General features: G+C 66.9%; 35 protein-coding genes and 1 pseudogene (1 of these 36 running past the window's edge). 21 read left to right on the top strand and 15 right to left on the bottom strand.

Annotated features, from left to right (window positions below):
* The 3 genes from AC5P9W_RS17545 to AC5P9W_RS17555 form a co-directional block, all read left to right on the top strand.
* A protein-coding gene (locus tag AC5P9W_RS17545; RefSeq protein WP_495219377.1) for an RHS repeat-associated core domain-containing protein crosses the window boundary here: on the top strand, positions 1-112 show its 3' portion. The gene continues 2,120 nt to the left of window position 1, outside the view; 112 of the gene's 2,232 nt are visible here — the last part of the coding sequence; its start codon lies off the left edge, out of view; it ends in the stop codon at positions 110-112.
* 1,037 nt (positions 113-1,149) lie between these two features.
* Entirely contained in the window at positions 1,150-1,440 is a 291-nt protein-coding gene (locus tag AC5P9W_RS17550) for a hypothetical protein (protein WP_100053429.1), read from the top strand.
* Positions 1,437-1,772, top strand: coding sequence for a hypothetical protein (locus tag AC5P9W_RS17555; protein ID WP_241745043.1), 336 nt, complete (start codon positions 1,437-1,439; stop codon positions 1,770-1,772). The genes AC5P9W_RS17550 and AC5P9W_RS17555 overlap by 4 nt, the downstream gene beginning before the upstream one ends.
* A gap of 196 nt (positions 1,773-1,968) precedes the next feature.
* Here AC5P9W_RS17555 and AC5P9W_RS17560 read toward each other — a convergent pair whose 3' ends face one another.
* The 3 genes from AC5P9W_RS17560 to AC5P9W_RS17570 form a co-directional block, all read right to left on the bottom strand.
* Entirely contained in the window at positions 1,969-2,679 is a 711-nt protein-coding gene (locus AC5P9W_RS17560; protein WP_014035427.1) for a 2OG-Fe(II) oxygenase, read from the bottom strand.
* A 108-nt stretch (positions 2,680-2,787) separates the two neighbouring features.
* A complete protein-coding gene (locus tag AC5P9W_RS17565; RefSeq protein ID WP_206621829.1) occupies positions 2,788-3,804 on the bottom strand; it encodes a class 1 fructose-bisphosphatase in 1,017 nt (338 codons plus the stop codon).
* A gap of 340 nt (positions 3,805-4,144) precedes the next feature.
* Entirely contained in the window at positions 4,145-5,347 is a 1,203-nt protein-coding gene (locus tag AC5P9W_RS17570; protein WP_111099267.1) for an amino acid aminotransferase, read from the bottom strand.
* A 171-nt stretch (positions 5,348-5,518) separates the two neighbouring features.
* On the opposite strand from AC5P9W_RS17570, the gene AC5P9W_RS17575 reads away from it, so the two are divergent.
* Positions 5,519-7,609 (top strand): TonB-dependent receptor family protein, encoded by a 2,091-nt coding sequence (locus AC5P9W_RS17575; RefSeq protein ID WP_206621830.1) that lies wholly within the window; start codon positions 5,519-5,521, stop codon positions 7,607-7,609.
* 80 nt (positions 7,610-7,689) lie between these two features.
* Here AC5P9W_RS17575 and AC5P9W_RS17580 read toward each other — a convergent pair whose 3' ends face one another.
* Positions 7,690-8,028, bottom strand: coding sequence for a hypothetical protein (locus tag AC5P9W_RS17580; protein WP_005411772.1), 339 nt, complete (start codon positions 8,026-8,028; stop codon positions 7,690-7,692).
* A gap of 147 nt (positions 8,029-8,175) precedes the next feature.
* Between AC5P9W_RS17580 and AC5P9W_RS17585 the strand changes: the two genes are divergently transcribed.
* The 3 genes and pseudogenes from AC5P9W_RS17585 to ligD all read left to right on the top strand — a co-directional run.
* The gene (locus AC5P9W_RS17585; protein ID WP_021204615.1) at positions 8,176-8,574 is read left to right on the top strand and encodes a hypothetical protein; all 399 of its coding nucleotides are present in this window, start codon (positions 8,176-8,178) and stop codon (positions 8,572-8,574) included.
* A 139-nt stretch (positions 8,575-8,713) separates the two neighbouring features.
* The gene (gene ku, locus AC5P9W_RS17590) at positions 8,714-9,634 is read left to right on the top strand and encodes a non-homologous end joining protein Ku (protein ID WP_021204616.1); all 921 of its coding nucleotides are present in this window, start codon (positions 8,714-8,716) and stop codon (positions 9,632-9,634) included.
* Positions 9,635-9,743: 109 nt separating this feature from the next.
* Positions 9,744-10,691, top strand: a pseudogene (gene ligD / locus AC5P9W_RS17595) (non-homologous end-joining DNA ligase); the annotation flags it as partial.
* A gap of 75 nt (positions 10,692-10,766) precedes the next feature.
* Here ligD and AC5P9W_RS17600 read toward each other — a convergent pair.
* From AC5P9W_RS17600 to AC5P9W_RS17615, 4 genes are all read right to left on the bottom strand, one after another.
* Positions 10,767-11,159, bottom strand: coding sequence for a hypothetical protein (locus tag AC5P9W_RS17600; RefSeq protein WP_111104123.1), 393 nt, complete (start codon positions 11,157-11,159; stop codon positions 10,767-10,769).
* Positions 11,160-11,262: 103 nt separating this feature from the next.
* Entirely contained in the window at positions 11,263-12,291 is a 1,029-nt protein-coding gene (gene adhP / locus AC5P9W_RS17605) for an alcohol dehydrogenase AdhP (RefSeq protein ID WP_021204618.1), read from the bottom strand.
* Between the two features lie 96 nt (positions 12,292-12,387).
* On the bottom strand, positions 12,388-13,026 hold the full coding sequence (eda, locus tag AC5P9W_RS17610; RefSeq protein ID WP_111099265.1) for a bifunctional 4-hydroxy-2-oxoglutarate aldolase/2-dehydro-3-deoxy-phosphogluconate aldolase: 639 nt from the start codon (positions 13,024-13,026) through the stop codon (positions 12,388-12,390).
* Positions 13,013-14,032: a sugar kinase gene (locus AC5P9W_RS17615; RefSeq protein ID WP_026346897.1), complete on the bottom strand. Its 1,020-nt coding sequence runs from the start codon at positions 14,030-14,032 to the stop codon at positions 13,013-13,015. The genes eda and AC5P9W_RS17615 overlap by 14 nt, the downstream gene beginning before the upstream one ends.
* A gap of 285 nt (positions 14,033-14,317) precedes the next feature.
* Between AC5P9W_RS17615 and AC5P9W_RS17620 the strand changes: the two genes are divergently transcribed.
* A complete protein-coding gene (locus AC5P9W_RS17620; protein WP_029550752.1) occupies positions 14,318-17,068 on the top strand; it encodes a TonB-dependent receptor in 2,751 nt (916 codons plus the stop codon).
* A gap of 138 nt (positions 17,069-17,206) precedes the next feature.
* A complete protein-coding gene (locus AC5P9W_RS17625) occupies positions 17,207-21,010 on the top strand; it encodes a LamG-like jellyroll fold domain-containing protein (protein WP_111099264.1) in 3,804 nt (1,267 codons plus the stop codon).
* A gap of 34 nt (positions 21,011-21,044) precedes the next feature.
* Here the strand turns inward: AC5P9W_RS17625 and AC5P9W_RS17630 are convergent, their stop codons facing one another.
* Genes AC5P9W_RS17630 through AC5P9W_RS17640 form a run of 3 tightly spaced genes read right to left on the bottom strand, consistent with a single transcriptional unit; the run spans position 21,045 to position 24,277 of the window.
* On the bottom strand, positions 21,045-21,632 hold the full coding sequence (locus tag AC5P9W_RS17630; RefSeq protein WP_111099263.1) for a cysteine dioxygenase family protein: 588 nt from the start codon (positions 21,630-21,632) through the stop codon (positions 21,045-21,047).
* A 51-nt stretch (positions 21,633-21,683) separates the two neighbouring features.
* Positions 21,684-23,306, bottom strand: coding sequence for a carboxylesterase/lipase family protein (locus tag AC5P9W_RS17635; protein WP_111104104.1), 1,623 nt, complete (start codon positions 23,304-23,306; stop codon positions 21,684-21,686).
* The gene (locus AC5P9W_RS17640) at positions 23,303-24,277 is read right to left on the bottom strand and encodes an alpha/beta hydrolase (protein WP_021204622.1); all 975 of its coding nucleotides are present in this window, start codon (positions 24,275-24,277) and stop codon (positions 23,303-23,305) included. The genes AC5P9W_RS17635 and AC5P9W_RS17640 overlap by 4 nt, the downstream gene beginning before the upstream one ends.
* A 174-nt stretch (positions 24,278-24,451) precedes the next feature.
* Here AC5P9W_RS17640 and AC5P9W_RS17645 point away from each other — a divergent pair, with 174 nt between their 5' ends.
* The 9 genes from AC5P9W_RS17645 to AC5P9W_RS17685 all read left to right on the top strand — a co-directional run bounded on the left by AC5P9W_RS17645 (position 24,452) and on the right by AC5P9W_RS17685 (position 33,929).
* Complete coding sequence (locus tag AC5P9W_RS17645; protein WP_188250478.1) at positions 24,452-25,279, top strand: 2-keto-4-pentenoate hydratase; 828 nt, start codon at positions 24,452-24,454, stop codon at positions 25,277-25,279.
* A gap of 40 nt (positions 25,280-25,319) precedes the next feature.
* Complete coding sequence (locus tag AC5P9W_RS17650; protein WP_021204623.1) at positions 25,320-26,321, top strand: TRAP transporter substrate-binding protein; 1,002 nt, start codon at positions 25,320-25,322, stop codon at positions 26,319-26,321.
* 10 nt (positions 26,322-26,331) lie between these two features.
* The gene (locus AC5P9W_RS17655) at positions 26,332-26,862 is read left to right on the top strand and encodes a TRAP transporter small permease (RefSeq protein WP_031270840.1); all 531 of its coding nucleotides are present in this window, start codon (positions 26,332-26,334) and stop codon (positions 26,860-26,862) included.
* A gap of 3 nt (positions 26,863-26,865) precedes the next feature.
* On the top strand, positions 26,866-28,149 hold the full coding sequence (locus tag AC5P9W_RS17660; protein ID WP_206621831.1) for a TRAP transporter large permease: 1,284 nt from the start codon (positions 26,866-26,868) through the stop codon (positions 28,147-28,149).
* A 17-nt stretch (positions 28,150-28,166) separates the two neighbouring features.
* Positions 28,167-29,756, top strand: a complete 1,590-nt coding sequence (locus AC5P9W_RS17665; RefSeq protein WP_019337389.1) for a family 43 glycosylhydrolase — start codon at positions 28,167-28,169, stop codon at positions 29,754-29,756.
* A 39-nt stretch (positions 29,757-29,795) separates the two neighbouring features.
* The gene (locus AC5P9W_RS17670; protein ID WP_019337388.1) at positions 29,796-30,854 is read left to right on the top strand and encodes a LacI family DNA-binding transcriptional regulator; all 1,059 of its coding nucleotides are present in this window, start codon (positions 29,796-29,798) and stop codon (positions 30,852-30,854) included.
* Positions 30,855-31,051: 197 nt separating this feature from the next.
* A complete protein-coding gene (gene kduI, locus AC5P9W_RS17675; protein ID WP_019337387.1) occupies positions 31,052-31,900 on the top strand; it encodes a 5-dehydro-4-deoxy-D-glucuronate isomerase in 849 nt (282 codons plus the stop codon).
* 71 nt (positions 31,901-31,971) lie between these two features.
* Complete coding sequence (kduD, locus tag AC5P9W_RS17680; RefSeq protein ID WP_005421125.1) at positions 31,972-32,727, top strand: 2-dehydro-3-deoxy-D-gluconate 5-dehydrogenase KduD; 756 nt, start codon at positions 31,972-31,974, stop codon at positions 32,725-32,727.
* Positions 32,728-32,828: 101 nt separating this feature from the next.
* Positions 32,829-33,929 carry a GDSL-type esterase/lipase family protein gene (locus AC5P9W_RS17685; RefSeq protein ID WP_021204625.1) on the top strand — a complete coding sequence of 367 codons (1,101 nt, stop codon included), beginning with the start codon at positions 32,829-32,831 and terminating at the stop codon, positions 33,927-33,929.
* 55 nt (positions 33,930-33,984) lie between these two features.
* On the opposite strand, the gene AC5P9W_RS17690 is transcribed toward AC5P9W_RS17685, so the two are convergent.
* Positions 33,985-34,644 carry a DMP19 family protein gene (locus tag AC5P9W_RS17690; RefSeq protein WP_021204626.1) on the bottom strand — a complete coding sequence of 220 codons (660 nt, stop codon included), beginning with the start codon at positions 34,642-34,644 and terminating at the stop codon, positions 33,985-33,987.
* 31 nt (positions 34,645-34,675) lie between these two features.
* Positions 34,676-35,569, bottom strand: a complete 894-nt coding sequence (phhA, locus tag AC5P9W_RS17695) for a phenylalanine 4-monooxygenase (RefSeq protein WP_021204627.1) — start codon at positions 35,567-35,569, stop codon at positions 34,676-34,678.
* A gap of 125 nt (positions 35,570-35,694) precedes the next feature.
* Here phhA and AC5P9W_RS17700 point away from each other — a divergent pair, with 125 nt between their 5' ends.
* Together AC5P9W_RS17700 and AC5P9W_RS17705 are read left to right on the top strand one after the other, a co-directional pair.
* The gene (locus AC5P9W_RS17700; RefSeq protein ID WP_004153377.1) at positions 35,695-36,177 is read left to right on the top strand and encodes an Lrp/AsnC family transcriptional regulator; all 483 of its coding nucleotides are present in this window, start codon (positions 35,695-35,697) and stop codon (positions 36,175-36,177) included.
* An 85-nt stretch (positions 36,178-36,262) separates the two neighbouring features.
* Positions 36,263-38,260 carry a hypothetical protein gene (locus tag AC5P9W_RS17705; protein ID WP_021204628.1) on the top strand — a complete coding sequence of 666 codons (1,998 nt, stop codon included), beginning with the start codon at positions 36,263-36,265 and terminating at the stop codon, positions 38,258-38,260.
* Between the two features lie 41 nt (positions 38,261-38,301).
* Here AC5P9W_RS17705 and AC5P9W_RS17710 read toward each other — a convergent pair whose 3' ends face one another.
* Positions 38,302-39,294, bottom strand: coding sequence for a patatin-like phospholipase family protein (locus tag AC5P9W_RS17710; protein WP_021204629.1), 993 nt, complete (start codon positions 39,292-39,294; stop codon positions 38,302-38,304).
* A gap of 173 nt (positions 39,295-39,467) precedes the next feature.
* Positions 39,468-40,481, bottom strand: a complete 1,014-nt coding sequence (locus tag AC5P9W_RS17715) for a TIGR00266 family protein (RefSeq protein ID WP_111099286.1) — start codon at positions 40,479-40,481, stop codon at positions 39,468-39,470.
* A 159-nt stretch (positions 40,482-40,640) separates the two neighbouring features.
* Here AC5P9W_RS17715 and AC5P9W_RS17720 point away from each other — a divergent pair, with 159 nt between their 5' ends.
* The gene (locus AC5P9W_RS17720) at positions 40,641-42,911 is read left to right on the top strand and encodes a TonB-dependent receptor domain-containing protein (RefSeq protein ID WP_188250482.1); all 2,271 of its coding nucleotides are present in this window, start codon (positions 40,641-40,643) and stop codon (positions 42,909-42,911) included.
* Positions 42,912-43,150 lie beyond the last annotated feature (239 nt).

A 43,150-nucleotide genomic window follows, 5' to 3' on the forward strand; every position in this document is an offset into this window, starting at 1 on the left:
AACCGGAATCATGGGCAGAGTGATTAACATGAACTCCGTCAATGAAAAAAACATAGAAGACGTATTGAAGGTGGGCAATGAGGCAATTATCAAAGGGTGTGGGTGCAAATAGGACCGCCATACTGTGCTGTTTAGTCGCTTATATGATGCTGGGCTGCCACGCCAAGGAGCTGGCCCCAATAAGTAAGCGATTCAACGTATGCGCAGAGGTTCAATCTGGCATGCGCTTTCAATCCGACGCTCCTGGGCCTGACTTTGAAACCGGGGTGTTCGTAGACGGGAAGCGCCGTATTGACGTACTGATTGGTGGACATCCCGGCTTCACAATCGGCGAGCGCCGCCGTGGAGAGTACGCCAAAGGCGAGTTCACGCTGATTGCAGTGCACGATGGACCAGAAGGTCAGAGTGCGCTGTTCGCGATGGCAACTGGACAGCCCCAGGGGCCACTTTTTGTTCGCCTAACGACGAATGGCAGTGCGCAAAGGCCCAACGAGTTCAGAGATGGATTTATTAGGAAGTGCCGGTCAGACGGGAACAATCAACATTAGTCGCTGCCAATTCCCATATCTCTATACAGAGTGGAGCACAGCATTAGGCTACTGAGGGAGTGGCCATGCAGTGCCGGAGACGAATACGGGCTGGGACGATGTGTCCTCGATTCGAAAGGCTGCATTGAATCGAGGACACATCATTCGATCTACAGTGCACATGTCGATGCAAGGAAATCTCTGTCGAGAAGGCCAAGTGTATGGCAAGGCTGGGTCTCCAATCCCTGGCTATCCCTTGTCCCTCCCAATAGTCGGGTGAATCAGTCTACGCCCAGCAACTTTTCCGTGCTCTGGACATGTTGAGGTTGGAAATCAAATTCCTGAGGTTTCATTTACGGCTGGACGAAGATGAATTTTTCTCCAGAGGTGAGGGCGCAAGGTGTAGCTCCCGTCCAAGGATCTCTCAGCAGGAGCATTGTTTCCATGGATCGGTCGGCTATGGATGAGGCCAGCGTAAGAGAGCTGATTTCGATGTTTCGACACCATGGAATAGACATGCGCAAGCTGCGCGAGCTAGAGACGAAAGAGTTCAGCATCATGGATGCGAAGCATATCCGCCTACTGGTTCAAGTCGATGCTTCCGGATCCATGAGCGCATGAAATGAAGATCATCTACTGGCTGGGCATCGCGTTCCTGTGGATGCTCCCATTGAACTTTCTTCTACTGACAGCGGCCAAATTGCTGTCAGCGGATCCGCTAGGCAGCGAAGAGCTGGTCGGCCTCGGCATGGCCGTATTTGGTGGGGCAGCGGGAGGGATCCTGTATCGACGTCGTCCTCGCAAGCGACCCGGTCCGTCGAGCATCAATGATCCGGTGCTCGGTGCAAAGACGACTGAAGCCTTGCGGGATTCAAGTGGCGGCGAACAACGGCAGTCGGGGAATGGGCCATGAAAAAGGTACCGCTGCGCCATCTGCTCCTGTGCGCTGTCATTGCGGGCCTGATAGGCGGTACCTATCTTTCAATGTTCGGATCCACCGGAGGTGCCGATTGGACCGGAAAGCCAACAGAAGCAGAACTGCGCGCTGCTACCGAGACCTTTGAACTTCCTTCAGGGAGCCATCCCACGAACGTTAAGTTCTTACCGAAGGTCACGTTCTTGGGGCCGTCTTCGACGCCGAACTCGAATCTGATCCAGAGCAGATCGCCGCTTTCTTCATCAAACAAGCCGCAGAGAAGCGGTGGCGACTGCAGAAAGACAAACGGCAGCGCCATTACAGATTGATGGTCTTCTGCGAGGATCGCCTGGCGCGCTCGGTAGAGCTGACGACAAGGGGCAGTACGGTGAAGCTCTATGGAGGAACCTACTGGGACTCGGACAGGGGCGGCGACTACTACTGCTATCCTGAGGCCCGGTAAACCACCGACGGCATAACGAACTTGCCTGGATATCGGCTCCAATCGGGAGAAGTACGATGACCTCACCCTCCCCCAAACAACTTCTGCGCGCTCTGGAACAGGATCCAACTCGTCGCGATGAACTTGTCCCCGCCCTGCGGGCGATTGCCACGATGGGTATGGGTGAACGCCGTCGGCGCAATCAGCAGGCTGCCGGTGCGTGGTGCGATCTTCCGCCCCTGGAACAGGAACTCGGTCTCGCCTTCGTCAAAGTCGTCGTTGAGGTACAGCGTCCACAACACGTGTCGGTGCAGAGTCTCGGCCTGCGCATCCTTCGGGTACAGCTCGCAGTGCCAGTACGGATAACCGCCCTCGCCCGCTGCGTACCACTGCAGGTTGATCGCACCCGGGCGCAGGCAGGTGCGGGCCAGGTCGGCCAGCTGCTGCGGCGGCATGTCAGGGAAGTCCTCGGCAGACAGGCGTCGCGGTTGGCCGTTGCTGTCCTGGATCTGCAACATCAGCGGCGCAATCAACGCCTGTGGATAACGGCGTAGATAAGTCAGCAGGCCGTTGAACACCGCGATCTGCAGCTGCTGGTCGACATCCTGCCAGCCGTCCAGGCCACTGATGCGCAGATCCTTGCTGTGCTTGAGTTCCGGGAACACGCCACTGCCCACGGCACCGGGCTGCAGGCCACGCGTGGCGCGCAGGCGTTCAACGATGGCCGCGCAGACCTCGCTGGGGACGGCGTTGTGGATGACTTCGATGAAATCGACCGGGCCCTGCTCGTGCATGCGTGCATTCCTTAGGCGGCAACGGCTTGATGGTGCCGTTTGCCGCCCTTGGTGTCACCCCACGGTCATGTCATCGAACTGCCATGACGTCTGTCAGGCGATAGGCCGTCAGCCCTGTGCGTCGTCGTGCGCGTGGTGGTAGCGCACGGCTTCGGCCACTTCCTCGCGCGAACCCAGGAACACCGGCACGCGCTGGTGCAGGTGGTCGGGCTGGATGTCGAGGATGCGCTCACGGCCCGTCGAGGCGGCACCGCCGGCCTGTTCGACCAGCAGGCCCATCGGGTTGGCCTCGTACATCAGGCGCAGCTTGCCGGCCTTGGACGGATCCTTCTTGTCCCACGGGTAGATGAAGATGCCCCCGCGGGTCAGGATGCGATGCACGTCGGCCACCATGCTGGCGATCCAGCGCATGTTGAAGTTCTTGCCGCGCGCGCCTTCCTTGCCCGCCAGCAGGTCGCTGACGTAGGCCTGCATCGGCGCTTCCCAGTGACGCTGGTTGGACATGTTGATGGCGAATTCCTGGGTGGCCGCCGGAATCTGCATGTTCTCGGTGGTCAGCACGAACTCGCCCTTCTCGCGGTCCAGAGTGAAGGCGTGGCTGCCATGGCCGACGGTCAGCACCAGCTGGGTGCTGGGCCCGTAGATGCAGTAGCCAGCGGCGATCTGCTTGCTGCCCGGCTGCAGGAAGGCGTCATCGCCCGGCAGTTCGACATTGGTCGGGCAACGCAGCACCGAGAAGATGGTGCCGACGGAGACGTTGACGTCGATGTTGGAGCTGCCATCGAGGGGGTCGAACAGCAGCAGGAAATCACCGCGCGGATAGATGTCCGGCACCGGCTGGCTGTGGTCCATTTCCTCCGAGGCGCAGGCGGCGAGGTGGCCACCCCAGGCGTTGGCTTCAAGCAGGATCTCGTTGCTGATGACGTCCAGCTTCTTCTGCGCTTCACCCTGCACGTTGCCGGTACCGGCATCGCCGAGCACGCCACCGAGGGCGCCCTTGCTGACGGCGATGGAGATGCTGGTGCAGGCGCGGGCCACCACGGCGATCAGCTGGCGCAGGTCGGCATTGATGCGGCCGGCGTGCTGTTCCTGGATCAGGAAGCGGGTCAACGAAGTACGGGACATGGGCGGGCAGGTCTCGGCAGCGGGAAAACGCCTATTGTCGCCCGTATGGCGGGGGCGTGCGTGAGCGCGGGAAGGCGTAATCGTTTCCAGATGCGTTGCGCTCGTGGCGCCTTCCTTTTGTCGAGGCTCGCGGGAGGGGAAGGCGATGCAGGACACGCTGCAAGTACGTCCCTGTAAGCTCGATGGCGCCATCCATGGCGCCAACGGTCCTGCATCGCCTCCCCCTCCCGCGAGCGTCAGGGTTCCCCGCGAGCGCGGTGGGGATGGCAAAGGCAAGAGCAGGAGCAAAAAACAAAGGCGCCTTTCGGCGCCTTTGTCCTCAAGCCACTGGAGCGTTGCTTCAGCCCTTGGCGACGGTGGCCACGGCCTTGGCGACGTATTCCAGGTTGTTCTGGTTCAGCGCGGCCACGCAGATGCGACCGGTGCCGACGGCGTAGATGCCGAACTCGTCGCGCAGGCGCTCGACCTGCTCACGGCTCAAGCCGGAGTAGGAGAACATGCCGGCCTGCTCGTTGATGAAGCCGAACTGCGGGGCACCTGCAGCGGCCAGCTTCTCGACCAGGCCCTGGCGCAGGGCATGGATGCGCTCGCGCATCTCGGTCAGCTCCTGCTCCCACATCGCGCGCAGTTCCGGGTGGGTCAGCACGCCGGCCACCAGCGCAGCACCGTGGGTGGATGGGCTGGAGTAGATGGTGCGGATCACGCGCTTGACCTGCGACTGCACCGCCTTGGCGTCAGCGGCGGTCGGCGCCACCATCGACAGCGCACCCACGCGCTCGCCATACAGCGAGAACGACTTGGAGTACGAGTTGGCGACGATGAAGCTGTCGATGCCGGCTTCGGCGATGATGCGCACCGCGGCGCCGTCCTGCTCGATGCCCTTGTCGAAGCCCTGGTAGGCCATGTCGATGAAGGGGAACAGCTGCTTGTCCTTCAGCAGCTGTGCGACCTGCTTCCACTGGGTGACCGTGAGGTCGGCACCGGTGGGGTTGTGGCAGCAGGCGTGCAGCAGCACCACGGTGCCGGCTTCCAGCTTGCCCAGGTCCGCCAGCAGGCCGTCGAAGTTGACGCCGTGGGTGGTCGGATCGAAGTAGGTGTAATCCAGCACCTCGAAGCCGGCCGCGCTGAACACGGCGCGGTGGTTTTCCCAGCTCGGGTTGCTCAGCGCAACGGTGGCGTGCGGCAGCAGCTTCTTCAGCACGTCGGCGCCGACGCGCAGCGCACCGCTGCCACCAACGGTCTGCGCGGTGGTCACGCGGCCAGCGGCCAGCAGCGGCGAATCCTTGCCGAACACCAGCTCACGCGTGGCCTGCGTGTACGCCGGCAGGCCATCGATCGGCAGGTAGCCGCGCGGTTTGGCTTCAGCGGCGAGCTGCTGCTCGATCTGCTTGACGGCGCGCAGCAGCGGAATGCGGCCGCTCTCGTCGTAGTAGATGCCCACACCCAGGTTGACCTTGGTCGGGCGGCTGTCGGCGTTGTACGCCTCGGTCAGGCCCAGGATCGGGTCGCCTGGGACCAGTTCCACGTTTGCAAAGAAGGACACGGCGGTACTCGTTCGGTAGACGGAAAGGGGGAGGAATTGCGCCACGCGGTTCGCGGCTTTTCGGCCGGAAACAGCCCATCGTAACAAAGCCTGCCGGGGCTGGCCGCCGCCATCGTCATCCGCGGCCCCGTACCATGGCGTGCGTTGCCGCCCGATCCATCAACCTGAATCATGAATCCCGCCGCACGACGCTGTTGCCTTCCGCTGTCTGCCCTGCTGCTGTCGCCCTGGACAGCGGTGGCCGAGCCTGCGCCCACCGCCCTGCCTGCGGTGCAGGTACAGGCCGCACGGGTGCCGGGCATCGACCCGTTCGCGCTGCCGGCCAGCCAAGACACGGTCTGGATCAATGCCAGCCGCGCTGGCACCGGCGCGCAGCTGTCCGAGGCGCTGGCCGGGGTACCGGGGCTGCTGGCGCGCGACCGGCAGAACTTCGCGCAGGACACGCAGCTGTCGATCCGTGGCTTCGGCGCGCGCTCGACCTTCGGTGTGCGCGGGGTGCGGGTGTTGATCGACGGCGTGCCGGCCACCATGCCCGATGGCCAGGGCCAGCTGTCACACGCCAGCCTGCTGGGCGCCGAGCGCATCGACGTGCTGCGCGGGCCGTTCTCGGCGCTGTACGGCAACTCCTCCGGTGGCGTGCTGCAGGTCTGGAGCGCGCAGGGCCAGGCCGGCGACCCGTGGCGGTTGCGGCTCAACGCTGGCGCCGACAACACGCTCAGTGTCGGCGCGCAGCTGAAGGGTGCCGGCCAACTGCTGGACTACAACATCGCCGCCAATCACCTCCGCACCGATGGCTGGCGCGACCACAGCCGTGCGCGCCGTGAATCGCTCAACGCACGCATCGGTGGTGCGCTGGGCGGTGGGCGGCTGGAGCTGTTGCTCAATGCGCTCGATGCCCCCGATGCACAGGATCCGCTGGGCCTGACCCGTGCCCAGGTGGCGGCTGATCCGCGCCAGGCCACGGCGGTGGCGCACCCGTACAACACCCGCAAATCGGTGCGCCAGCAGCAGGCCGGCCTGCGCTGGACCCGTGAAACGGGAGCGCAGCGCTGGCAGTTGATGGGCTATGCCGGGCAGCGCGCGGTGACCCAGTTCCTGCCCATTCCGCCCACGGCGCAGGCCAATCCGCTGCATGCCGGCGGCGTGATCGATCTGGACGCCGGCTACGGCGGGCTGGACGCGCGCTGGGGCTGGCACGGCGATCTGGCCGGGCGACCGCTGGACCTGGTGGCCGGGCTCAGCGCCGACCGCCAGCGCCAGCATCGGACCGGCTACGAGAACTTCATCGGCAGCACGCTGGGCGTACGTGGGCGCCTGCGCAGAGACCAGATCGACACCGTGCATAACGTCGATCAGTTCGCGCAGGCGTGGTGGCAGTGGAGTCCACGCTGGTCATTGCTGGCTGGCCTGCGCCACAGCACCGTGCGCTTCGAATCCGACGACCGCTACATCATCGGCCGCAACCCGGATGACAGTGGCCGCCGGCGCTACCAGGCCACCACGCCGGTGGCCGGGATCAGCTTTGAGGCCAACCCGCAGTGGCGGCTGCATGCTGCGGTCGGCCGCGGTTTCGAAACCCCCACCTTCAACGAACTGGGCTATCGCGCCGACGGGCAGGCGGGATTGGCACTGGACCTGGCGGCCGCCCGCAGCCGCAATCTGGAGATTGGCAGCAAGTGGCACGCGCAGGGCGGAATCCAGCTCGATATCAGCCTGTTCCGTGCAGATACCGACGATGAGCTGGCCGTTGCCAGCAACACCGGGGGGCGCAGCACCTATCGCAACATTGGCCGCACCCGCCGCCAGGGCGTGGAACTGCAGTACCGACAGCCGCTGGCCGAGCAATTGGAACTGCAGTTGGCCTGGACTTGGCTGCAGGCGCAGGTGCGCTCGCCTTACCTGACCTCGAACAACGTGGTCGCGGCGGGCAGTCGCTTGCCGGGTGTGCCGCGCCAGCAGGCGTTCGCACGCCTGCAGTGGAGCCCCGCCGACTGGCAATGGGCTCTGGAGGCCACGGCCAGCAGCGATACCGTGGTCAACGACGTCGCCACCGAACGGGCGCCGGGCTTTGCCCTGTTGCACGTGGAGGGCGGACGCCGCTGGACCCTGCCCAGCGGTGAACTGCGTGCTTTCGCGCGGCTGGAGAACGTGCTGGACCAGGCCTACATCGGCTCGGTGATCGTCAATGACGGCAACGGGCGCTTCTATGAGCCGGGACCGGGACGGCGAGCCAACGTCGGCCTGCAGTGGTCGTGGCGCTGAGTTGGTAGTGCCGGCCGCTGGCCGGCATCGCTTTGTGTAGGGCAGCCCAGACGTTGCCGGCCAGCGGCCGGCACTACCGGTCAGTCGGGGGCCTTGGCCGGCACGAACGGCGAGGTCGGGTCGCTGGCCGGGAACGTCTCCTCCAGCGCCTCGTCCTGGTTGTCGCTGGCGCGCTGCTTGCGCTCGCGGCGCTTGAGCGGGCTCTCCTGGCCACCCCGGTGGCGGTCACCGCCATCCTTGCGGTCCTGGGCGGCCTGTTCAGCCTCGTGCTTCACCGGCAGGTGGTCGTGCTCGGCATCGAAGAACGGCGCGCCGGTGCCGCGGTAGTCGGCGTTGTCGGCATCGCGCTTGCCGCGCTGCTCGCCGGGAATGGGCGGGTGGTTCTCCCGCAGCGGGTCTCGCGAGGTCTCTCGGCTCATGGTCTGGTACCTGCCCTTGGGGGGATTCCACTACACCGCCCCGCAGGTAAAGCCGTTGCGAACCTGGCGTCATGAACATCTCGCTCACCCCCCGGTAACGGCACCGCGCGTATTCCTGCCCACCCGCCCCCGCTGCAGGAGCCGTCCATGCCCCGTCTTGAACGACCCGCACCGTCCGTGTTCAACGCCCTGCTCGATCCACTCGGCCAGCGCACTGCCCAGCGCCGCACGCGCCGCCAGGAAGATCCGCAGGCGGTGGCGCAGGACTACCTGCAGTACATGATCAGCGACTACGAGGAGAGGCGTGGCCAAAGCCACCGCAACTGGCGCGATCTGTGCCCGGTATATGCCTTCGCGCTGACGACCCATGCTGCGGATTGGCCACGCGGTGATGCTGCCGATACCTGCGAGGAACTGGCCGAGCATTGGGAACAGATGCGCGGGCAGTCGCGGCTGGGCTGGTCGCAGGCACGCCCGGTCGTGGAGGACGCCTGGCGCGCGCTGGACCATATCCCGGCGGCGGCGGTGAGGCCGTTGCTGCAGTAGTGGCGGGCACTTGAAGCAGCCGAGCGCGGGCTCGGCTCTACAGCCAAGTGGTCGCGCCACCTGACGTGCACGGCACGGACACGGTTGGTTTACGCCCTCCGGCCCACGCTGGGCACCCTGCCCCGCCAAAGGTACGCCCATGGCCCGCCCGATCTGGACTGGCACGCTCTCGTTCGGCCTGCTCAATGTGCCGGTGTCACTGATGTCCGGAGAGCGCAAGGTCGATCTGCAGTTCCGCATGCTCGACTCCCGCGATCGCAAGCCGATCCGCTTTGAGCGGGTCAACGCCGATACGGGCGAGGAAGTTCCCTGGAAGGACATCGTCAAGGCCTACGAGTACGACAAGGGCAGCTATGTCGTGCTGGAGGAAGGCGATATCCGTTCGGCGGCACCAGAAAGCCACGAGGCCGTAGAAGTGGAATCGTTCGTGGATGCATCGCAGATCGATCCGCGCTACTACGAGAAACCGTATCTGCTGGTGCCCGGCAAGAAGGCCGAGAAAGGCTATGTGCTGCTGCGCGAGACCCTGCGCAGCACCGGCAAGGTCGGTATCGCGCGGGTGGTCGTGCGCACACGCGAGTACCTGTGCGCGGTGATGCCGCATGAGGACGCACTGGTGCTGATGATCCTGCGCTATCCACAGGAACTGGTGGATCCGGAGGAGTACAAGCTGCCCACCGGCAAGCTGTCCGACTACCGCATCACCAGCAAGGAAACGGCGATGGCCGAACAGCTGATCGAGTCGATGGCCGGCGACTGGGATCCGTCGCAGTATCACGATGAATTCCGCGAGCGCCTGCAGCAGGTGTTGAACAAGCGCATCAAGTCCAAGGGGGGTACCACGCGGGTCGACGATGAGCCTGCACCGCGCGAGGACGCCAGCACCAATGTGGTCGATTTCATGGCGCTGCTGCAGAAGAGCCTGGATGCCAACAAGCGCACGCCAGCGAAAAAGACGGCAACGCGGAAAGCAGCCACCAAATCCACGGTAAAGAAGGCAGCCAAGAAGGCTGCGAAGAAAGCTGCAAAGAAGACCGCTGCACGCCGCAAGGCAGGTTGAGCATGTCGTTGGAGCAGTACCGGCGAAAGCGCCGACCTGGCGGCGGCGCAGGGCAGACGCCGGCGCCTGACGACACGCCCGCGCAGGGTGATCCGACGCGGCGGCCTACCTGCGCCAGGCTGGTTTCAAGCGGCTGCGCAGCGACACGCCGAAGGAGGACCTTGGAATGAACATCGCAGATACCGAAGCTGGAGGCGAGGTCCAGATTACTCATCCGGAGCGGGTGGTTTTTCCAAAGCAGAAGCTGACCAAGGGCGCCGTGGCCGACTACTACCAGCGCATGGCGCGCTGGATCCTGCCGGAAATCAGCGCGCGTCCGCTGTCACTACTGCGCTGCCCGGACGGCGTCGGCAAGGCCTGCTTCTTCCAGAAGCACCATGGTGCCGGCCTGGGCGATGCGGTACATGCGGTGCCGCTGCAGCAGAAGAGCGGGCGCGAGGATTACGTTTACATCGACGACGCACGGGGCCTGCTGCAGCTGGTGCAGATGAACACCCTGGAGTTGCATCCCTGGGGTGCAACCGTCGCCGACCCCGAGCATCCGGATCGGCTGGTGTTCGATCTTGACCCTGGAGAAGGCGTCAGCTGGGCACAGGTGAAGGCCGCTGCGCGTGACGTCCGTGACCGCCTGCAGGAGGCCGGCCTGAAGAGCTTCGTGCGGTTGTCCGGTGGCAAGGGCGTGCACGTTGTGGTGCCGCTGAAGCCCAGGGCCGACTGGGAACAGGCCAGGGTGTTCTGCGAGGCATTTGCCCGGGCGATGGCGGAGCGCGCGCCGGACCACTACGTGGCGACCATGAGCAAGGCCAAGCGTGGCGGCGTCATCTTCATCGACTGGCTGCGCAATACGCGGGGCGCCACCAGCGTGTGCTCGTGGTCGCTGCGTGCGCGTGAAAGTGCCGGTGTGGCGGTACCGCTGCGCTGGGAGGAACTGGCACGCGTCGGTGCGGCCGATGCGTTTTCGATGGCCAAGGCGCTGGCGCGCGCGAAGCGGCTGAAAGCGGATCCGTGGCAGGGCATCGATGCGCTGAAGCAGACGCTGCCGCGGATGGACCTGTAGAGCCGAGCCTATGCTCGGCTGCCTGTGTAAATGTGCATGAAAGCCGAGCACGGGCTCGGCTCTACAGGGGCGGCATCACCTTGCATCGCGCGAGGGACGACGGCCAAACCACCAGCCGGCCAGCAATTGCAGCGGCAGCGACGCCAGCAGCGAAATGACGAACCAGAGCGGGAAATCCGCACTCGCCGTCCACATCGCGTAGCCGCAGCCCAGCGCGATCAGCGACCAGATCGAGAAGCCGTGCGAACGCGGCCAGCAGGGCGCGTAGTAGGTAGCAAAGGCGATACCCGCGATGCCACCGAGCACGCTGAAGGCCAGGTCCCAGCCCAGCTGCGCGCTGTTGTTGTCCGGCGGCATGCCCAGCAGCGGCGGCAGCCAGCTGGCGACGCTGCTCACCAGCGCAAGTGAAAGTACACCGCCGAGCAGGGCAACGATGGACAGGAACAGGATCTTGAGCACGCCGGGCATGCGCGCATTGTACGGCCGCGCGGGTGCCCGCTGGCGATGAATCGGCATGGCCGCCGCGTCCGTGGGAGAGGGGGACGGAGCGGCGGCGGCCATGCACGGAGGGTCAGGCGGCGAAGTCCAGTACGACGCGGCCTTCGATGGTGCCTGCGTGCATGCGTGCGAACACGTCGTTGATGTTTTCCAGGCGATCGGTGCTGACGGTGGCGGCGACCTTGCCCTCGGCAGCGAACTGCAGCGATTCCTGCAGGTCCAGGCGGGTGCCGACGATCGAGCCGCGCACGGTGATGCCGTTGAGCACCATGCCGAAGATATCCAGCGGGAAGTTGCCGGGCGGCAGGCCATTGAGCGAGACAGTGCCGCCGCGGCGGACCATGCCCAGTGCCTGCTCGAACGCCTTCGGCGACACCGCGGTGACCAGTGCACCGTGTGCGCCACCGATCTCCTTCTTCAGGAAGGCGGCCGGGTCGGTGGTACGCGCGTTGACGGTGACCTGCGCGCCGAGCTTCCGCGCCAGCGCCAGTTTGTTGTCATCCACGTCCACCGCCGCCACGTTCAGGCCCATTGCGCGGGCGTACTGCACGGCCATGTGGCCCAGGCCACCGATGCCGGAGATCGCCACCCAGTCACCGGGCCTGGTGTCGGTGACCTTCAGGCCCTTGTAGACGGTCACGCCGGCGCACAGCACCGGCGCGATCTCCACGAAGCCCACGTCCTTTGGAAGCAGGCCGACATAGTTGGCATCGGCCAGTGCGTACTCGGCGAAGCCGCCGTTGACCGAGTAACCGGTGTTGCGCTGCGTTTCGCACAGCGTTTCCCAGCCCCCCAGGCAGTGTTCGCAATGGCCACACGCCGAGTACAACCAGGGGATGCCGACCCTGTCGCCTTCCCTGACGTGCCCGACCCCGCCACCCACGGCCACGACGTGCCCCACGCCCTCGTGACCGGGGATGAACGGCGGGTTCGGTTTGACCGGCCAGTCGCCCTCGGCGGCGTGCAGGTCGGTGTGGCAGACACCACAGGCCTCGATCCTGACCAGTACCTCGCCCGCCCCCGGGCGTGGTACCGAGACTTCCTCGATGACCAGTGGCTTGCCGAACTCACGCACGACAGCGGCCTTCATGGTGGAATTCATGTTCGGATCTCCGTAGTGCGCTTGCCCACAGAATGACGCCGGCACGAGGCCGGCGCTTTGATCACGATCAAACCTTTGAAGATCCGTGCGTCGGGTTCAGCTGGCCAGCACCGAGGCCTCGCGGGCGAGGCGCTCGATGGCCTCCCAGTCGCGGGTCTGCAGCAGTGCCGGCGTGGTCAACCACGAGCCACCCACGCACAGCACGTTGGGCAGGTGCAGGAACTGCGGCGCGGTCTGCGCGCTGATGCCACCGGTCGGGCAGAAGCGCACGTCGGCGAATGGACCGTGCCAGGCCGCCAGCAGCGCGGCACCGCCGGCCTGCACGGCGGGAAAGAACTTGAACGTGTCTTGGCCGTGCTCCAGGCCCAGGATCAGGTCCGAGGCCGTGGCCGCACCGGGCAGGTACGGCAGGTCGGCATCGCGCGCGGCCGCGTACAGTGCCGGCGTGGCGCCGGGGGACACCGCGAAACGCGCTCCGGCCTGCTTCGCCGCCTGCATCTGTGCCGGGGTAAGCACGGTGCCGGCACCGATCACCGCGTCCGGTACGGCCTCGACCATGGCCGTGATCGCGTCCAGCGCCTGCGGCGTGCGCAGGGTCACTTCGATCACCGGCAGGCCGCCGCGGAACAGGGCCTGGGCCACTTCGACCGCGTCATTCACGTTTTCGGGGGTGTACACCGGAATCACCGGTGCCAGTTTCAGGACCGCGCGTACGCGCGGATCAGCGGCGGACATCGAATCGCTCCTCGCCCATCAGGGCCAGCACGTCAGCTTCGCTGACAGGATTGAAATCGCCGGGGATGGAGTGCTTCAGCGCCCCGGCGGCCAGGCCGAACCGCACGGTGGCGTCGGCATCAAGGCCGGACAGGATGCCATGCAGGATGCCGGCCGCGAAGGCATCACCGCCACCGATGCGGTCGACGATGCCCTGCAGATGACGCAGTGGGGCCTGTGCGCGGGTTCCGTCGCAACCCAGCAGCACAGCGCCCAGCACATGGTGGTCCACGCTCAGCACCTGCCGCTGCGTGCAGGCCATCCACTGCAGTTGCGGAAAGGCACCGAACGCGGCGGCAGCGGCCGCGTCGATCCGCTCCATCAGGTCCGGCTGGGTGAAGCGGGTGCCCAGTACGACCTCCATGTCGCGGTAGTCGGCGAACACGATGTCGGCCTGCGCGAACAGTTCGCGCAATACCGCCTGCGCATCGCCTCCCCAGCGCTGCCAGAGGCGGGGCCGGAAATTGCCGTCGAAGGAGACGCGGACACCGGCCTGTCTTGCCGCGCGCGCCGCCGCCAGCGTGGCCGCCGCCACGTGCGGGCCCAACGCCGGGCTGACCCCGGAGACGTGCAGCCACTGCGCGTCCTGCAGCAGCGCTGGCCAGTCGTAGTCGGCTGCAGTGCTGCGCGCGAACGCCGAATCCGCGCGGTCGTAGACCACTTCGCTCGCGCGCTGTACCGCGCCGGTGGTGAGGAAGTACAGGCCCATGCGGCCCTCGGCGTCCTCGCGCACACCGCGCGTATCCACGCCGTGCCGCCGCAGTTCACCCAGTACATGCGCCCCCAGCGCATTGCCGGCCACGGTGCTGACCATGGCCACCTGATGTCCAAGCCGGGACAGCGAGACACCCACGTTGGCTTCGGCCCCTCCCACATGGACCTGGAGTTGCGGCGACTGCAGCAGCAGTTCGTTGCCGGGGGCACCCAGGCGCAGCAACAACTCTCCAAAACACACGATACGACCCATCTCAGCTCCTTCACGCGTGCCACCAGCATGGGACACTGCATGGCGTGTAAGTGGACCACGCGAGGGGCGTGGCGATTGGCTAGCGGTGTCATTCTAGACCGAAGACGCCTTGAGAGCGCTTGGGCGATATGTCGAAACCTTTGTCCTGCAAGCGTCTTGGAGACATTGCAAATCTGTTGCGGTGCAAGATGCCCGATCCCGGTGGTGCTGCTAACGTCGGTTTTGACTAGCGGTGTCATTTCGCCGCGCAGCTGCGATACCAGACCTTTGGGAGAGGGGAAAGGCATGCAATCTCGGATCCATGGAAAAAAGACACCGGTTACCTTGCTGGCCCTGGGGGTGGGACTCGCCCTGTCCACCAGCGCGGCCGCCCAGCAGCAGACCGCTACCGACCTGGACACGGTGAACGTCACAGGCTATCGCGCCAGTGTCGAAAAGGCGCTGGACATCAAGCGCGGCGAGGCCGGTGTGGTCGATGCCATCGTCGCCGAAGACATCGGCAAGTTTCCCGACCTCAATCTGGCTGAATCGCTGCAGCGCATTCCGGGCGTGGTGATCACGCGCGAAGCCGGCGAAGGCCGCAACATCTCGGTGCGCGGCCTGGGCCCGGATTTCACCCGCGTGCGCATCAATGGGATGGAAGCGCTGACCACCGTCGGCGCCGGTGACCAGAGCGGTGGTACCAACCGCGGCCGCGGTTTCGACTTCAACGTGTTTGCCTCGGACCTGTTCTCGCAGCTGGTGGTGCGCAAGACCGCCTCGGCCGACGTCGAGGAAGGCTCGCTGGGTGCCACTGTCGACCTGCGCACCGCGCGCCCGTTCGACTACGACGGCTTCACCTTCGCCGCAAGCGGCCAGGCCGGCTACAACCAGATGGCCGAAAAGGCCGACCCGCGGCTGGCCGCGCTGGTCTCCAACACCTTCGCCGATGGTACCTTCGGCGCTCTCCTGTCGGTGGCCTACTCCGAGCGCCAGGCACTGGAGGAAGGCTCCAACACTGGCCGCTGGGCCAACGGCCCGAGCAATGGCAATTTCGCTGCGTCATCGCCGTTCGCCGCCGCACGCGCCGCTGATGTATTCCACCCGCGCTTCCCGCGCTACGTGCAGATGGAACACGAGCAGAAGCGCCTGGGCGTGACCGGCTCGCTGCAGTGGAAGCCCAGCGATGCCAGTGAAGTATCGCTGGACATGCTGTACTCGAAGATCGATGCCACCCGCGACGAGCAGTACATCGAAGCGATTTCCTTCAGCCGTGGCAGCAGCAGCACCCCGCGCCTGGTCGGCAAGCCGAGCACCATCGTCAGGAACGGCGAGATCCGCAACGGCGCGCTGCTGTACGGTGAATTCGACAACGTCGACATCCGTACCGAGAACCGCCACGACGAGTGGAGCACCGAGTTCAAGCAGATCAGCCTGAACGGCCAGCACCGTTTCGGCGACGACTTCACCGTGTCCGGCAAGCTGGGCATCTCGCGCTCCAGGCACGAGAATCCAGTGCAGACCACCGTCATCATGGACAAGTACGACGTCAAGGGCTACAGCTACGACTACCGTGGCAACAGCCGCTTCCCGATCCTAAACTACGGCATCGACCCGACCGACCCCAACGGTTGGGAACTGGCGGAAATCCGCCTGCGCCCGCAGTACGTGGACAACGACTTCGATACCGGCCAGATCGACTTCAACTGGAACATCAGCCCCGGCTTCCGCCTGAAGGGCGGCGTGCTTGCCAAGGACTACACGTTCAAGACCACCGAACTGCGCCGTGCCAGCGAACTGGCCGTGCCGACCTTCGCCAGCGGCAGCAGGATCGTGCCCGTGGACATGATCAACCAGGCCGGCCTGAAGGGCATCAATGGCAATCCATCCAACTGGGTGGTGCCGAACCTGGATGCAATCGCCGACCAGTTCGACATCTACAGCAACAGCGGCATCTATGCCGTCGCGCCGCGCGCCAACAACGTGCGCAGCGTGGAAGAGAAGGACCGTGGTGCCTACCTGATGGGCGAGTTCAGCACCGAAATCGGCTCGCTGCCGCTGTCGGGCAACTTCGGCGTCCGCTACGTGCGCACCAGGCAGACCTCCACCGGGCTGTCGACGCTGGCCAGTGGTACCACCTCCACCACCGCCACCCGCACCTACGATGACACCCTGCCCTCGTTCAACCTGGTGGCCGAGGTCACGCCCGATTTCCTGATCCGCCTGGGTGCGGCCAAGGTCATGACCCGCCCGGGCCTGGGCAGCCTGACGCCAGGTGCAACCGTGGCCGTGGCCGGTGGTGCGCGCACCATCTCCAGCGGCAATCCCAACCTGGACCCGACGCGCGCCACCAATGTCGACCTGGGCTTCGAGTGGTACTTCGCCGAAGGCGCGATGGCGGGCCTGGGCCTGTTCTACAAGGACATCGAGACCTCGGTGCAGACCCTGCGCGAGAACCGCCCGTACACCGACAGCGGCCTGCCTGCCGAACTGCTGACCGGTACCGGCGCCTCGCCCACCGACGACTTCACCTTCACCCGGCCAGTCAATACCCCCGGCGGTGAGCTGTACGGCGCCGAGGCGAACTACACCCAGCCCTTCACTTTCCTGCCGGGCAAGTGGTCGAACCTGGGCGTGCAGCTGAACTACACCTGGGTCGAATCGAAGATCCAGTACATCAACTCGGCTGGCCAGCCGGTGATGAAGAACGATCTGCTGGGCCTGTCCAAATCGTCATGGAACGCAACGCTGTTCTACGAAGGCGAGACCTTCGCTGGCCGCGTCTCCGCCACCAACCGCGATGACTACCTCACCCAGGTGCCCGGTCAGGAAACCGGCTTCAACCTGGACGGCTACCACGGCATGACCGGCACCACGGTCATTGATGCGTCCATCCGCTACAAGATCAGCGACCAGCTGGAACTGAGCCTGGAAGGCATCAACCTGACCAACGAAGCCTCGGATGAATGGGTGTACTCGCCCGCCACCGGCCGCCTGCCACTCCAGTACACCGAAACCGGCCGCCAGTTCCTGCTGGGCGTGCGCTACAAGTTCTGAGCAACGCCGGCGGCGCGTACCGATACGCGCCGCGGTTCGCCATGACCGCTGCTGCGCCGCAAGGTGCCGCTGCGGCGTGGCCTTGCTACGGTCCGGCGGCCCGCCGCCGGCCGTCGCCCGTTGAAAGGAAATGTCTCCATGCCGCACCGCACGACCGTGTCCCGCTGCCTGCTGCTGGCAGTGGCCCTGGCTGCAGGCCCCGCGACGGCCGCCGCCGATGTCCCCACCCTGCTCTTCCATGTGGATGCCAATCACGGCCTGCAGGCCGTGACCGCTCACGGTGAGGCCGTAGCGAACTTTCGCGACAAGGTCGCGGTGGTCGACGACGGCCAGCATGGCAAGGCCATCCAATGGGAAGACGACGGCGTGCTTGCCTGGGACGCGCCGGGCAACATCCTGGCCCAGCGCGGCACGCTGGCCTTCGACTGGCGTTCACGCTACGCGGTGGGTGAAGCGCCGTTCGTGATCTTCCGCGTCGGCTACGCCGACCACAGCAGCTGGGACATGGCCTGGCTGCGCATCGACTGGAACGGGCACGGCTTCGATGCCTTCGTCACCGATGCCAACCTGGCACGCACACGCGTGTCGTTCCGCATGGATGCACTGCCGCGTCCCGACCAGTGGTTGCACCTGGCCTTCGCCTGGGATGAGGACCACGGCGTGCGCCTGTTCATCGATGGCCGCGAAGTGGCGCGCGCGCAGGCCACCGGCAATTACGATGCCGCGCTGGACCAGCTCGGCCTTGCCGGGCGGGTAATGGCACCGTACCAGGTGCAGAGTCGCTACAACTTCCTGCGTGGGAGCGATTTCCAGCACATCCGGGTCTACGACCGCATGCTGGATGCGCCGGCGGTGGCAACGCTGGCGCGCGGGCGCGAGCCAGCCAGCGCCGTGGCGATCGGCGATCGCACGCGCGCCTGGCGCCACCGCTTCGGCTGGGAAGGGGCTGCACCCCCAGCGTTGGCGGCCGGCGGCACCCGCATCCGCAAGATCGAATTCGCCGACACCCGCGACCTGAAGGCGTGGATGTGGAAGGCCACCGATGGCATCGCCGAAACCACCTGGCCGGGCGTGTACAACCGCTCGCGCCTGCCCGGCCGCAATGACTACTTCCAGCTTCCGGACTGGAACACCTATGTGGAAGGCGGCCAGCACCTGGACCTGACCCTGCCGGCCACCGAAACGGTGAACCGGGTGGAGATCCGTGGTGCGGCCTTCGGCACCCTTTCCCACGGGCCCGACGCCGGACATGCCACCGACGTGCTGGTCACGCGCCCGCGCGGCGTGGTGCGCAGCGTCGACGACATTGCCGCGCAGCGCGGCGGCGTGCTGCGTTTCAGCAACGTCGAGCAGGAAACACCGATCCAGGAAATCTGGGCCTACCACGTGAGCGAGGGCACCGAGCCGGAAGGCACGGTGAAGCAGACCTACATCATCGACAGCCGGGCGCTGCCCGACTACACCAACCTGGACGCATTGCGCCGCTACATCGACGGACGTTTCCCGGCCGCCGAACGCAGCACGGTGATGGCGCTGCCGAAGGGCGCTGGTTCCCGCCGCCGGGATGCCGGCACCCTGCCCGCACATCCGCAGCCGATCGTGCACGTGCTGATTCCTTCCGGGGTGGGTGACGCGCCGGCCAACCAGCCGCTGATCCGCAGCTGGGCCTACAGCTGGGAGAACATGCACGACGGCCTGGACGGCGTGGCCATCGACCTTCCCGCGCTGGACCTGCCGCCCACCCACGATGGACTGATCCCGCTGAACATCCGCATCAAGGATCCGATCTGGCCGGCGCGCGACATGATCGATGTATCGGTGTCGGTGCCGCCACGGCAGGCGCGCACGCTGTGGCTGGACCTGCGCGATCGCATCCTCACCCCGGACAGCCTGTGGCTGAGCATCGCCTCGGCCGCACCAGGCTTCGATGCCGATGCCCTCGACGGTGCGCAGGTCCGGCTGGTGTTCAAGCCGCGTGCCGACGCGCTGAAGGAGCACGTGGCCGACCGCTTCAACCAGGTCCGCGACAACTGGGGCTTCCTGGTGGAAGAGCACACCACGTCCAAGCGCCAGCGCCTGTACGCGCGCGTGTACGCGGACCTGAGCGACCTGCTGCGGGTGGATCCGGACCATGAACTCGGCCGCCTGTACTGGAACTACATCAGCTACAACAGCCAGGGCCGCCCGCCCTACACGGCGCCTGCCGTGCCCAGGGGCGTGCCGGCGTGGGCATTCAACCAGGTGCAGGACCTGGCGCAGGTGCGGCAGTTCGTCGACTGGTGGATCGACGAACGGCAGGTGGCCTACGGTGACTTCGGTGGTGGCATTTCGGACGATTCCGACCTGACCCAGCAGTGGCCGGGGCTGGCCCTGATGGGCGTGCAGCCGGATCGATTGAACGCCTCGCTGACCGCGCTGTCCGACGCGGTGTACCGCAACGGCATGTTCAGCAACGGCTTGAGTACCATCGAGACCGACGAGCTGCATTCCTATGAGGAAGGCATCAACACCAACAGCGCCATGCTCTACCTCAACTGGGGCGATCCGCTGACGCTGGAACGCCTGATGGAAACGGTGAAGGCCTTCGACGAGCGCATCATCCTGCGCAACCCGCAGGGCCACCTGCTGTTCTCCAGCAACTGGTTCGGTGGCAACAAGGTCTACCGCGAACCGAACTGGCAGTGGCAGAAGCCGTATTCTTTCCCGGTGCTGCACCCGGCGTTCCTGCTGGGCCAGTACAACGCCGATCCCACCGGCCGCGGGCTGGTGATCGGCCTGGCCGATGGCTATCTGGCCCACGCAGGCAAGGACGACAAGGGACGCTTCACCCTGCCCAACGAGATCAACTGGGCCAGCGGTGCCACCCGCGGCGGCGAGTTGAACAACGGCTCCGGCAGTGGCGACACGATGCACACCTTCTGGGCGGCGTGGCGCTGGAGCGGCGATGCGAAGTACCTGCAGGCACTGGACTACCGCGTGGCCCGTGGCGGTCCGGGCGCACTGGCCAACCTGGGCGAGAACGTCGTGGACGTACTGGGCCGGCAACAGGACTGGTATCCGCTGCTGCGCGCCGAGGCCGACGCGGGAAAAACCGGCTTCGCCAGCCTGATGGCCTGGCAGGCCAGCGGCGACAGGTCATACATCGCCGCCCTGCATGCCGACGGCCTGCAGGCGAAAGTGCAGCGCGCGTACATGAACACCGAGGGCCACTGGTGGTCCGACCGCGTGGAAGCGCCCAGTGAATTCCTCCAGCGCGCACGCCTGGGTGGGATCGCGCTGAAGCGCAACCAGAGTTGGCCCGGCCACACCGTCAGCTGGCGCTTCGACCGCGATGGAGCGGCCGAACAGGTCGCCCTGCTGGTGCATGCGCCGTCGCGTGAACGTTTCACCGTTACCAGCTACAACCTGGGCACGCGCACCATCGGCGCCGACATGACCGGCTGGAACGTGGCCAGCGGGACCTGGCGGATACGCAGCGGCGTGGATGCCGATGGCGATGGCCACATCGACGGCACGCCCGCCGAACGCCGCGTACAGCTGGAAACCAGCGCTTCGGTGGCGCTGCAGTTCCGTCCCGGGCGTACCGAGGTGTTCGAGTTCGAACGCGTGTCCGAGGGAACACCGGTGGAAACACGGCCGGACCTGGGCGTGGGTCGCGGCGACGTACGCATCGACGGCAGCCAGCTGCAGGTGACCGTGCACAGCCTGGGCCATGTCGGCACCGGCGTGGCCGTAGCAATGCTGGAAGACGCGCGCGGTCGCGAGATCGCCCGCACGGACGTGCCGGCACTGGGGGCACCCCGTGACCTGCAGCCGAAGACCGTGCAGGTCTGGCTGCCGTTGCCGGCCGGTGACCGCAGCGGCCTGCGCGTGCGCGTGGCGCTGGCCGACGGTGGCGAGGAAGTGACCCGGCTCAACAACGTGGTCGGCGTGCCGCGATGATGCCTGCATTACGCCGGGCGTGATCCGGCGTGGGTCAGGACGCCTCGGTCTCCAGCCGTTTCATCCGGCGCTGGTACCAGCCATCATCCAATGGCTCGAACACCGCGCTGCGTTCCATCACGCCCTCGTAGACATGCAGCGACACGGCCACGTCCGCGTCGCTGGCGTTGCACAGCGTGTGGTACTCGTGCGGCGGAATCAGGCTGCCGGCACTACCGCAGTGGCCGTACAGCGTGGGCTGGGCGGCAAAGCGATGACGTTCGCCATCCTGTTCAATCAGCGCATAGGGAGTGACGATCAGTTCGCCCTGCCAGACGCCTTCCACGCACCACATCGCATCGTGGTCGTGCAGCGGCGTGCCCTGGCCTGGGCCCCAGCACATGGCGATGACGCTGTAGCCCAGGGTCGGGCTGCGGTGCAGTTCACGGCGTGCGTAATGCCCTTCGACCGGGCGCCGCACGCAGGGGGGCAGCTGGATGGACGGATCGACGATGGCCTCGCGCAGCACCTGCTGCAGCGCACCGGTGATGGCCTCCGGCGTGCCCAGCATCACCGCGGCATCGATCGCAGCGAACAGCCGCTCCCGGCCGGTGAATGACGGTGGCAAGGACATCGTTCCCATGCCCCGACTCTAGCCGAGAGGGGTTAACAGAATGTTTGCACCGCGGTGTCATCACTGCGTGCCGCGCTGCACGAACGGTACTTTTGCATACAGCGCACGTTCGCCGGCACGAGGATCGTCCACCACGCTGCTCTGGCGATCAAACAGCATGGTCTGCCGCCGGGGCAGCGCGTAGGGGGGCCATTGCGGCATTCCGCGATGATTGGGGTCGCCGTTGCGCGCGAAGGCGATCAGTGCGTCGCTCATTGTCGCCGCCAGCGTATGCGCGTCCGCGCCGCCACCGGTGCGTGCGCCGGGCAGGCCGGCGTTGTCGAACACCAGCGGGATGTCCAGCGTGTGGAAGGCGCGCAGCCGGCCTTGCTCCACCGGTGAGCCCCAGTCCAGCTGGTAGGCCCAGGTGGGCGCGGCCCCGCTGGGCTGGCGCGCACGCGCTTCCAGCTCCTCCACTGCGCCGCGCCAGGAACGTCCTGCGGTAGTGGCCGCGAAGAACACCTCCGAAGGCGTGTAATGCGGGTACAGGCGCCGGTACTCGGCGATCACCGTCTGCGGCAGCAGATCCACGAACTGCTGGCGTTGCAGCTGTGCCGGCAGCGTCTCCCAGGTCAAGGTGAAGTTGGCCGGATCGTTGCCGAGGAAGGCACGGGTCTCGTCGCGCGTATTGCCGATGACCATCGGAATGCTGGCCGACTGCCGCGGCGCCTGCGGCCAGAACGGATGCACCGGAAGGGAGACTTCGTCCAGTACCGGCCCGAAGTACAGCGACGTGCTTTCCACCCGCGATGGATCGCGGGCACGGGTGGCTGCAAGCAGATCCGTGGCCGGGAGCCGCAGCAGGGCAGACAGGTCCTTTGCACCCACTGCCTCCATTGCGATGGCAGCGCGCTGCGCGGCGGCACGCGGGCCGGCCGCGGTGACCTGCTGCCCGCTCATCGTCCACGCGCGCTGGAACAGGCCGCGTGCCGCCGGCATCGCCATCAGCGTGGCGATCTTGGCGCCGCCCCCGGACTGGCCGAACACGGTGATGTTTCCAGCGTCACCGCCGAAGATCGCCGCGTGCTCGCGCACCCACTGCAGCGCCTGCACCAGGTCGAGCTGGCCGACATTCCCCGACGCGGCGTAGCGTGCGTCGCCAAGTGCGCCCAGGTACAGGTAACCGAAGGTGTTCAGCCGATGATTGAGGGTCACCACCACCACATCGCCGCGGCGGCACAGCGCACTGCCGTCGTACAGCGGATCGCTGCCGGAGCCGTTGTTGAACCCACCCCCGTGTATGTAGACCAGCACCGGGCGGCGACCGCCATCCCCCAGTGCGGGGGTCCAGACGTTGAGGAACAGGCAGTCTTCGCTGCCGGGGCCTTCCGCGCCGCCCTGCGGTGCGGCCGCGCCATAGTCCAGTGCATCGGCGATCCCGTTCCATGCCGCTTCCCGGCGTGGTGGCTGGAAGCGATGGGTGCCGGTATCGGCGCCGTAGCGCACGCCGCGGAATACCAGCACGCCTTGTTCATGCTGGCCGCGCAGGCGCCCCCCGCGCACGCGGACGATCGGCAGGCGTTCGTCGCGTGCAGCGGGCATCGCCGCTGCCGGCAGTGCCACCAGCGTGGCCGTGGCCAGCGCCCAGCGCGCGCTGTCGCGCAGGAAACGGCGGCGCTGCAGATCGTCGGGTGCTCCCGTCATCGGCTGCGCTCCGCATCCTTTCCTGCTGTCAGCCATGCCTGCGCCAGCGCTGGCCACTGCGCCAAGGTGGAGCCGGGCTGCAGGCGCATGCCGAAGCCGTGGCCACCATGGGCGAACACATGCAGTTCGTGCTCGACGCCCGCCCTGGCCAGCGCCTGCGCCATCACCTCGCTGTTGTGCACGCTGACCACGCGATCGTCGTTGGCATGGATCAGCATCGTCGGCGGCATGTCCGCACGCACGTGCTCCTGCACCGAGTACTGCGTCGCCAATGCGGGGTCAGGGCGCTCGCCCAGCAATCGCCCGCGCGAACCACTGTGCGCATGCGCGCCCATGTCGATGACCGGGTAGACCAGCACCGCCCGTGCCGGGCGCGCGCTCAGCTGATCGATCGCATCGCGTGCGGGATAGACCGGCGCATCGAAGCCGGTGGCCAGCCGCGCAGCCACGTGGCCGCCGGCGGAAAAGCCCATGACCGCCACATTGTCCGCCTCCAGGCCGCGGCGCGCGGCCTGGTCGCGCACGACCCGCAGCGCACGCTGGGCATCGGCCAGCGCCGCCTGGCGGTCCCTGCCCGGCTGCGGCAGGCGGTAGCGAAGCACGAACAGGGTGAAGCCTGCCCGCTGCACCCAGTCCGGCACCAGCGCGCTGCCCTCCTTGTCGATTACCACCCGCTGGTAGCCGCCGCCCGGAATGACCAGCACCGCCTGCCCGTTCGGACGTGGCGGCGCGTGCACGATCATGTATGGCGCATCGATCCCGTCCACGAACCGGTCCGGATGGGCCGGATCGGCGCTGCGCTCAACCACCCGCGCCTTCCGTGCCGGAGCGCTCTGGCCAGGTACCTGGCCGTCCGGCCACAGCGGCAGGCGTTCGCCCGCCACCTCCCCGGCAAGCCGCTGGCCGTCGCGCAGCGGGACGTCGCTGGCACGTGCCGGGGCAAGCGTCAACAGAACGCACAGGAACAGCACAAGAGGGGGCAGACGCATGGCGGACCGGGCTCCAGCGAAGGGTGGGCAGCGTGCCGCAGGCGCCCCGGAAGCGGGTGTGATGCGCTGCGGCTTGCGTGATGACACCGGTTTACCATATACACCTCCTGCAGACGCTGTCGATGGGCAGTGCAACAACGCAGAGGGAGACCGTTCTTGAGCAACGAACACGGCACACAGGGGCAGAGGCCGGCGCCGGACGGTGCAGCCGCCATCGCCCGCGCCTTCACCGATGCACGCCGCGCAGGCAAGGCCCTGCCCGCGTTCCCCGGAGAGATCCCCGTCGATCTGGTGGCTGCCTACCACGTGCAGGACCAGGCCATTGGCCTGTGGAGCGATACGGTGGTCGGCTGGAAGGTGGGTTACATCGCTGCCGAGCGCCGCGACGGCTCCGGCGATGAGCGCCTGCTGGGGCCGATCTTCAAACGTCAGCTCTGGAATGATACCGGTGGAACAACCGACATCCCGGTCTTCGTCGGGGGCTTCGGCGCAGTCGAAGCAGAGTACGTGCTGGAGCTGTTGGAGGACGCGCCGGCCGGAGAGCTGGACTGGTCCCCGGAACAGGCCGAAGCGCTGCCTGCGCGCCTCTATATCGGCGTGGAAGTGGCCAGCAGCCCGCTGGCCACCATCAACGAACTTGGTCCGCGCGTGGTGGTGTCCGACTTTGGCAACAACAACGGCCTGGTGCTGGGCCCGGAGATCGTCGACTGGACCGCACGCGACGAAAACTCGCTGCGTGCCGAGACACTGATCGAAGGTGAGGTGGTCGGCACCGGTGGCGCCACCCGCCTGCCCGGTGGCCTGCGCGCGGCCTATGCCTTTGCGCTGTCCCGTTCGGCCCTGCGTGGCCGGCCGCTGCGCAAGGGCGACCTGATCGCCACCGGCAATGCCACCGGCATCCACGATATCGAGGCAGGACAAACGGCGCTGGTGCGCTTTGCCGGCTTCGGTGACATTGCCTGCCGGGCCGTGCCCGCGGGATGACCGCGGGGCTGCCCTGGTGAACACGCGCGGGAGGGCGCAGATGATCACACGACGTAACTTCCTGGCCGGTGGCGCTGCTGCCCTGGCCACCCCGATGCTCGCCGCCTGTGGCCGCGGGCCGGGCGGCGATATGGCCGGTGGCGCGCTGTTGACCGCCACCGACGTGCATGTGGCCGACTACCCTACCGTCACCGCGGTGAAGTGGATCGGCGAAACGCTGCAGCGCGAAACCAACGGTCGCCTGCGCCTGCGCCAGTACCACTCCGGCCAGCTGGGCCGCGAATCCGAGGCGATCGACATGGCGCGCTTCGGTGCCATCGATATCACCCGCGTGTATGCCGGTGCGCTGAACAATGCCTTTCCGCTGACCCAGGCGCTGTGCCTGCCCTACGTGTTCACGTCGGTGGCGCACCAGCGTGCCGCGCTGGATGACGGCGTGGCCGAAGCCGTGCTGCGCGGCTTCCAGGGCCGCGGCCTGGTCGGCCTGGCGATCTACGATTCCGGTGCACGCTGCTTCTACAACACCAAGCACCCCATCGTTTCGCCCAAGGACCTGCACGGCCTGAAGCTGCGCGTCGCCTCATCGGACATCTTCATCCAGCTGATGCGCCTGCTCGGCGCCAATCCGACGCCGATGTCGCTGGGCGACACGTTCTCCGGGATGGAAACCCACATGATCGACGGCGCCGAGAACAACATGCGCAGCTTCCATTCCAGCCGCCACTTCGAAGCGGCGCACTACTGGTCGCAGAGCGACCATTCGTACGCGCCGGATGTGTTGCTGATGTCGCGCGCCAGTTTCGAACGCCTGTCGCCTGACGACCGCCAGCTGCTGCTGCAGACCGCGCGCGCGTCGGTGAAGGTGATGCGCGAGCAGTGGGATGCGTCGGAGGACGCCGCACGCCGCGCCGTCCTGGCCTATGGGGTGAAAGCCAACGAGGTGGACATGCCCGCCTTCCGCACCGCCGCCCAGCCGCTGCTGCAGCAGTACCTGCAGCAGCCGGAGATTGCCGCGCTGGTCGACCGCATCCGCGCCGCCTGAGGACACTGCCATGATCGAGACGACGACGCCCGCCACCGGGCCTGGCCAGCGCCTGCTGGACCGCATCGCCGACATCGCCATCTACGGCGCCGTTGCTGCCCTGCTGGGGCTGGTGGTGGTGCAGGGCTGGCAGGTGTTCGCGCGCTACGTGATCAACGATTCGCCCAGCTGGACCGAGCCGGTCACGCTGCTGCTGCTGGCCACGGCGATGAGCCTGGGCGCCGCCTGCGGTGTGCACACCAACCGCCACTTCGGCTTCTTCCTGCTGCATGCCTGCCTGGGCCCCGGCCTGCGCCGTGCGGTGGACGTGCTGGTGCAGCTGGTGGTGGCGGTGCTGGGAGGCTTCATCGCCTTCTGGTCGGGTGATCTGCTGCTCGACGGCCTGGACATCAAGACCGCCGGCGCCGATCTGCCGCAGAGCATCAACTACCTGCCACTGGCGGTGGGCGGCGGGCTGATGCTGCTGTTCGCGCTGAACCGTGCGTGGAACGCGCTGCAGGCCCGCGCCACCGGCGCCGAAGACGCTGAAGGAGATCGTTGATCCATGGGTATCACCATCCTGTTCTCCGTGTTTGCCGTGCTGCTGCTGCTCGGCGTGCCGGTGGCCTACGCGCTGGCCGCTGCCGCGCTGGCCACCCTGCTCTACCTGGATATCCCCAGCATCGTGCTGGTGCAGCAGATCTCGGCCGGTACCGGCTCGGCCTCGCTGATCGCCATTCCGTTGTTCATCTTCGCGGGCGAGATCATGATGCGCGGCGGCATCTCCGAGCGCCTGATCGCCCTGGCCTCGTCGCTGGTGGGGCGCTTGCGCGGTGGCCTCGGCCAGGTCTCGATCCTGTCCTCGCTGTTCTTCGGCGGCGTGTCCGGCTCGGCCATCGCCGACGTTTCGGCGGTCGGCGGCACGATGATCCCGCAGATGGTCAAGCGCGGCTACGACCGCGATTTCGCCGTCAACGTCAGCATCACCGCCGCGCTGGTGGCGCTGCTGGTGCCTCCGTCGCACAACCTGATCCTGTTCTCCGCTGCCGCCGGCGGGGGCCTGTCCATCGCCGACCTGTTCGCCGCCGGCATTGTCCCTGCGCTGCTGATGACGCTGGCGCTGATGGTCACCGGCTATGCGGTCGCACGTCGCCGCGGCTATGGCGTGGAGGTCTTTCCCGGCTGGCGTGCCGTGGCCCTGCGCATCGTCTCCGCCCTGCCCGGCCTGGGCCTGGTCGCGCTGATCTTCATCGGTATCCGTGCCGGCATCTTCACCGCAGTGGAAAGCGCAGCCATCGCCGTGGTCTACGCCTTGCTGGTGACCACCGTGCTGTACCGGCAACTGCGCTGGCGCGAGTTCTTCGACACCGTCATCCACGCTGCGCGCAGCACGGGCGTGATCCTGTTCGTGATCGCCACCGCTGCCGTGTTTGGCTGGCTGCTGGCCTACCTGCAGGTGCCCGCAGCCGCCGTCGAGTTCCTGCGGTCGTTCGCGCACAGCCAGTTCATGGTGCTGCTGATGATCGTGGTGATGCTGCTGCTGCTGGGCACCTTCATGGACCTGGCGCCGATGATCCTGATCTGCACGCCGATCTTCCTGCCGGTGGCGCGCGCCTACGGCATCGATCCGATCCACTTCGGCCTGGTGCTGGTGCTCACCGGTGGCCTGGGTCTGGTCACGCCCCCGGTGGGCTCGGTGCTGTTCATCGGCACGGCCATCGGCAAGATCAGCGTGGGCCAGAGCATGCGCACGATCTGGCCGTTCTGGTTCGCCGCGCTCGCCGTGCTGCTGGTCGTGGCCTTCTTCCCCTCACTGTCGTTGTGGCTGCCCGCCGCGCTGCGCGGCTGAGCCACGAGGAGACTGCCATGCGTGCACTGTGTATCGCCGCCACCATCACTCTGCTTGTGCTGTTGCTGCCGGCACGGCCTGCACCCGCGGCGGAGCCCGCGCGCGCGCCGGCGCAGTGGGCGCGGGGGCTGGAACACCAGCGCCAGGCGGACCGGGGCGATGGCACGTTCCTCAATCCGGTGCTGGCCGGTGACCATCCGGATCCCTCGGTGCTCAAGGACGGGGACGATTACTACCTCACGCTGTCGTCGTTCGACGCCTACCCCGGCCTCCCGATCTGGCACTCGCGCGACCTGGTGAACTGGCAGCCGCTGGGACATGCGGTCACTCGCAACGTGGGGGCGATCTGGGCGCCGGACATCGTCAAGCATCGGGGGCGCTACTTCATCTACTTCCCGGCCCGCACCGGCGAGCGCCGCAGCAACTTCGTGGTCTGGGCCGATGACATCAAGGGCCCGTGGAGCGCGCCGATCGACATCGGCCTGGGTGGCTACATCGATCCCGGCCATGCAGTGGGTGAAGACGGCAAGCGCTACCTGTTCCTCAGTGGCGGTGATTACGTGCAGCTGGCCGACGACGGGTTGAGCGTGGTCGGCACGCCGAAACACGTCTATGACGGCTGGCGCTACCCGCAGGACTGGGACGTTGAGGCCTACGCGCAGGAAGGCCCGAAGATCCACGTCCGCGACGGCTGGTACTACATGACCACGGCAGTGGGCGGCACCGCCGGTCCGCCGACCGGGCACATGGTGATCACCGCGCGCTCGCGTTCGATCCACGGACCATGGGAGAACGCGCCCAACAACCCGATTACGCGCACGCAGTCGGCGGCCGAGCCCTGGTGGTCACGCGGCCACGCGACGGTGATCGAAGGGACCGATGGACGCTGGTGGATGATGTACCACGGGTACGAGAACGGCTTCTGGACGCTGGGTCGGCAGGCCCTGCTCGAACCGATCGAATGGACCGCTGACGGCTGGTTCCGGGCCACGGGCGGAGACCTTGGTCAGCCACTGCGCAAGCCGGCCGGACAGGCGCTGTCGCCGCATGGCATGGCGCTGTCGGATGATTTCCGCGGCAGCACGCTTGGCCCGCAGTGGGCGTTCTTCAACCCGGCGCAGGATGAGTACCGCCGGCTGGGTTTCAGTGGCAACGGCCTTGTCCTGCAGGGCAAGGGCAGCACGCCGCGCGACGCCTCGCCGCTGACCACCATCGCCGGCGACCGGGCCTATCAGTTCGAGGTGGAGATGGAGATCGCCCCCGGTGCCGTGGGCGGCGCGCTGCTGTTCTACAGCGACCGGCTGTACGCGGGCGTGGGCAGCAACGGCGAGTCGTTCATCATGCATCGCTACGGCGAGGAGCGCCCTGCCCGACCGGCCCCGGGCCGCGGCGGCCGGCTGTGGTTGCGGGTGACCAACAACCGCCACATCGTCACCTTCCACTCCAGCACCGACGGGCACACTTGGCAGAAGTATCCGGTTCAGATGGAAGTGTCCGGTTACCATCACAATGTCGCGGGCAGGTTCCTGGCGTTGAAGCCGGCGCTGTATGCGGCCGGCGACGGTGCGGTAACCTTCCGCAACTTCCGCTACCGCGCGCTGGACTGAGCGCGGAGCCGGAATCCCCAGACTTACCGGGTTCAAAACATGTCAGTGCGCAACAAGAACGATGCCGCTACGCCGGCATTGGCGAAGGGCAAGGCAGCCACCATCAACGACATCGCGCGACTGTCGGGTGTATCCAAGAAAACGGTTTCAAGAATCATCAACAACTCGCCACTGGTGCGCAAGGACACGCGCGACAAGGTGGAAGCGTTGATGCGTGAAGTGGGCTATACGCCCGATCCACTGGCCCGCGGGCTGGCGTTCCGCCGCTCCTTCCTGATCGGCATGGTCTACGACAACCCCACCGCGCAGTACATCGTGGACATGCAGTACGGCGCGCTGGATGCATTGCGTGGATCCAGTTTCGAGCTGGTGGTGCATCCCTGTGACAGCCGCAGCCCCGGCTACATCGAAGGCGTGCGTCGCTTCGTGCAGCAGCAGAAGCTGCACGGCGTGATCCTGGTGCCGCGTGCCTCGGAAGACCAGGCGCTGGCGGACATGCTCGATGAGATCGGCTGCCGGTTTACCCGCGTGGCAGCGCTGCCGCTGGACGAAAGCTCGCAGATGGTGGTCACCCATGACCGCGATGGTGCGGCCGAAGCCGCCGACTACCTGCTCTCGCTCGGCCACCGTGACATTGCCCTGGTGACCGGTCCCAGCGCCTACCGTTCGGCCCATGAACGTACCGCCGGCTTCATCGACGCACTGTCGCAACGCGGTATCGAGCTGCCGAAGGACCGCATCATCGAGGCCGGCTACACCTTCGAATCCGGTGTCGCCGCTGCCGAGAAACTGCTGCTGGGCAAGCGCCGCCCGACCGCCATCTTCACCGGCAACGATGAAATGGCCGCCGGTATCTACAAGGTGGCGCTGCGCGCGGGCATCAACATTCCGCGCCAGCTGTCCATTGTCGGCTATGACGACAGCCCGCTTGCCTCGCGCCTGTGGCCCTCGCTGACCTCGGTGCGCCGGCACACGCGCGATACCGGACGCACCGCCGCGGCGATGCTGATCCAGCCCGAAGGCCAGGCCGCGCTGCCCATTGCCAGCGTGCGGCCGCACCTGATCGTCCGCGATTCCTGCCAGCCGCCGGAGGATTGATCCCCAAGGATCAATCCTGCAGGTCACGACCTCTGGTCGTGACACGCCCCTGCCCCATCCACCCGATCCACCCCGCCATGCCCGGGCCATCCCGGCATCGTGCGACGCAAAATGACACCGGTTTCCTGTCTGGCTAGAATCGACCGTGAACCGCGCCGGGGCCGACCCGTCGGCCCGCCCCCCGCTCTGGAGACGCCATGTACAGCAAGACCCATTACGCCACCCATCCCGATGCCATCCACGGTGCCAGCAACGACCAGCTGCGTGACCTGTACCTGCTCGATGGCCTGTTCAACGCCGGTGCCGTGACCCTCAAGTACACCCACTACGAGCGCTTCGTGATTGGTGGCGCCGCCCCGGTGGACGCACCGCTTGCGCTGCCCACCCAGACCGAACCCGCTTCGGCCGCAGGCCACCCGTTCCTGGAGCGCCGGGAACTGGGCGTGATCAACGTCGGCAGCGGCACCGGTACGGTCACCGTGGATGGCACCGGCTACACGCTGGGTCCGAAGGACGGTCTGTACGTGGCCATGGGCAGCAAGGAGGTCGTGTTCGCCTCGCAGGACGCCGCCAACCCCGCCCAGTTCTATCTGGCCTCGACCCCGGCCCATGCCCGCTTCGAAACCAGGCAGCTGTCCATCAAGGACGCCGTTGCACTGGACCGCGGCGCGCTGGAAACCAGCAACGAGCGCACCATCTACCAGTACATCGTGCCGGCCACCTGCCAGTCCTCGCAGCTGCTGCTGGGCCTGACCGTGCTCAAGCCGGGCAGCGTGTGGAACACCATGCCGCCGCACCTGCACGACCGTCGCAGCGAGGTCTACTTCTACTTCGACCTGGGTGACAGCGACCGCGTCTACCACTTCATGGGCGAGCCGGCCGCGCAGCGTCACATCGTGATCCAGAACAACGAAGCGGTCGTGTCGCCGCCGTGGTCGATCCACATGGGCGCCGGCACCAGCAACTACGCCTTCATCTGGGCGATGGGTGGCGAGAACCTGGACTACACCGACATGCACGTGCTGGACATCTGCCAGCTCAAGTAAGCCCGCCTGGCCGCCGCGCACCGTGTGCCGGCCGTCGACACCGCTCGTCTCTATCAAGGAACGCATACGCAATGGCTAATCCCTTCAGCCTGGAAGGCAAGGTCGCTCTGGTAACCGGTGGCAATACCGGTCTGGGCCAGGGCATCGCCGTGGCACTGGCCGCCGCTGGTGCCGACGTCGCCGTGGCCGGCATCGCCCCGCCCACCGATACCATCGAAAAGATCACCGCGCTGGGCCGCCGCTGCCTGGCCATCGAAGCCAACCTGATCAGCATCGAGCCGGTGGCGCGCGTGGTCCGCGAGACCATCGAAGGCCTGGGCGGGTTGGACATCCTGGTCAACAACGCCGGCCTGATCCGCCGCGCCGATGCGGTGGACTTCAGCGAGCAGGACTGGGACGACGTGATGAACGTCAATCTCAAGTCCGCGTTCTTCATTTCGCAGGCCGCCGGCCGCCACTTCATCGAACAGGGCCACGGCAAGATCATCAACATCGCTTCGATGCTGTCCTTCCAGGGCGGTATCCGCGTGCCGTCGTACACCGCCAGCAAGAGCGGCATCGCCGGCATCACCCGGCTGCTGGCCAACGAGTGGGCGGGCAAGGGCATCAACATCAATGCCATCGCCCCGGGCTACATGGCCACCGACAACACCGCCCAGCTGCGCGCCGACGAAGCGCGCAACAAGGCGATCCTGGAGCGCATCCCGGCCGGTCGCTGGGGCACGCCGGATGACCTGGCCGGTGCGGCGGTGTTCCTGGCCTCGTCGGCGTCGGATTACATCAACGGCGCCGTGCTGCCGGTCGATGGTGGCTGGCTGGCGCGCTGACGCGTGATCCGCGGTAGTGCCGGCCGCTGGCCGGCGTCCTGGCAATGCTTCCGCCGTTCATGAGGTTGCCGGGCAGCGGCCGGCACTACCGGAGACCGGACATGCGCACCCTGTTGCCTTTGTTGTTGCTGCTGTCGTGCACCACCGCGCAGGCGGCGCCCGTGCGGGTCTTCATTGCCGGTGACTCCACTGCGGCCGCATACGGCCCCGAGCGCGCGCCGCAGGCCGGCTGGGGCCAGGCGCTGCAGAGCTACCTGGACCCGGCGCGCTTGGAGGTGCACAACCACGCCAAGGGCGGGCGCAGCACGCGCAGTTTCATCGAGGAAGGGCGCCTGGAGGCCATCGCCGCCGAGCTGCGCCAAGGCGACGTTCTGCTGATCCAGTTCGGCCACAACGATGCGAAGTTCGAAGACCGCACGCGCTACACCGATCCGGACAGCGACTACCCACGCCTGCTGATGCGTTACGTACAGGTGGCCCGCGCAAAGGGCGCCACGCCGGTGCTGGTCACGCCGGTGGCGCGGCTGCTGTACGACTTCGGTTCACTGCTGGATACGCATGGCCGCTACACGCAGTCGATGAAGGCGTTGGCCGCGCGCGAGCAGATTGCGCTGATTGATCTGAATGACCGCAGCATGCGCTGGATCCGCGCGCTGGGTGAGGAGGGCGCGCGACCCTACTTCCTGTTCGTGCCCGAACAGAACAAGGCCGACGGCACCCATTTAAGCGTGGCCGGCGCACATGCGGTGGCCTGCCTGGTATTGCACGAGGCGGTGCCGCTGCTACCCGCGCTGCAGCCGGCGCTGGTGCGGGATATCGACTGCGACGTGGTGGCGGAAGGGCAGGGTAGCGACCCAGCCCTGCCCTCGCAGGTGGTGCACGAAGACAGTGTTGTGCGCACGCAAGCAGGCCCGCACGGCGGTGCCGGCCCGACCACGGCGTATCCGCTCTTCGCCGATGCCGAAGGGCTGCCGTTCGTGCTGCGCAAGCGTGTGCTGCACAAAGGCGCGGGCATCGGCCTGCATCCGCAGCACAAGGACGAGATCTATTACATCGTCAGTGGGCAGGGCAGTTATGTGCTGGATGGCAGGCAGTACGACGTGCACGCCGGGCACGCGCTGCTGACCCGCAAGGGCAGCCACCATGCGCTGCAGCAGGTGGGTGAGGAGGATCTGGTGGTGCTGCTGGTGTACCCGCGCTGATAGAAACGTAGCCGAGCATGGGCTCGGCTCTACAGAACAGCGCCGGCGTGCATGGTCATCGTCGTTCGACAGGCTCCGGGCCGAAGTGCTTCAGCCCCAACCTGGCCAGGTCTTCCGGTCGCTCGAAATAGGCTTCGTCGAAGGCGTGCAGCGCCTCCTGCTCCTGTTCGGTCATCGCGCCGTACAGGTCGGTCAGTTGCTTGACCGCCGGGTCATCTTCCAGCCGGTCGACCAGCCCGCGCATGCCGGCCAGGATCGCGTGGGTCTTCGCCGCGCCCATCGCCTGCAGCGCACGCAACGCCAGCTGGCAGGTCGGGTCGCCCCAGTTGCACAGGAACTGCATGAAGCCGCCGTTGTTGATGTCGGCCTCCATGCGCCACAGCGCCACCAGCTGCTGGTCTTCGTCGGACAGCGCATCCAGCGTCCACGCGGCTGCCTTCAGTCGCGCCAGCGCGGCCTCGTAGCGGTCATCCCAGACCTGGTTGAGGATATCGACCACGCCAGCCTCGCGCGCCGGCAGCAGCGCCGGCCAGTTCACGCCCAGGCCATCGGCGGTGGCGACCCACCGCGCGCGTTGCCCTGCATCGGCTTCGAACAACGCAGGTACCCAGCGCAGCGGCTGGCGGGTACGGCGGCCATCGGCCAGGGTCAGCAGGATGAAGTCGTCGTCGAAAGCGACATCGGTTACGCGCAGCGAAGCAAATGCATCAGTCATGCCGTGCAGGATAGCCGCGCGGCAGCGCGCATCACACGTCGCCGCCGTCCGCCCAGCCTTCACCCGTGCCGGCCTGGAACACGTGATCGTCAGCCTGCACGTCACCGGCAGGCAGGTGCGCCTGGTCGGCCAGTGCCGCGTAGATCGGGGTGAAGTCCGGCGACGTCGCCTGCATCAGCTGTTCAAAGCTGTCGATGACGAAGTAGGTCTTCTGGAAGGTGTCGATGCGGTACTTCGTTCGCATGATCCGCTGCAGGTCGAAACCGATGCGGTTGGGTGCGGCCGATTCCAGCGAGTACAGCGACTCGCCCTTGGACGACACGATGCCGGCACCGTAGATGCGCAGGCCGTCGAGCGTGTCGATCAGGCCGAACTCCACCGTGTACCAGTACAGGCGGGTGAGGTTCTGCAGCGCGTCCGGGCCGATCGCGTGGGCTTTGACGCCGCCACGGCCATAGGCCTCCATGTAGTCGGCGAACACCGGGTTCATCAGCAGCGGCACATGGCCGAACAGGTCGTGGAACAGGTCCGGCTCGGCGATGTAGTCGATCTGGTCCGGGCGACGGATCCACCAGGTCACGGGAAAGCGGCGGTTGGCCAGGTGGTCGAAGAAATCCAGTTCCGGCAGCAGGCCTTCGACGCCGACCAGGGTCCAGCCGGTGGCCGCGCCCAGCACTTCGTTGAGCTGGTCGAAGCGCGGAATCATGTGCGCGTTCATGCCCATCTCGTCCTGCGCGTCCAGGAATTCCTGGCAGGCACGGCCGACCAGCAGCTCGCGCTGGCGCTGGTACAGCGTGCTCCAGGTGGCGTGGTCGTCGGCGCTGTAGGTGTCCCACGGCTGCTCGACGAGCGCGGTGGTGTACACCGGCACGTAGCCCTTGTCGGTCTGCTGGTGTTCGACGCGGCGGGGCTGGGCGAGGTCCATGGGGCACTCCTTGAAGGGATAGCCACGATGCTAGGGCAGGGCGCGCGCAACAGGGTTGCAAAAGTTGCGCCGATTGGCATTGTTGGCGCAATATCCTTGCGCAGTCACCATGTTGCGGAGCAGCAATGGCCGGAGAAGTCCAGTTTGATCGCACGGATATACGCCTGCTGGCTGAAATCCAGCGGGATGGGCGCGCCACCAACGCGGAGCTGGCGACTCGGGTGAACCTGTCGCCCTCGGCCTGCCTGCGCCGCCTGCAGCGGCTGGAAAGCGAGGGCGTGATCGTCGGCTACGGCGCGCGGCTGGAGCCGCGGCAGCTGCGCCTGGGCCTGCAGGCCTTCGTGCGCGTGCAGTTGGAAAAGCACGACCAGGCCGCCATCGGCCACTTCGTGGACAGCGTGCAGGGCTGGGACGAGGTGGTGGCCTGCCATGCGCTGACCGGCGACATGGACTACCTGCTGCACGTCTACGTGCGCGACCTGGAGCACTTTTCGCACTTCCTGCTGGACCGCCTGCTCAACGCCGGCGGCGTGGCCGACGCCAATTCCAGCTTCGTGCTGCGCACGGTGAAGGGTTTCCAGGCATTGCCGTTGTCGCAGCTGGAATGAGCGCAGCGGCGATTTGACGCGGCCGGGCGGGTAGCCGAGCATCACCGCCCTGCGCGCGCCGCAGCGTTCCTTTCCGGTTCCACGCATGTCCGAACTCCAGCACCCGGTGCCCACCACCATCTTCCTGCCGCTGCAGCGCAAGTCGCTGGCACGTTACATCGCTCACGGCACGCCGCCGCAGACGGCAGTGGAGCAGGCCGGGCTGATGGCCGCGCAGTTGTGCCGGACGCGCCTGCATCCAGCGGCCGAGATCGAACGCCTGCTGCATGATGCCTGCGCGCTGTTTGCCGGCAACGAAGGCGCCGCCGCGGAGCTGGCCGGCCCCGGTGGCGGAGGCCAGCCGGAGCTGGATGCCTGGCTGACCGCATTGGCCGCCCACGGCGTGCTGCTGGCGCCGGCGCAGATCCTGCAGGACGTCATCGCGCAGTCGCCATTGGAGTATCCGGGCCTGGCCCTGCAGCAGGCCTGCCAGGAAACCCTGACCGAGCATGAGATCCGCTTTCCCGCCACCTTTTCCAGTGACGAGGCGCTCACGCAGGATGACGTGGCCGCCGAGGACGCGCGTGCGGTCGAACACCATGGCCTGTACACCTCCGAGCAGGCCCGCGTGCTGCGCGCCATCGCCGCCAACCCCGATGAGCTGATCGACCTCGATGGCTATGCCGGCACCGGCAAGGGCCACCTGGTGCTGGCGCTGATGGAGGCGCGGCCCGGCCGCTACACCTACGTGGCGCCCTCGCGTGGGCAGGTGGAAGCCTTCCGCAGCCGCGTGCCGGCCAGCACCGCGGTGCGCCTGCTGACCCAGATCGAGTTCGCCAACCGCGTGGCGCAGCATGCCGCGCGCAGCGGCCACACCGGTGGCTTCGTTGCCAGCTACCGGCGCAGCACCCGCACGCCGCGCGAGATTGCCGGCCGCATCGGCCTGCAGGGCATCGGTGGGCGCAGCCCGGAGCAGGTGCTGCTGACTGCGTTCGAGGCCATCAACCGTTGGTGCGCGTCGTCGGCACCGGGCTTGGCGTTCCAGCATTTCGACCGTTCGGTGCCCGCCGCGATGCTCGACGTGTCGCCGTACATGGCGGCTGCCGAGCACGTCTGGCGCTGCATGTTCGACGCCGAGCTGCAGCGGGGCACGCTGCTGAGCCTCAGCCCGGCGCACATCGGCAAGTGGTTGGCACTGCGCGGCGTTACCCCGCCGCTGGACATGGGCATGCTGCTGGTGGACGAGGCGCATGACCTCAGCCCGTCGTGGAAGCAGTTGCTGGCCGGCCATGCGCCTGGCGTGGTCAGTCTGGGCGATCCGCATCAGTGCCTGTCCGGCACGGTGCCGCGCTGGGGCGCGTCGAAGGTGCTGGAAATGCACCAGTCGGTGCGCCAGGGCAACCAGGTCGAGGGCCTGGTCAACCAGACCCTGGCGCTGGATGGACTGGGCCAGGACAGTGGGCCGTTCGTCGGTGCCGCCGACCGCGCCACCGGTGTGCTGCATTACCGCCACTGGGCGCAGGTACCAAGCGAGGGCCTGCGCATCCATGGCAGCGTCGCCGATCTGGCCCTCGATGCGGCGCAGCTGCAGGCGCTCGGGCTGCGGCCCTACCTGCATCCGGCATCGCTGCGCGCGCTGCGCGGTGTGTTGCAGCGCCCGCTGGATGCGTGGCGCCGTCGCCACGCCAGCGCATCGGACCCGGAGTGGGAGCGCTTCCTGGCCACGCAGGCCGACGAAGGGCAGGGCGCGCTGGTCGAACTGTTTGCGTCTGCCGATCGGGTGCAGTCACTGCTGCAGGCGCTCGATGACCAGGACACGCCCGCTGAAGGGCGGGTGGCGCTGTGCCTGGCCGAACACGCGAAGAACCTGCAGTTCGACGTGGTCTCGCTGTCACCCGGTTGCTTCAGTGCGGGGCAGGGCGGGCGCATCTGGCACAACCCGGTGCGCGCGGTCTATCTGGCACTCACCCGTGCGCGACGCCAGCTGCATGTGCCGGCCGATGGCATGGAACAACTGCAGCACACGGCGACACTGCAGGAGCAGGCCCGTCAGGCGCGCAGGCGCGAGCGGCAGCAGGCCAGCGGTTACCGGCCTGCGCGCTAGAACGCGCGCGTCGCTGTCTGGCAGCGACACGCCGGCTCAGCTCAGCACTTGTCCTTGCGGCCCATCAGCCTGCCCAGGCGCGAGGCTTCCTCGCACTTCGGCGCGGCCACGGGTGCCGGTGCGGCGGCCGCGGCGCGTGCACGCTGCAGCTGCTGGATCTTCGCGCGGATCTGCGGCATCGCGGCCATTGCGGCCTTTTCGCCCTCCAGGATCGCGGTGCCACGCTGGCTGAAATCGGCGGCGCCGATGTCCAGCACCTTCGGGCGGATGACGATGTCGGCGCGTGCCAGTTCCTGCTCGCCCAGGCGCTGGCCCATGATCGAGATGGACTGGTTGACGATGCCCAGCATGTCGGTCGGCGCCTTGCCGCTGGCCTTGCTGGAGATGTCCACGGCGATCACGAAGTCGGCGCCGAGCTGGCGCGCGGCATCGACCGGCACCGGGCTCACCACGCCGCCATCGATGTAGTTGCGGCCACCGATCTTCACCGGTTCGAACACGCCGGGAATGCTGCTGGAGGCGCGCACGGCCTGGCCGACGTTGCCGCGCACGAAGATCGCGCGCTCGCCTGTTTCCAGCTGGGTCGCGACGGCGGCGAACGGCTTCTTCAGGCGCTCGGCGGGGCGGTTGGCGACCTGCTCGTTGACGTAGTCCTGCAGCTTCTGGCCCTGCACCAGGCCACCGGAGAACAGGCGCACGTCGCGGATGCTGGCTTCATCCAGCGCCACTGCCTTGCTCTGCATCTGGAACGCATCCATGCCGCTGGCATACAGCGCGCCGACCACGCTGCCGGCACTGGTGCCGGACACCACGGCCGGTTCGAAGCCATTGGCCTCCAGCATCTTGATCACGCCGATGTGGGCGAAGCCCTTGGCTGCGCCACCACCGAGGGCGATACCGATCTTCACCGGCTTGGCCTGCGGTACCACGGTTGGCGCCGGCGGCGGCGCAGGGCGGACCGGGTCGCCACCGCAGCCGGCCAGCAGGCCGATCAGGGCGACGGACAGCAGCATGCGGGGTCGGAACAGGCTCATCGGCAGTGCGCTCGCGGCGCCGGATTCAGGAAAGGGCGCCAGCATACCGAAGGTGCCGCAGGGCGGGCAGGGTAGGTCGGCCCGCCCATTCATCGGATGCTTCGGGTAGTGCCGGCCGCTGGCCGGCACCCTCGTGAAACAGCCGGCCAGCGGCCGGCACTACCGCGAGGCGGTCAGAACCGGTTGTCGCCGTCCAGCATCCGGCCCAGGCCGCCCAGCACCGAGCCTTCGCCGCGGTTCTGGCCGCCGCCCTGCGGCGCGGCCATCCACATGCGGCCGGCCAGGCGCGAGAACGGCAGCGACTGCAGCCAGACCTTGCCCGGACCGGTCAGCGTGGCCAGGAACACGCCTTCGCCGCCGAACAGCATGCTCTTGATGCCGGCAACACGGCGCACGTCCATGTCCACCGTCGGGTGATACGCCACCACGCAGCCGGTATCCACGTCCAGGCGTTCACCGGCAGCCAGCTCGCGCTCGACCACGCAGCCGCCGGCGTGGATGAACACCCAGCCGTCGCCCTCCAGCTTCTGCATGATGAAGCCCTCGCCGCCGAACAGGCCGGTCATGATCCTGCGCTGGAACTGCACGCCGATCTGCACGCCGCGCGCGCCGGCCAGGAAACTGTCCTTCTGGCAGACCAGGCGGCCGCCGTGCTGGTCCAGCTTCATCGCCAGCACCGTGCCCGGGTAGGGCGCGGCGAAGGCGACCTTGCCCTTGCCGTGGCCGCTCTGGGTGTAGACGGTGGCGAACAGGCTCTCGCCGGTCAGCACGCGCTTGCCGGCGGCCATCACCTTGCCCATGAAGCCGCCGCCCTGGTCGCCGTTGGCGGCGCCGAACACCGTGTCCATCTGTACCGTGGCGTCCTTGAACATCAATGCGCCGGCCTCGGCAATGGCGCTCTCGCCGGGGTCGAGCTCGATCTCCACGAACTGCATTTCATGGCCGACGATGCGGAATTCGATGTCGTCGGCGCGGCCGCTGGCGGAGGGGACCGGCGGCGGGCTGTTCGGCATGCCCGGGGCCGCAGATTGCAGCTCCGGCACCTCGGCAATCGAGGTCCATCCGCTCATGCCCTGGCACCAGGCCAGCGCGCGCGGGTTGGCCCGCGCATAACGGCGCGCAGCCTGGTCATCAAGCGGGCCGATACGCTCGGCCTGGGCGGAGGCATGGAAATACCACTGGGTCATCGCGGCGGCTCCGCAGGGCTGGAAACCCCCGAGTCTAGCGAGGGCGCCCGGGCCGGGGCGACAGGCCCATGAACGGCGGGCATTTGCGGGGCAGGTGCTGTATTGCAACAATTATCTGGTAGCGCCGTTTTACCACCCCTCCAAACACAGCCTACCGCCATGTCCCCGACCCGTACTTCCCGTGGCCGCCTTCCGGTCGCGCGCCCCCTCGTTGCCGCTCTTTCCGCCCTGCTGCCGCTGGTTGCGGCCGCCCAGGAAACTCCCGCTGCCAAGGATCCGGTTGCCCTCGATGCCCTGCAGGTGACCGCGCAGCGGCGCGTCGAGAACGCCAAGGACGTACCGGTCGCACTGAGCGCGATCCAGGGCGAGAAGCTGGATGTGCTCGGCTCGGCCGGCGATGACATCCGCTTCCTGGCCGCACGCGTGCCCAGCCTCAACATCGAGTCGTCCTACGGCCGCGCCTTCCCGCGCTTCTACATCCGTGGCCTGGGCAACACCGATTTCGACCTCAATGCTTCGCAGCCGGTGTCGCTGGTGTATGACGATGTGGTGCAGGAAAGCCCGCTGCTGAAGGGCTTCCCGCTGTTCGACCTGGCCAACGTGGAAGTGCTGCGTGGCCCGCAGGGCACGCTGTTCGGCCGCAACACCCCGGCCGGCGTGGTCAAGTTCGATTCGGCGCGTCCCTCGCAGGATGCCGACGGTTACGTGCGCGTGGGCTACGGCAGCTACAACAGCTGGAACGTGCAGGGCGCCTACGGCGGCCCGCTGACCGACCGCTGGTCGGCACGCGTCTCGGCCATCTACCAGCGCCGCGACGACTGGGTCGACAACACCCGCGCCGGTGCGCCCAACAGTGGCTTCGAAGGCTATGACGAAGCCGCCGGCCGCGTGCAGTTCCTGTACGAAGGCGACGACTTCGAAGCACTGTTCAACCTGCACAAGCGCAAGCTCAACGGCACCGCGCGCCTGTTCCGCGCCAACATCATCCAGAAGGGCGGCAATTCGCTGGTCGAGAACTTCGACCGCGACAAGGTGGCCAACGACGGCGTCAACTTCTCCGACCTGGAGACCTGGGGCGGCAGCGCGCGCCTGCAGTGGAACCTCGGCTCGGTGACCCTGCACTCGATCACCGGCTACGAGACCGCCGAATCGCTCAACCGCGGTGACATCGACGGCGGCTACGGTGCGGCCTTCCTCGGTGCCGGCAACTACGGTCCGGGCCTGATTCCGTTCTCGTCGGAGTCGGCCGACGGCCTGCCGCACCACCGCCAGTGGACGCAGGAAGTGCGCATCGAGTCCAACGAATGGGGCCGCTTCGACTGGCAGGCCGGCGTCTTCTACTTCGATGAAGACGTGACCATCAACAACTTCAACTACGACTCGCTGACCCCGGGCAATCCGCAGACCGGCCACGTGGTGCAGAACCAGCGCAACAAGGCGTGGGCGGTGTTCGCTTCGGGCGACTTCGATGTCACCGACCGCTTCAAGCTGCGTGCCGGCGTGCGCTATACCCAGGACAAGAAGGACTTCAGCGCCAGCGTGCTGCAGGCCGTTCCGTTCGGCACCCCGGTCAGCGGCCCGTACCTGGCCAACTCCGACGTCAACGACGTCAGCTGGGACGTCAGCGGCGTGTACAAGCTGACCGACGACATCAACGCCTACGCCCGCGTCGCCAAGGGCTTCCGCGCGCCGTCGATCCAGGGCCGCCTGGCCTTTGCGCCGGGCCTGTCGCAGGCCGATTCGGAGAAGGTCATCTCGTACGAGGCCGGCATCAAGGCCGACCTGTTCGAGCGCCGCGCGCGCCTGGGCCTGAGCGTGTTCCGCTACAACGTTGACGGCCAGCAGCTGATCGCCGTGGGCGGTGCCAACAACACCGCCACCCTGCTCAACGCCGACAAGACCATCGGCCAGGGCGTGGAACTGGACCTGGAAGCCTACCTGGCCGACAACGTCCTGCTGACCTTCGGCAGCAGCTACAACGACACCGAGATCAAGGACAAGAACCTTGCGGTGGCGATCTGCGGCGGTGGCTGCACCATCAACGACCCGACCACGGTCATCAACGGCGGCACCTATGCGCTGGTGAACGGCAACCCGCTGCCGCAGGCGCCGAAATGGATCCACAACGCGACCCTGCGCGTGGGCTTCCCGCTCAGCGATGGCAGCGAGCTGTACGCCTACACCGACTGGGCCTACCGCAGCGCGGTGAACTTCTTCATCTACGAGTCGCCGGAATTCCGCGGCCGCAGTTCGCTGGAAGGCGGCCTGCGCCTGGGCTACAACTGGGATTACGGCCAGTACGACGTGGCGGTGTTCGGTCGCAACCTGACCAACCAGACCCGCGTGGTCGGCGCGATCGACTTCAACAACCTGACCGGCTTCCTCAACGAGCCGCGTACCTGGGGCGTGGAGTTCACCGCGAAGTTCTGATGCGGTGGTTGCGTTGATGCAATGCAGAAGGGCCGGCGCACTGCCGGCCCTTCTGTTTCCTGCTTCGTGTAGAGCCGAGCCTGCGCTCGGCTGCTCTGAGCCGAGCATGGCTTGTATGTTCCTCCCGGCTCCTACGCGGTATGTAGGAGCCAGGGTGGAGGGACCGTCAACATGATATCTGCGGATAGCAGCCGACAGACGAGCCGAGCGATCCCCATCCCGCACCTTAACGTCGATAA

The organism is Stenotrophomonas sp. YJH_SMC_33, from assembly GCF_059372295.1.

Coding starts and splice junctions, on each gene's coding strand:
- AC5P9W_RS17650 (WP_021204623.1), top strand. CDS start 25,320: ATGATCACACGACGTAACTTCCTGGCCGGTGGCGCTGCTGCCCTGGCC.
- kduI (WP_019337387.1), top strand. CDS start 31,052: ATGTACAGCAAGACCCATTACGCCACCCATCCCGATGCCATCCACGGT.
- AC5P9W_RS17710 (WP_021204629.1), bottom strand. CDS start 39,294: ATGAGCCTGTTCCGACCCCGCATGCTGCTGTCCGTCGCCCTGATCGGC.
- AC5P9W_RS17690 (WP_021204626.1), bottom strand. CDS start 34,644: ATGACTGATGCATTTGCTTCGCTGCGCGTAACCGATGTCGCTTTCGAC.
- AC5P9W_RS17620 (WP_029550752.1), top strand. CDS start 14,318: ATGCAATCTCGGATCCATGGAAAAAAGACACCGGTTACCTTGCTGGCC.
- AC5P9W_RS17560 (WP_014035427.1), bottom strand. CDS start 2,679: ATGCACGAGCAGGGCCCGGTCGATTTCATCGAAGTCATCCACAACGCC.
- AC5P9W_RS17580 (WP_005411772.1), bottom strand. CDS start 8,028: ATGAGCCGAGAGACCTCGCGAGACCCGCTGCGGGAGAACCACCCGCCC.
- AC5P9W_RS17715 (WP_111099286.1), bottom strand. CDS start 40,481: ATGACCCAGTGGTATTTCCATGCCTCCGCCCAGGCCGAGCGTATCGGC.
- AC5P9W_RS17670 (WP_019337388.1), top strand. CDS start 29,796: ATGTCAGTGCGCAACAAGAACGATGCCGCTACGCCGGCATTGGCGAAG.
- AC5P9W_RS17655 (WP_031270840.1), top strand. CDS start 26,332: ATGATCGAGACGACGACGCCCGCCACCGGGCCTGGCCAGCGCCTGCTG.
- AC5P9W_RS17555 (WP_241745043.1), top strand. CDS start 1,437: ATGAAAAAGGTACCGCTGCGCCATCTGCTCCTGTGCGCTGTCATTGCG.
- AC5P9W_RS17585 (WP_021204615.1), top strand. CDS start 8,176: ATGCCCCGTCTTGAACGACCCGCACCGTCCGTGTTCAACGCCCTGCTC.
- AC5P9W_RS17685 (WP_021204625.1), top strand. CDS start 32,829: ATGCGCACCCTGTTGCCTTTGTTGTTGCTGCTGTCGTGCACCACCGCG.
- AC5P9W_RS17565 (WP_206621829.1), bottom strand. CDS start 3,804: ATGTCCCGTACTTCGTTGACCCGCTTCCTGATCCAGGAACAGCACGCC.
- AC5P9W_RS17615 (WP_026346897.1), bottom strand. CDS start 14,032: ATGGGTCGTATCGTGTGTTTTGGAGAGTTGTTGCTGCGCCTGGGTGCC.
- AC5P9W_RS17575 (WP_206621830.1), top strand. CDS start 5,519: ATGAATCCCGCCGCACGACGCTGTTGCCTTCCGCTGTCTGCCCTGCTG.
- AC5P9W_RS17630 (WP_111099263.1), bottom strand. CDS start 21,632: ATGGGAACGATGTCCTTGCCACCGTCATTCACCGGCCGGGAGCGGCTG.
- AC5P9W_RS17665 (WP_019337389.1), top strand. CDS start 28,167: ATGCGTGCACTGTGTATCGCCGCCACCATCACTCTGCTTGTGCTGTTG.
- AC5P9W_RS17550 (WP_100053429.1), top strand. CDS start 1,150: ATGAAGATCATCTACTGGCTGGGCATCGCGTTCCTGTGGATGCTCCCA.
- AC5P9W_RS17700 (WP_004153377.1), top strand. CDS start 35,695: ATGGCCGGAGAAGTCCAGTTTGATCGCACGGATATACGCCTGCTGGCT.
- adhP (WP_021204618.1), bottom strand. CDS start 12,291: ATGAATTCCACCATGAAGGCCGCTGTCGTGCGTGAGTTCGGCAAGCCA.
- AC5P9W_RS17660 (WP_206621831.1), top strand. CDS start 26,866: ATGGGTATCACCATCCTGTTCTCCGTGTTTGCCGTGCTGCTGCTGCTC.
- ku (WP_021204616.1), top strand. CDS start 8,714: ATGGCCCGCCCGATCTGGACTGGCACGCTCTCGTTCGGCCTGCTCAAT.
- AC5P9W_RS17720 (WP_188250482.1), top strand. CDS start 40,641: ATGTCCCCGACCCGTACTTCCCGTGGCCGCCTTCCGGTCGCGCGCCCC.
- AC5P9W_RS17635 (WP_111104104.1), bottom strand. CDS start 23,306: ATGACGGGAGCACCCGACGATCTGCAGCGCCGCCGTTTCCTGCGCGAC.
- AC5P9W_RS17705 (WP_021204628.1), top strand. CDS start 36,263: ATGTCCGAACTCCAGCACCCGGTGCCCACCACCATCTTCCTGCCGCTG.
- AC5P9W_RS17625 (WP_111099264.1), top strand. CDS start 17,207: ATGCCGCACCGCACGACCGTGTCCCGCTGCCTGCTGCTGGCAGTGGCC.
- AC5P9W_RS17600 (WP_111104123.1), bottom strand. CDS start 11,159: ATGCCCGGCGTGCTCAAGATCCTGTTCCTGTCCATCGTTGCCCTGCTC.
- phhA (WP_021204627.1), bottom strand. CDS start 35,569: ATGGACCTCGCCCAGCCCCGCCGCGTCGAACACCAGCAGACCGACAAG.
- kduD (WP_005421125.1), top strand. CDS start 31,972: ATGGCTAATCCCTTCAGCCTGGAAGGCAAGGTCGCTCTGGTAACCGGT.
- eda (WP_111099265.1), bottom strand. CDS start 13,026: ATGTCCGCCGCTGATCCGCGCGTACGCGCGGTCCTGAAACTGGCACCG.